Annotated in this window: 52 protein-coding genes (1 of these 52 running past the window's edge); 28 read left to right on the forward strand and 24 right to left on the reverse strand. The window is 69.3% G+C overall.

What is annotated here, in order from left to right:
* Positions 1-51: 51 nt before the first annotated feature.
* Together LGR69_RS00260 and LGR69_RS00265 are read right to left on the reverse strand one after the other, a co-directional pair.
* Positions 52-819, reverse strand: coding sequence for an SDR family oxidoreductase (locus LGR69_RS00260; protein ID WP_230364822.1), 768 nt, complete (start codon positions 817-819; stop codon positions 52-54).
* A 69-nt stretch (positions 820-888) separates the two neighbouring features.
* Positions 889-1,590, reverse strand: coding sequence for a GntR family transcriptional regulator (locus tag LGR69_RS00265; protein WP_230364823.1), 702 nt, complete (start codon positions 1,588-1,590; stop codon positions 889-891).
* A gap of 119 nt (positions 1,591-1,709) precedes the next feature.
* Between LGR69_RS00265 and LGR69_RS00270 the strand changes: the two genes are divergently transcribed.
* From LGR69_RS00270 to LGR69_RS00290, 5 genes are read left to right on the forward strand one after another with little or no spacing between them, the layout of a single operon-like run.
* On the forward strand, positions 1,710-2,969 hold the full coding sequence (locus LGR69_RS00270) for an ABC transporter substrate-binding protein (protein WP_230364824.1): 1,260 nt from the start codon (positions 1,710-1,712) through the stop codon (positions 2,967-2,969).
* Between the two features lie 7 nt (positions 2,970-2,976).
* Positions 2,977-3,852 carry a branched-chain amino acid ABC transporter permease gene (locus tag LGR69_RS00275; RefSeq protein ID WP_091862001.1) on the forward strand — a complete coding sequence of 292 codons (876 nt, stop codon included), beginning with the start codon at positions 2,977-2,979 and terminating at the stop codon, positions 3,850-3,852.
* A 14-nt stretch (positions 3,853-3,866) separates the two neighbouring features.
* On the forward strand, positions 3,867-6,425 hold the full coding sequence (locus LGR69_RS00280; protein ID WP_230364825.1) for a branched-chain amino acid ABC transporter ATP-binding protein/permease: 2,559 nt from the start codon (positions 3,867-3,869) through the stop codon (positions 6,423-6,425).
* Complete coding sequence (locus LGR69_RS00285; protein ID WP_230364826.1) at positions 6,422-7,345, forward strand: 3-hydroxyacyl-CoA dehydrogenase; 924 nt, start codon at positions 6,422-6,424, stop codon at positions 7,343-7,345. Before LGR69_RS00280 ends, LGR69_RS00285 begins: the two co-directional genes overlap by 4 nt.
* 2 nt (positions 7,346-7,347) lie before the next feature.
* Positions 7,348-8,277, forward strand: a complete 930-nt coding sequence (locus LGR69_RS00290; RefSeq protein ID WP_230364827.1) for a beta-keto acid cleavage family enzyme — start codon at positions 7,348-7,350, stop codon at positions 8,275-8,277.
* A 38-nt stretch (positions 8,278-8,315) separates the two neighbouring features.
* Here the strand turns inward: LGR69_RS00290 and LGR69_RS00295 are convergent, their stop codons facing one another.
* From LGR69_RS00295 to LGR69_RS00305, 3 genes are read right to left on the reverse strand one after another with little or no spacing between them, the layout of a single operon-like run.
* Positions 8,316-8,603 (reverse strand): DUF167 family protein, encoded by a 288-nt coding sequence (locus LGR69_RS00295; RefSeq protein ID WP_007562094.1) that lies wholly within the window; start codon positions 8,601-8,603, stop codon positions 8,316-8,318.
* A gap of 11 nt (positions 8,604-8,614) precedes the next feature.
* Positions 8,615-9,985 (reverse strand): FAD-binding oxidoreductase, encoded by a 1,371-nt coding sequence (locus LGR69_RS00300; protein ID WP_230364828.1) that lies wholly within the window; start codon positions 9,983-9,985, stop codon positions 8,615-8,617.
* A 58-nt stretch (positions 9,986-10,043) separates the two neighbouring features.
* A complete protein-coding gene (locus LGR69_RS00305; protein ID WP_230364829.1) occupies positions 10,044-11,237 on the reverse strand; it encodes a fumarylacetoacetate hydrolase family protein in 1,194 nt (397 codons plus the stop codon).
* 307 nt (positions 11,238-11,544) lie between these two features.
* On the opposite strand from LGR69_RS00305, the gene LGR69_RS00310 reads away from it, so the two are divergent.
* The 6 genes from LGR69_RS00310 (at position 11,545) to LGR69_RS00335 (ending at position 18,783) form a co-directional block, all read left to right on the forward strand.
* Positions 11,545-12,606, forward strand: a complete 1,062-nt coding sequence (locus tag LGR69_RS00310) for an ABC transporter ATP-binding protein (RefSeq protein ID WP_230364830.1) — start codon at positions 11,545-11,547, stop codon at positions 12,604-12,606.
* Between the two features lie 76 nt (positions 12,607-12,682).
* On the forward strand, positions 12,683-13,993 hold the full coding sequence (locus tag LGR69_RS00315; protein ID WP_007562102.1) for an ABC transporter substrate-binding protein: 1,311 nt from the start codon (positions 12,683-12,685) through the stop codon (positions 13,991-13,993).
* A 50-nt stretch (positions 13,994-14,043) separates the two neighbouring features.
* The gene (locus LGR69_RS00320) at positions 14,044-15,000 is read left to right on the forward strand and encodes a carbohydrate ABC transporter permease (protein ID WP_050734498.1); all 957 of its coding nucleotides are present in this window, start codon (positions 14,044-14,046) and stop codon (positions 14,998-15,000) included.
* A complete protein-coding gene (locus tag LGR69_RS00325) occupies positions 14,997-15,935 on the forward strand; it encodes a carbohydrate ABC transporter permease (protein ID WP_370881344.1) in 939 nt (312 codons plus the stop codon). The genes LGR69_RS00320 and LGR69_RS00325 overlap by 4 nt, the downstream gene beginning before the upstream one ends.
* Before the next feature lie 126 nt (positions 15,936-16,061).
* Positions 16,062-17,681: a dihydroxyacetone kinase subunit DhaK gene (locus LGR69_RS00330; protein WP_230364831.1), complete on the forward strand. Its 1,620-nt coding sequence runs from the start codon at positions 16,062-16,064 to the stop codon at positions 17,679-17,681.
* 145 nt (positions 17,682-17,826) lie between these two features.
* Complete coding sequence (locus tag LGR69_RS00335; protein ID WP_230364832.1) at positions 17,827-18,783, forward strand: D-2-hydroxyacid dehydrogenase family protein; 957 nt, start codon at positions 17,827-17,829, stop codon at positions 18,781-18,783.
* Positions 18,784-18,785: 2 nt separating this feature from the next.
* Here the strand turns inward: LGR69_RS00335 and LGR69_RS00340 are convergent, their stop codons facing one another.
* Genes LGR69_RS00340 through LGR69_RS00355 form a run of 4 tightly spaced genes read right to left on the reverse strand, consistent with a single transcriptional unit; the run spans position 18,786 to position 22,835 of the window.
* A complete protein-coding gene (locus LGR69_RS00340; RefSeq protein ID WP_230364833.1) occupies positions 18,786-19,889 on the reverse strand; it encodes an ABC transporter permease in 1,104 nt (367 codons plus the stop codon).
* Complete coding sequence (locus tag LGR69_RS00345; RefSeq protein WP_230364834.1) at positions 19,886-20,809, reverse strand: ABC transporter permease; 924 nt, start codon at positions 20,807-20,809, stop codon at positions 19,886-19,888. Before LGR69_RS00345 ends, LGR69_RS00340 begins: the two co-directional genes overlap by 4 nt.
* Entirely contained in the window at positions 20,806-22,395 is a 1,590-nt protein-coding gene (locus LGR69_RS00350) for a peptide ABC transporter substrate-binding protein (RefSeq protein ID WP_230364835.1), read from the reverse strand. Before LGR69_RS00350 ends, LGR69_RS00345 begins: the two co-directional genes overlap by 4 nt.
* Positions 22,396-22,397: 2 nt before the next feature.
* Complete coding sequence (locus LGR69_RS00355; RefSeq protein WP_007562119.1) at positions 22,398-22,835, reverse strand: GlcG/HbpS family heme-binding protein; 438 nt, start codon at positions 22,833-22,835, stop codon at positions 22,398-22,400.
* A 441-nt stretch (positions 22,836-23,276) separates the two neighbouring features.
* On the opposite strand from LGR69_RS00355, the gene LGR69_RS00360 reads away from it, so the two are divergent.
* The 3 genes from LGR69_RS00360 (at position 23,277) to LGR69_RS00370 (ending at position 26,093) form a co-directional block, all read left to right on the forward strand.
* Complete coding sequence (locus LGR69_RS00360; protein ID WP_230364836.1) at positions 23,277-24,176, forward strand: AEC family transporter; 900 nt, start codon at positions 23,277-23,279, stop codon at positions 24,174-24,176.
* 141 nt (positions 24,177-24,317) lie between these two features.
* Complete coding sequence (locus tag LGR69_RS00365; protein WP_230364837.1) at positions 24,318-25,286, forward strand: alginate O-acetyltransferase AlgX-related protein; 969 nt, start codon at positions 24,318-24,320, stop codon at positions 25,284-25,286.
* 81 nt (positions 25,287-25,367) lie between these two features.
* The gene (locus LGR69_RS00370) at positions 25,368-26,093 is read left to right on the forward strand and encodes a dihydrofolate reductase family protein (protein ID WP_230364838.1); all 726 of its coding nucleotides are present in this window, start codon (positions 25,368-25,370) and stop codon (positions 26,091-26,093) included.
* Here the strand turns inward: LGR69_RS00370 and LGR69_RS00375 are convergent.
* Entirely contained in the window at positions 26,071-27,105 is a 1,035-nt protein-coding gene (locus tag LGR69_RS00375; protein ID WP_230364839.1) for an alpha/beta fold hydrolase, read from the reverse strand. The two genes, LGR69_RS00370 and LGR69_RS00375, sit on opposite strands and share 23 nt — an antisense overlap.
* A 73-nt stretch (positions 27,106-27,178) precedes the next feature.
* Positions 27,179-28,243, reverse strand: a complete 1,065-nt coding sequence (locus tag LGR69_RS00380) for a WcbI family polysaccharide biosynthesis putative acetyltransferase (RefSeq protein WP_007562129.1) — start codon at positions 28,241-28,243, stop codon at positions 27,179-27,181.
* Between the two features lie 195 nt (positions 28,244-28,438).
* On the opposite strand from LGR69_RS00380, the gene LGR69_RS00385 reads away from it, so the two are divergent.
* Together LGR69_RS00385 and LGR69_RS00390 are read left to right on the forward strand one after the other, a co-directional pair.
* The gene (locus LGR69_RS00385) at positions 28,439-29,770 is read left to right on the forward strand and encodes an MFS transporter (protein ID WP_230364840.1); all 1,332 of its coding nucleotides are present in this window, start codon (positions 28,439-28,441) and stop codon (positions 29,768-29,770) included.
* 852 nt (positions 29,771-30,622) lie between these two features.
* Positions 30,623-31,171, forward strand: coding sequence for a hypothetical protein (locus LGR69_RS00390; protein WP_230364841.1), 549 nt, complete (start codon positions 30,623-30,625; stop codon positions 31,169-31,171).
* Between the two features lie 276 nt (positions 31,172-31,447).
* On the opposite strand, the gene LGR69_RS00395 is transcribed toward LGR69_RS00390, so the two are convergent.
* On the reverse strand, positions 31,448-33,313 hold the full coding sequence (locus LGR69_RS00395; protein ID WP_230364842.1) for an ABC-F family ATP-binding cassette domain-containing protein: 1,866 nt from the start codon (positions 33,311-33,313) through the stop codon (positions 31,448-31,450).
* 320 nt (positions 33,314-33,633) lie between these two features.
* Here LGR69_RS00395 and LGR69_RS00400 point away from each other — a divergent pair, with 320 nt between their 5' ends.
* Complete coding sequence (locus LGR69_RS00400; RefSeq protein WP_230364843.1) at positions 33,634-34,701, forward strand: HD-GYP domain-containing protein; 1,068 nt, start codon at positions 33,634-33,636, stop codon at positions 34,699-34,701.
* Between the two features lie 10 nt (positions 34,702-34,711).
* On the opposite strand, the gene LGR69_RS00405 is transcribed toward LGR69_RS00400, so the two are convergent.
* Positions 34,712-35,623: a UDP-3-O-acyl-N-acetylglucosamine deacetylase gene (locus tag LGR69_RS00405; RefSeq protein ID WP_230364844.1), complete on the reverse strand. Its 912-nt coding sequence runs from the start codon at positions 35,621-35,623 to the stop codon at positions 34,712-34,714.
* Between the two features lie 246 nt (positions 35,624-35,869).
* Between LGR69_RS00405 and LGR69_RS00410 the strand changes: the two genes are divergently transcribed.
* The 4 genes from LGR69_RS00410 to LGR69_RS00425 are packed head-to-tail and all read left to right on the forward strand — an operon-like array spanning position 35,870 to position 39,347.
* A complete protein-coding gene (locus LGR69_RS00410; RefSeq protein ID WP_007562140.1) occupies positions 35,870-36,556 on the forward strand; it encodes a Crp/Fnr family transcriptional regulator in 687 nt (228 codons plus the stop codon).
* Positions 36,557-36,560: 4 nt separating this feature from the next.
* Positions 36,561-37,610 carry an ABC transporter ATP-binding protein gene (locus LGR69_RS00415; protein ID WP_230364845.1) on the forward strand — a complete coding sequence of 350 codons (1,050 nt, stop codon included), beginning with the start codon at positions 36,561-36,563 and terminating at the stop codon, positions 37,608-37,610.
* A gap of 52 nt (positions 37,611-37,662) precedes the next feature.
* On the forward strand, positions 37,663-38,577 hold the full coding sequence (locus LGR69_RS00420; protein WP_230364846.1) for an ABC transporter permease: 915 nt from the start codon (positions 37,663-37,665) through the stop codon (positions 38,575-38,577).
* A 23-nt stretch (positions 38,578-38,600) separates the two neighbouring features.
* Positions 38,601-39,347 carry an ABC transporter permease gene (locus LGR69_RS00425; RefSeq protein ID WP_268868330.1) on the forward strand — a complete coding sequence of 249 codons (747 nt, stop codon included), beginning with the start codon at positions 38,601-38,603 and terminating at the stop codon, positions 39,345-39,347.
* Between the two features lie 390 nt (positions 39,348-39,737).
* On the opposite strand, the gene ureG is transcribed toward LGR69_RS00425, so the two are convergent.
* The 9 genes from ureG to LGR69_RS00470 all read right to left on the reverse strand — a co-directional run bounded on the left by ureG (position 39,738) and on the right by LGR69_RS00470 (position 46,296).
* Positions 39,738-40,355, reverse strand: coding sequence for an urease accessory protein UreG (ureG, locus tag LGR69_RS00430; protein WP_091861928.1), 618 nt, complete (start codon positions 40,353-40,355; stop codon positions 39,738-39,740).
* 9 nt (positions 40,356-40,364) lie between these two features.
* On the reverse strand, positions 40,365-41,075 hold the full coding sequence (locus tag LGR69_RS00435; protein ID WP_230364848.1) for an urease accessory protein UreF: 711 nt from the start codon (positions 41,073-41,075) through the stop codon (positions 40,365-40,367).
* The gene (locus tag LGR69_RS00440) at positions 41,041-41,529 is read right to left on the reverse strand and encodes an urease accessory protein UreE (RefSeq protein ID WP_230365202.1); all 489 of its coding nucleotides are present in this window, start codon (positions 41,527-41,529) and stop codon (positions 41,041-41,043) included. The genes LGR69_RS00435 and LGR69_RS00440 overlap by 35 nt, the downstream gene beginning before the upstream one ends.
* Before the next feature lie 4 nt (positions 41,530-41,533).
* The gene (locus LGR69_RS00445) at positions 41,534-42,019 is read right to left on the reverse strand and encodes a DUF29 domain-containing protein (protein WP_230364849.1); all 486 of its coding nucleotides are present in this window, start codon (positions 42,017-42,019) and stop codon (positions 41,534-41,536) included.
* A gap of 33 nt (positions 42,020-42,052) precedes the next feature.
* Positions 42,053-43,780: an urease subunit alpha gene (gene ureC / locus LGR69_RS00450; protein ID WP_230364850.1), complete on the reverse strand. Its 1,728-nt coding sequence runs from the start codon at positions 43,778-43,780 to the stop codon at positions 42,053-42,055.
* Between the two features lie 5 nt (positions 43,781-43,785).
* Positions 43,786-44,202, reverse strand: a complete 417-nt coding sequence (locus tag LGR69_RS00455) for a PIN domain-containing protein (RefSeq protein ID WP_230364851.1) — start codon at positions 44,200-44,202, stop codon at positions 43,786-43,788.
* On the reverse strand, positions 44,199-44,495 hold the full coding sequence (locus LGR69_RS00460; protein WP_230364852.1) for an AbrB/MazE/SpoVT family DNA-binding domain-containing protein: 297 nt from the start codon (positions 44,493-44,495) through the stop codon (positions 44,199-44,201). Before LGR69_RS00460 ends, LGR69_RS00455 begins: the two co-directional genes overlap by 4 nt.
* Before the next feature lie 91 nt (positions 44,496-44,586).
* Complete coding sequence (locus tag LGR69_RS00465) at positions 44,587-45,207, reverse strand: urease subunit gamma (protein ID WP_230364853.1); 621 nt, start codon at positions 45,205-45,207, stop codon at positions 44,587-44,589.
* Positions 45,208-45,282: 75 nt separating this feature from the next.
* A complete protein-coding gene (locus LGR69_RS00470) occupies positions 45,283-46,296 on the reverse strand; it encodes a LysR family transcriptional regulator (RefSeq protein WP_230364854.1) in 1,014 nt (337 codons plus the stop codon).
* 95 nt (positions 46,297-46,391) lie between these two features.
* Between LGR69_RS00470 and LGR69_RS31990 the strand changes: the two genes are divergently transcribed.
* Genes LGR69_RS31990 through LGR69_RS00485 form a run of 3 tightly spaced genes read left to right on the forward strand, consistent with a single transcriptional unit; the run spans position 46,392 to position 48,459 of the window.
* Positions 46,392-47,636: a GNAT family N-acetyltransferase gene (locus LGR69_RS31990; RefSeq protein WP_307354574.1), complete on the forward strand. Its 1,245-nt coding sequence runs from the start codon at positions 46,392-46,394 to the stop codon at positions 47,634-47,636.
* Positions 47,633-48,244, forward strand: a complete 612-nt coding sequence (locus LGR69_RS00480; RefSeq protein ID WP_007562167.1) for a cysteine hydrolase family protein — start codon at positions 47,633-47,635, stop codon at positions 48,242-48,244. The genes LGR69_RS31990 and LGR69_RS00480 overlap by 4 nt, the downstream gene beginning before the upstream one ends.
* Positions 48,241-48,459 (forward strand): hypothetical protein, encoded by a 219-nt coding sequence (locus LGR69_RS00485; RefSeq protein ID WP_230364855.1) that lies wholly within the window; start codon positions 48,241-48,243, stop codon positions 48,457-48,459. Before LGR69_RS00480 ends, LGR69_RS00485 begins: the two co-directional genes overlap by 4 nt.
* Positions 48,460-48,474: 15 nt before the next feature.
* On the opposite strand, the gene LGR69_RS00490 is transcribed toward LGR69_RS00485, so the two are convergent.
* Positions 48,475-48,648 carry a hypothetical protein gene (locus LGR69_RS00490; protein WP_230364856.1) on the reverse strand — a complete coding sequence of 58 codons (174 nt, stop codon included), beginning with the start codon at positions 48,646-48,648 and terminating at the stop codon, positions 48,475-48,477.
* Between the two features lie 645 nt (positions 48,649-49,293).
* Positions 49,294-49,515, reverse strand: a complete 222-nt coding sequence (locus tag LGR69_RS00495; RefSeq protein WP_007562173.1) for a hypothetical protein — start codon at positions 49,513-49,515, stop codon at positions 49,294-49,296.
* A 359-nt stretch (positions 49,516-49,874) separates the two neighbouring features.
* Here LGR69_RS00495 and LGR69_RS00500 point away from each other — a divergent pair, with 359 nt between their 5' ends.
* The 4 genes from LGR69_RS00500 to LGR69_RS00515 all read left to right on the forward strand — a co-directional run.
* Positions 49,875-51,074 (forward strand): efflux RND transporter periplasmic adaptor subunit, encoded by a 1,200-nt coding sequence (locus tag LGR69_RS00500; RefSeq protein WP_230364857.1) that lies wholly within the window; start codon positions 49,875-49,877, stop codon positions 51,072-51,074.
* Positions 51,075-51,123: 49 nt separating this feature from the next.
* The gene (locus LGR69_RS00505; protein WP_230364858.1) at positions 51,124-54,282 is read left to right on the forward strand and encodes an efflux RND transporter permease subunit; all 3,159 of its coding nucleotides are present in this window, start codon (positions 51,124-51,126) and stop codon (positions 54,280-54,282) included.
* Positions 54,283-54,394: 112 nt separating this feature from the next.
* The gene (locus LGR69_RS00510) at positions 54,395-55,540 is read left to right on the forward strand and encodes a CaiB/BaiF CoA transferase family protein (protein WP_230364859.1); all 1,146 of its coding nucleotides are present in this window, start codon (positions 54,395-54,397) and stop codon (positions 55,538-55,540) included.
* Between the two features lie 305 nt (positions 55,541-55,845).
* On the forward strand, positions 55,846-56,014 hold the beginning of the coding sequence (locus LGR69_RS00515) for a glucose 1-dehydrogenase (protein WP_230364860.1). The gene runs 581 nt beyond the window's last position; the window shows 169 of its 750 coding nt (coding positions 1-169); it begins with the start codon at positions 55,846-55,848; its stop codon lies beyond the right edge, outside the window.

Genomic DNA, 56,014 nt, shown 5'->3' on the forward strand with positions numbered 1-56,014 from the left:
GGTCTCAATCTGCCGCGATCCGCACCGCGGCGTCACGTGTCGCGCGGCCGATCAGGACAGCATCCGGGTATCGCCGTCGATGGAGATCGCCTGCCCCGAGATGGTCCGGCCCCGGGGCGAGCAGAGCAGCAGGATCTGGTCGGCCAGCTGGCGGGCGGTGACGTAATCCTTGACCGAGACGAACGAGAAGGCGCGGGCCTCCATCTCGGCAAAGCTCGTGCCCTGCTGCTGCGCCTTGGCCTCCAGGACCCGGCGCTGCCGGTCGCCGGCCACCAGGCCGGGCAGGATCGCGTTCACCCGGATGCCCGCCTCGCCGAGCTCGATCGCCAGGGACTTGGTGAAGCCGATCACCCCCCATTTCGCGGCCGCGTAGGGGCTGCGCAGGCCGAAGCCGAACTTGCCGGCCGCCGAGGACAGGTTGACGATCGAGCCGTTGCCGCTCGCGCGCAGATGCGGCACCGCGAGCCGGGCGCAGTTGAACTGGCTGGTGAGGCAGACCGTCAGGCAGCGGTCCCATTCCTCGGGGGCGATCTCCTCGACCCGCCCGGTCGGCCCGGCGATGCCGGCATTGTTGACGAGCACATCGAGGCCGCCGAGATGATCGACCGCCTGATCCATCATGGCGGCGACCTGCCCCCGGTCGGCGACATCGGTCCGGCTGCGGCCGACCTCGGCGGGCAGCGTCGCGAGCGCCGCCTCGTCGATGTCGCAGGCGAAGACCCGCGCGTCTTCCTCGAGAAACGCGTCGACGATGCCGCGACCGATGCCGGCCGCGCCCGCCGTCACGAGCACGCGCAGGCCGGCGATTCCCAGATCCATATCGTCCCTCCCATCTCGGCATCGTCCCGAACGGCGGTTGCCGGGTTTCGGGACGATGCGCACCCAAAGCTACGTGTCCCGCAGGCCGCCGCGGGACATGATGAATTCGGCCGCCTCGCGGATATCGGCCGCCAGCGCGGCGGCGGCGGCCGGCCCGTCGCCGGCTTCGATCGCCGCCAGCGCCTCGGCGTGCCGCCGCAGCGCGAAACCCTGGAGCAGCCGCTCCGGATGGGCGCGCAGGTCGAGGTTGATGACCGGACCCGCCTTCAGCCACAGCCGGGCGATGATCTCGTGCAGGGGCGCCAGCCCGCAGGCCGCGTAGATCGCGAAATGCAGGTCGCGGTTGAGCCGGACGGCCTGGGCGCTGTCGGGCCGCGCCGATTCGGCCTCGGCGCGAAACGCCGCCTCGGCCCGCCGGATCGCGGCGAGGTCCGCCTCGCTCCGGCGCTCGGCGGTGCGCGCGGCGGCCATGCCTTCGATCGCCATGCGGGTCTCGGCGAGCGCCCGGAAATCCTGCGCCGTCATGATCGGCACCCGGATCGCCCGGGTCGCCGCGACTTCGAGGACGCCGTCGGCCACGAGGCGACTCACCGCCTCGCGCACCGGCATCACGGAGACGCCGAGCGCCGCCGCGCTCTGGCGCAGGGACAGCCGGTCGCCGGGCGCTAGCCGCCCGGAGGCGAGCAGGTCGGCCAGGGCCTCGTAGGCAGTGTCGGCGAGGGTGCGCCGTTCGAGCTGGGGCAGTTCGGCCAGGGCCGACATGGAACTCATGTGCCGACACTAGACGAATCCGGCACTATCGCGCTAGTGATCTGTGATCACAGTTCGGGTGCGGGCCGCCAGAGCCCATCAAAAATGCCCGGCTGGAGGAAACGCACGGGAGCGGAACGATGACGGATCGGTTCGGGGATTCTCTCTCACGCCGCAGCCTTCTGCGGGCCGGCGGCGCGGCCCTCATCGCCCCGGCGCTCGGGAGCCCAGCCCTGTCCCAGGGACAGTCCGACGTGATCCGGATCGGCCACCTGACCCCGCGCACCGGGTTCCTCGGGCCGCTCGGCGAGTTTGCCGTGCAGGCCGCCCAACTCGCCGTGGAGGAGATCAACGCGAGCGGCGGCATTGCCGGCCGCAAGGTCGAGCTCCTGTCGGAGGACAGCGTCAATCCACAGACCGCTTCGGCGAAGGCCGAGCGCATGGTCCAGCGCGACCGCGTCGCCTGCCTGGTCGGCGAGATCAACTCGGCCTCGGCGCTCGCGATCAGCCAGGTGGCGCAGCGGGAGAAGGTGCTGTTCATCAACACCGGCGCGAACTCGGACGCGCTGCGCGGCGCGGATTGCAAGCGCTACCTGTTCCATGTCGAGGCGCAGAACACCATGATGGTCCGCGCGGCCGGCCGCGCGCTCGTCGAGAAGGGCCTGATCAAGGGCAAGAAGGTCTACGCGCTCACCGCCGATTACGCCTTCGGCCACGACCTGCTGAAGCAGGCCAAGAAGTTCTTCATCGCCAACGAGGCGACCATCGCGGGCGAGGACCTGATCCCCACCGAGCTGACCGACTTCTCGCCCTTCCTGCTCAAGCTGCGCCAGGGTCGGCCGGACCTGGTGATCTGCAACCTCGCGGGCGCCCAGATCACCAACTTCCTGAAGCAGTACAGCGAGTTCGGCCTGCCGTTCCCGGTCGCGGGCTTCGGGTTCGATACGGCGCTCGCCTGGGGCGCCGGACCCGGCAACTTCCTCGGCACCTGGCCGGTGATCTGGCATCACCGGATCGACTCGCCCTCGGCCCAGAAATTTGTGGCGGCGTTCCGGGCCAAGTACAAGAAGCCCCCGGAGAACCAGGGTTGGGGCGACTACACGGCGATGAAGATCGTCGCCCAGTCCATGAACGAGCTCAAATCGACCGATTCCACCAAGATCGTGGAGCATCTCGAGAAGGGCGCGACCTTCGACATCGCCAAGACCCGGGAGGGCTACTTCCGTCCCTGGGATCACGAGCTGATGCAGGAGATGTACGCGATCACCGCCCTGCCGGCGGATCAGGTAAAGAATCCCTACGACATCTTCACGGCAACCGGGCCGCTGCCCGGTGCCGGCGAGAACCTCGAGGTCCTCGCGACGACCCGCGACGAGAACGCCTGCACCTTCCCGGCGTGAGGCGGCCATGCAGCTCGTCTTCATCCTGGAGCAAGTGCTCAACGGCCTGCTGATCGGCGTCCAGTACCTGCTGATCGCGCTGGGCCTGTCGCTGATCTTCAGCCTCGGCGGGATCGTGAATCTCGCCCACGGCGCCTTCTACGCCATCGGCGCCTACCTGACGGTGATGCTGACGCCGACGATCGGCTTCGGCGGCGCGCTCGTCGCCTCGCCGCTGCTCGTCGCGGTGCTCGGCCTCGTGATCGAGCGGTTCCTGCTCCGGCGGTTCTATCGGGGCGATCCGACGCTGGGCCTGCTCCTGACCTTCGGCCTCGCCATGGTGGCCGAGCAGGCCCTGCGCATGGCCTTCGGGGCGGCGCCGCTGCCCTACGGGATCCCGAGCTGGCTGCGCGGCCAGGTGTTCATCGGCGACCTGATCTATTCGCGCTACCGGCTGTCCATCCTGGTGGTGGCATTGGCCTGCGTCGGCGGCCTGTGGCTGCTCCTGACCCGCACGAGCTTCGGGCGCGTGGTCCGGGCCGGCGTCCAGAACCCCGATATGGTCGCGGCGCTGGGCATCTCGCTGCGGCCCTACATGACCGCCGTCGTGACGATCGCCGTGGGTCTCGCCGCGCTCGCCGGCACCATGATGGCGCCGGTGACCGGCGTGCATCCCGCCATGGGCGCCGAGATCCTGACCTTCGCCTTCGTCGTCGTGGTGATCGGCGGGCTCGGCTCGTTCTGGGGCGTCGTCTTCGCGGCGCTGATCGTCGGCGTTGTCCGGGGGCTCACCGCCTACGCCTACCCGCCGGCCACGGAGGCCGCGGTCTACGGCCTCATGGTGCTCGTCCTGCTACTGCGTCCGCGCGGCCTGTTCGGCGAGCAGATCGCCCGATTCGAGTGAGCGGGAGCAGCTCCATGTCCGGAACCGCCGAACCGCTGCCGCTGGCCATGCCCCAGCGCGGCCTGATCCTGCGAGAGAGCCGCCAGCTCTGGGCCGCGCTCGCCGCCCTGATCGTCCTGCCCTTCGCGCTGGACGCGATCGGCCTGACGCTCATCACCGCCACCGACGTGGTGATCTTCGCGCTCGCCGTCCTCGGCCTCAACATCCTGGTCGGCTGGACCGGCCTCGTCTCCTTCGGCCACGGGGCGTGGTTCGGGATCGGCGCCTACGCGGTGGCGATCCTGCAGACCCGCCTGGCGCCCGGGGACATGGCCGTGCCGCTCGTCGGCGCGCTGGCGATCACCGGCCTCGCCGCCTTGGCCGGCGGCGCGCTGATCCTGCGGCGGCGGGGTGTCTACTTCTCGCTGCTGACCCTGGCGTTCACCGCGATGCTCTACGCCATCGCGTTCCGTTGGACCGACCTCACCGGCGGCGAGAACGGCATCGGCAATTCGCACCGCTGGGAGGCGCTGCAGCAGCCCGGCGCCTATTACGCGGCCGTCTCCGGCATCGCCTTCCTGGTCCTGGTCGGGCTCTGGCGGTTCCGGCGCTCGCCCATGGGGACCGTGCTCGTCGCGATCCGGGAGAACGAGCAGCGCGCCGGCTTCCTCGGCTACGCGACCAACCGCTACAAGCTCGCCGCCTTCGTGATCTCGGCCTCGATCACCGGGCTCGCCGGGGCGCTCTCCGCCTACAGCCACCGCTTCACCTCGGCCGACCCGATCTCCATCGCGTTCTCGGGCGAGTTGCTCGCCATGGTGGTGATCGGCGGGATGCGCTCGTTCCTCGGACCGGCGCTCGGCGCCCTGTTCTACATCCTGTTCCGGGAATTCCTGTCGATCTACACAGCCGACTGGCTGCTGTATTTCGGGCTGCTGTTCGTCGCCTTCATCGTGTTCTCGCCGGACGGGCTCGTCGGCATCGCCGCCCGGCTGATGCGGCCGTTCCGCCGCTTGCCGAGCGAGGGCGCCGCCATGTCCGCGCGCCGGGCCGGCGCCTCCGGCCGGGTGCCCCCGCGGTTTATCGCGGAGGGCCGCGCGGACGGGCCGGTCCTGGTCGCCGAGGACATCCGGAAGAGCTTCGGGCCGGTGGCGGCGGTGCGCGGCGTGTCCTTCGCGGTGGCCGACCGGACCCTGCACGCGCTGATCGGGCCGAACGGCGCCGGCAAGACCACGGCGTTCAACCTGCTCTCCGGCCTGTTCCGGCCGAATGCCGGCCGGATCCTCCTCGACGGGCGCGAGATCGCCGGGCTCGAGCCGCACGCGATCACCCGGGCCGGGCTCGGCCGCTCGTTCCAGATCACCAACCTGTTCCCGGGCCTGTCCGTCGAGGAGAATGTCCGGCTCGCGGTCCAGGCGCGCCATCCGGCCCATATGAGCCCCTGGCGCGACGCCCTCGGCGTCCGGGAGATCGCCGACGACACGGCCGAGCTGCTGCGCTGGACCGGCCTCGCCGGGATCGAGAAGGCGGAGGCGGGCAGCCTCTCCTACGGAGGGCAGCGCCTCCTCGATATGGGTTTGGCTTTGGCCACGCGGCCCCGGGTGCTGCTGCTCGACGAGCCGCTGGCCGGCCTCGCCGCCGCCGAGCGCGAGCGCGTCGGCGACCTGATCAAGGCGCTCTCGGCCGACATCCCGGTGCTGCTCGTGGAGCACGACATCGATCGGGTCTTCCGCCTCGCCGACCGGGTCACCGTCATGGCCGACGGGGCCGTGCTCGTCGATGGCTCCGTGGCCGATGCCCGGGACGACGAACGGGTCCAGGCGGTCTATCTCGGCTCGGGCACGGAGGCGATCGCCGCCAAGCCCCGGGCGAGCGCAGCGGCGCCCAAGACGCTGCTTTCCATGGCCGGCGTCGATACCTTCTACGGCAAGTCGCATATCCTCAACGGCGTCGACCTCACCGTGCACAAGGGTGAGGTCGTGGCCCTGCTCGGCCGCAACGGCGCCGGCAAGTCGACCCTGCTGAAGACGCTGATCGGCACCGCGCCCCCGGCCGCCGGCCGGATCGTGCTGGCCGGCCAGGACATCGCCGGGCTGACGCCCGATCGGATCGCCCGCCTCGGCATCGGCTACGTGCCGCAGGGCCGGGCGCTGTTTTCCGGGATGAGCGTCGCCGAGAATCTCGGACTCGGCCGGCTGCGGCGGCTCACCGGCGCCGGCATCCACTGGGACGAGGACAAGGTCCTGGAGTTCTTCCCGCGGCTCAAGCAGCGCTGGACCGTCGACGCCGCGCGCCTGTCGGGCGGCGAGCAGCAGATGGTGGCGGTGGCCCGGGCGCTGTCCGGCGACACCCGGCTCCTGCTGCTCGACGAGCCGTTCGAGGGCCTGTCGCCGGCGGTGACCGAGGAACTGTTCGAGGCGTTCGACCGTCTGCGCCGGGAGATCGCGATCATCCTGGTCGACCACCACCTCGACCTCGCGCTGGCGCTCTCGGACCGTACGGTCGCGCTGGAGCGCGGCAGCGTCCAATGGACCGGCGAATCGCGCCTTCTGCGCGACGATCAGGAACTGCGGCGGAAGGTTTTGTGGCTATGACCGACAGCGTCGCGATCATCGGCTCCGGCCTGATCGGCCGGGCCTGGGCGATGATCTTCGCCCGCGCCGGCTGGGACGTGCGCCTGTTCGATGCCGTGGACGGCGTCGCCCAGGCCGCGATCCCGCTCTGCGCCGAGGGCCTTCGGACTCTGGCCGAGCACGGGCTCTGCCCCGATCCGGAAGGGGCCGCGGGCCGCATCCGCGCACCGGAAGGCCTCGCCGCCTGCCTCGACGGTGTCGGCTTCGTTCAGGAGAACGGGCCGGAACGGCTCGACGTGAAGCAGGCTCTCTTCGCCGAGCTCGACGCGCTGGCGCCCCCCGACGCGATCATCGCCTCATCCTCCTCGGCGATCCGCTGCTCGCTGTTCACGGAAGGCCTGCCCGGCCGCGGGCGCTGCCTGATCGGGCATCCGGTGAACCCGCCGCACCTGATCCCGCTGGTGGAGATCTCCGGCGCACCCTGGACGGATACGGCAATCCTGGAGCGCGCCCGAGCGACCTACGAAGCCATCGGGCAGGTGCCAATCACGGTGCTGAAGGAGATCGAGGGCTTCATCCTCAACCGGCTCCAGGGCGCGCTGCTGGCGGAGGCCTTCCGTCTCGCCGCGGAGGGCTACGTGACGCCGCAGGATCTCGACAAGACCGTTGCGGAGGGGCTCGGCCTGCGCTGGAGCTTCATGGGGCCGTTCGAGACGATCGAGCTGAATGCCCCCGGCGGCATCGCCGATTACTGCGCGCGCTACACCGGCTTCTACAAGAGCCTCGCCGCCGATCCCGCCCCGCCCACGGTCTACGAGGCGCCGGCCACCGCGGCGATCCTGGCGCAGTGGCGGGCGCCCGCGGATCTGCCCGCCCGCATGCGCCGCCGGGACGACCGGCTCGCAGCCCTGCGGGCCCACAAGCGTTCACAGAAGGACTGAGCATGGCCCCCCAGCGGAAAGTCATCATCACCTGCGCCGTCACGGGCGCGATCCACACGCCCAGCATGTCGCCGCATCTGCCGGTGACGCCGGAGGAGATCGCCGACGCCGCGATCGGTGCCGCCGAGGCTGGGGCGGCGATCATCCATCTGCACGCCCGCGACCCCGAGACCGGGCAGCCCGACCAGTCGCCCGAGGCGTTCGCCAAGTTCCTGCCGGTGATCAAGCAGCGCTCGGGCTGCGTGGTGAACCTCACCACCGGCGGCGCGCCGACCATGTCGATCGAGGAGCGGGTGCGCCCCGCCGCGACCTTCCAGCCCGAGGTCGCCTCGCTCAATCTCGGCTCGATGAATTTCGGCCTGTTCGGCATGCTCGATCGCTTCAAGGACCTGAAGCACCAGTGGGAGCGGGACTATCTCGGCAACAAGGACATCATCTTCCGCAACTCGTTCGGCCAGATCGAGCACATCCTCACCACCTGCGCGCCGAACGGCACGAAGTTCGAGTTCGAGTGCTACGACACCGCCCACCTCTACAATCTCAAGTACTTCTTCGACCGCGGGCTGGTGAAGGCGCCCCTGTTCATCCAGACCGTATTCGGCCTGCAGGGCGGCATCGGCGCCCATCCGGACGACGTGATGCACATGAAGCGCACCGCCGACCGGCTGTTCGGCGATCAGTACCGCTGGTCGGTCCTGGGCGCCGGCCGCAACCAGATGAATATCGCCGCCATGGCGGCCGCGATGGGCAGCAACGTCCGCGTCGGCCTGGAGGACAGCCTGTGGGACGGCCCCGGCAAGCTCGCCGAGACCAACGCCGCGCAGGTCCGCCGCGTCCGCTCGATCATCGAGGGCCTCGGCCTCGCCATCGCGTCGCCCGACGAGGCGCGGGAGATGCTGGCGCTGAAGGGCGGGGACAAGGTCGGGTTCTGAGCGCGTTCGGGCCGAGAGGATCCATCTCGGCCCGTCGTTTAATCGGGTGAGCCGAATACACGGTCGAGATCGGCCTGGGTGATACCGTCGATCTCCAGAATCTTCAGCCGGCTTTGATCGCCGGCGGCGATTCGAACCGAGCTGCGGCCGATCTTGAGCGCTTTGGCGATCAACTTTTCCAGCGCCGCATTGGCGGCGCCATCGACCGGCGGCGCGGAAACCCGCGCCTTGAGGTAGGGCTGGCCTTTCTCGTCTCGCGCCCAGCCATCCGCCGCATCGCGTCCGCCGCGCGGCGTGAGGCGGACCGCCAGCCGAATCGCCGCCATCGAACTGGCTTTCAGAAAATCTTGCCCGGGTTCAGCCGGTTGTCCGGGTCGAGCGCGCGCTTGACCAGACGCATGGCGCCGATCTCCTCCGGGGAGCGCGACAGGGGCAGCTTACCGCGCTTCTCTAGGCCGATGCCGTGCTCGGCCGAGACCGAGCCGTTCAGCTCGGCGAGCGGCGCGTAGATCGCGGCGTCGATGGCGGCGTTGCCGGCGGCGTCGAGGCGGGTCGTGTTCCAGTGCAAATTGTTGTCGCCGATATGCCCGTAGACGACGGCCCGGCAGCCGGGGATCGCCGCGAGACCGTCCAGCGCCCCGCGAACGTAGCCATCCATCTTCGAGAGCGGCACGCTGACGTCGAAGGCGCGCTCGATCCCGTCAGCGTTCAGGTGCTCGACCCGGTCGCGGATGCGCCACATCCCCCGGCGCTGCTCCTCCGACGAGGCCACGGCCGCGTCGAGGATCGTGCCCTCGCCCATCAGGCCTTCGAGCAGGCCGAGGAACCGGTCGGATTCCTCGGGCACGCACTCGACCTCGATGATCGCGTAGAACGGGTAATCGTAGCCCAGCGGCGGCGTCGCCCGGCCGGGGGCGGTCATCAGCCGGTAGAAGTCCGGCCACAGGCCCTCGAAGGACGAGACCCGCCCCTGGAACGCGCTCTGGGCGGCGCGCAGGACCCGGGCGCCGTCATCGACCCCCGGGCAGGCGATCAGCGCGGTGGCGTAGCCGGCCGGCTCCGGGCGCAGGCGCAGGACCGCGCGGGTGACGATCCCGAGGGTCCCCTCGGTGCCGATGAAGATCTGCTTCAGGTCGAGCCCGGTGTTGTTCTTGATCAGCGGCCGCATGGACGAGACCACCGTGCCGTCGGCCAGCACCGCTTCCAGCCCCAGAACCATCTCGCGCATCATGCCGTAGCGCAGCACCCGCAGCCCGCCGGCATTGGTCGAGATCGCGCCGCCGATCGTGGCCGAGCCGCGGGCGCCAAGATCGAGGGGGAAGAACAGGCCGCGCTCCGTGGCGGCGTTCTGCACGCTCTCGATGGTGGCGCCGGTGCCGACCACCACGGTCATCCCCAGCGGATCGACCGGCTCGATCGCGGTCATCCGCTCGGTGGAGAGCGTGATCTCGTCCGGAGAGCACAGGGTCCCGTCGACAAGCCCGGTGGCGCCGCCGCGCGGGACGATGGCGACCCCCGCCGCGTGGCAGGCGGCCATCACGGCGCTGGTCTCCGCGGTATCGCGCGGCCGGACGAGGGCGCGTGCCGCGCAGGGCTCGGTCGGCCGGGTCCAGTTCGCGGACCGGCCGCGCAGCTCCTCGCCGGTGACCAGGCCGGACGGCCCGACGATGTCGGTGAGACGCGCGAGGAGGGAATCGGCGGCTGTCATCGGCTCGGTCTCTGCGGCGGGCGCCACGTCGGGCAGGCGGTTTTAACGCGAGCCTCTGTCACAAAAGCCCGCGGGCCGCGAGGTTGCGCATCAGCGCGCGGGCGCCGAACGTCCAGGGCTCGCAGGTGTCGCAGGGGCGCATCCGGTTGACCAGCCGGCCGAGCTCCGGGCTCGCCACGACGACGCGGTCGTTCTCGACATGGGTGAAGCCGAGCCCCGGCCCGTGCCGGTCCTGGATCGGCGCGAACATCGTGCCGAGCAGCAGGATCGCCCCGTCCGGGTAATCGTGCGTGCGCCCCATCAGGGCGCCGACCAGCTCCTCCGGGTCGCGGCTGATCTCGGCGAGCGGCGAGGTGCCCTCCATCCGGAACCCGTCGGTGCCGGTCACTTCGAGGGTCACGGTGGTGCGCCGGATATCGTCCAGGCTGAAGGTCTCGTCGAACAGGCGCAGGAACGGGCCCAGGGCGCAGGAGGCGTTGTTGTCCTTCGCTTTGCCGAGGAGCAGCGCCGACCGACCCTCGAAATCGCGCAGGTTCACGTCGTTGGCGAGCGTCGCCCCGACGATTCTTTGTTGGGACGAGACGGCCAGGGCAACTTCGGGCTCGGGGTTGTTCCAGTGCGAATCCGGATGAAGCCCGGCATCGGCGCCGCAACCCACCGCCGAGAGCGGCTGCGCCTTGGTGAAGATCTCGGCGTCCGGCCCGATCCCGACTTCGAGATACTGGCTCCAGGCGCCCTGGGCGACCAGCACGTCCTTCAGCGCCATCGCCTCGGCCGAGCCGGGTTTCAGCCGGCGCAGGTCGCGGCCGACCAGCCGTTCGACCTCTGCGCGGATCGCTGCGGCGGCCGCGAGATCGCCCCGGGCCCGCTCCTCGATGACGCGCTCCAGCATGGAAGTCGCGAAGGTGACGCCGGCGGCCTTCAGCGCCTGGAGATCCACCGGGGCGAGCAGCCAGGGCCGCCCGGGATCGCGGCCGTCCGGCGGGGTGTTGGCCACGATCGCGTCGAGGCTTCCGAGATCCGCGCCCTCGGCGGCCCGCAGCGCGGCGGCCGCGTCCGGTGTCTCGCACAGGTCGCTGACCGTCGCGAACCGGGCGGTGACGTCGATCGCCCGCAGATCGCCGTCCGAAGCCGCGCGGATCGCCACCACGCTCGGACCCCCGACATCCGGGCGCCACACCCGCCCGACCAGCGCCCCGCGACCGGCATCCTCGGGCAGGATCTCGCGGGCGGTCAGACCGGATAATGCCATGCTGTCCTCATGCGTCAGGGCCTATCGCTGCGCCACGTCCCGACCGGTCCCTGCCGGAAGGCCCGGCTCAGCGGGGCCGATACGGGCCCGCTTTAGCACCCGCTATCGATTCGGGTCCCGGCAGGATGTTTCATGCCGGCGGTGTCGTCACCCGTCGTCCCCGCCCTCCAGCTTCACACGGGAAAGCGGCTGACAGAAGCGCGATATGATTCAAAATTCAGGTTCTGCCGACTTGCTTTCCGGCATGGGCTCTATTGTACTGTTTGGACAGGAGTCGCCGTCAGAGCGTCCCTGATTGGGAGGAAGCATGGCCTCGGTGGGAATCCGCGAGGTCCGCAAGGCTTTCGGGTCGACGAACGTCCTGCACGGCGTGTCCGTGGACATCCGGGACGGGGAGTTCGTGATCCTGGTCGGGCCTTCGGGCTGCGGAAAATCGACCTTGCTCCGGATGATTGCCGGCTTGGAGAATATCTCCGGCGGCGAGATCCGTATCGGCGAGCGTGTCGTCAATGATGTCCCGCCCAAGGAGCGGGACATCGCCATGGTGTTCCAGAACTACGCCCTCTATCCGCACCTCACGGTGCGCGAGAACATGGCGTTCTCGATGCGGATCCGGAAGGCGCGGGCGGCCGAGATCGACGAGCGCGTCAGCAAGGCGGCGCAGATCCTCGGGCTGACCCATCTCCTGGACCGCTATCCGCGGCAGCTCTCCGGCGGGCAACGCCAGCGCGTGGCCATGGGCCGGGCGATCGTGCGCGACCCGCAGGTCTTCCTGTTCGACGAGCCGCTCTCGAATCTCGACGCGAAGCTGCGCGTGGCGATGCGCACCGAGATCAAGGAGCTGCACCAGCGCCTGAAGACCACGACCATCTACGTCACCCACGATCAGATCGAGGCCATGACCATGGCCGACCGGATCGTGGTGATGCATGACGGCGTGGTCGAGCAGATCGGCCCGCCGCTGGAACTCTACGACCGGCCCGACAACCTGTTCGTGGCCGGCTTCATCGGGTCCCCGGCGATGAATTTCGTGAGCGGGACGGTCCGGCGGAACGGCCACTTGGTCTTCGCCGCCGACACGGGGCTGATCATTCCCCTGATTCAAGCACCGGCGGGCGTCGCGGGCCGCAAGCTGGTCCTCGGGATGCGGCCGGAGCATTTCGACCTGGCACCCGATGGGATCGCCGCCGAGGTCGTGGTGGTCGAGCCGACGGGCTCCGAGACGATGCTGGCGGTGCGGGCCCAGGGCCAGGATTTCACCTGCGTGCTGCGCGAGCGCGTGAGCGAGGGGCCGGGCGAGACCGTCCACCTGCGGCCGAACCGCGTGCACTTCTTCGATGCCGAGACGGGCCGGCGCCTGCCGACCTGACCGCACCCGATCCCCGTCGCCGAGCCGGACCCGCTTCGTTCCCGGCGGGCCGATCCATCCAGGGAGTGACGCCACGATGCCCAAACTCGACCGCCGTTCCCTCCTGACGGGGGCCGCCGCGACCGGCCTCGCCGCCGGCGCCGACCTCCTCGGCTTCGCCCGGGCCTGGGCCCAGACCGCTGAGTGGAAGCCGGAGCCCGGCGCCAGCCTGTCGATCCTGCGCTGGAAGCGCTTCATCCCCAGCGAGGACGAGGCGTTCCTGCGGATGGTGGACGCCTTCACCAAGGCGACGGGCGTCAAGGTGTCGGTGACCAACGAATCCTTCGACGACATCCAGCCCAAGGCCTCCGTCGCCGCCAATACCGGGCAGGGGCCCGACATGGTCTGGGGCCTGTTCTCGTTCCCGGCTCTCTTCCCCGACAAGTGCCTGCCGCTGGAGGATGTCGCGGAGTCGCTGGCCAAGAAATACGGCCCCTGGTTCCCGTCGGCGGAGGCCTACGGCAAGGTGAAGGGCAAGTGGATCGCGATCCCGGTCGGCTTCAACGGCGGTTATCCGAACTACCGCATCTCGGCGATGCAGAAGGCCGGGTTCAGCAAGTTCCCCGAGGATACCGCCGGCTTCCTCGAACTGTGCCGGGCGCTCAAGAAGAACAACACGCCGGCGGGCTTCGCCCTCGGGCACGCCACCGGCGACGCCAACACCTGGTGCCATTGGGCGCTCTGGTCCCACGGCGCCAACCTGGTCGACGCCAACGAGAAGATCGTCATCAACTCGCCGGAAACCGCCAAGGCGCTGGAATACGTCAAGGCGATGTACGAGACCTTCGTGCCGGGGACCGTGTCCTGGAACGATTCCTCCAACAACAAGGCGTTCCTGGCGGGCGACCTGTACCTGACGCATAACGGCATCTCGATCTACGCCGCCGCCAAGAAGGACAATCCGAAGCTCGCCGAGGATATGGACCACGCGGTCTGGCCGATCGGCCCCGCCGGCAAGCCCACCGAGTTCCAGCTCGCATTCCCGATCCTGGCGTTCAAATACTCGAAGGCGCCCAATGCCTGTAAGGCCTTCATCAGTTTCATGATGGAGGCGTCGAACTACAATCCCTGGCTGGAAGCCGCGCAGGGCTACCTGTGCGAGCCGCTGTCGAACTACCCGAAGAACCCGATCTGGACGAGCGATCCGAAGAACGCGGTCTTCGCGGAAGCCGGACGGCGTTCCCGGGCGGCCGGCGGCCTGGCGCCCGTCAGCGAGCGCGTCGCCGCGGTCCTGGCCGACTTCGTGGTGGTCGACATGTTCGCCAGCCACTGTACCGGCCGCGAGGACGTGAAGACCGCGATCCGCAACGCCGAGCGCGCCGCCCAGCGCATCTTCCGCAACACCTGAACGCGGTGGGCCGCGGGGCTTGCCCGCGGCCACGACCCCGAGGCGAATCCATGGCGCATACGGCCCTGACACAGCCCGCTCCGCTGGCGATGCCGACCCGCTCGGCCTGGCAGCGCCTGCGCGCGAGCCGCGGCTGGGCGGGCTTCTGGTTCATGCTGCCGACCGCGCTGATCCTCGGCCTGTTCCTCGCCTATCCGCTGCTGAAGGGCATCTGGCTGTCCTTCACCAACACCCGGATCGGTCGCGAGGGCGTCTTCATCGGTCTGGAGAACTACACCTGGCTCTGGGACGACGACGTCTTCTGGCTCTCGGTGTTCAACACCTGCCTGTACACGGTGGTGGCCTCGGTGGTGAAGTTCGGCGTCGGCCTCTACCTGGCGCTGCTGCTGAACAAGAACATGCCGTTCAAGTCGATCATCCGGTCGATCGTGCTGATCCCGTTCGTCGTGCCCACCGTCCTGTCGGCGATCGCGTTCTGGTGGATCTTCGACAGCCAGTTCTCGATCATCTCGTGGTCGCTGCGCCATCTCGGCATCATCGACGGCAACATCGACTTCCTCGGCGAGCCCAGCATGGCGCGGGCCTGCGTGATCTTCGCCAATATCTGGCGCGGCGTGCCGTTCATCGCGATCACGCTGCTGGCCGGTCTGCAGACGGTCTCGCCCTCGCTCTACGAGGCCGCGACGCTGGACGGCGCCTCGAACTGGCAGATCTTCTCGCGCATCACCCTGCCGCTGCTGACGCCGATCATCGCCGTGGTGATGACCTTCTCGGTGCTGTTCACCTTCACCGACTTCCAGCTGATCTGGGCGATGACCCGGGGCGGCCCGGTCAACGCCACGCACCTGATGGCGACCCTGTCGTATCAGCGCGGCATCCTCTCCGGGACGCTGGGCGAGGGCGCCGCGATCGCCACCGCGATGGTGCCGTTCCTGCTCGCCGCAATCGGCATCTCGTGGTTCGGCCTGCAGCGCCGGGCCTGGCAATCCGGGGGAACCGACCGATGAGCGCGCCCGCTCCGCCCGCCCATGCCGACCCGCGCCTCGCGCCCGTCATCGCCGCGCGCCCGGCCGGGCTCACCGACGACAGCGAGGGGATGGCCTATCTCGAGCGCCTGCCCCGGCGGCTCGTGACCACCTACCTGCCGCTCGTGATCATCCTCGTGGTGCTGCTGTTCCCGTTCTACTGGATGGCGCTGACGGCGATCAAACCGGACGAGCAGCTGATCGACATGGAGCGGTTCAACCCCTTCTGGGTGGTCGAGCCGACGTTCAAGCACATCAACAAGCTGCTGTTCGAGACGCAGTATCCGCGTTGGCTCTGGAACACGATGTACGTGTCCGTGGCCGCCACCGTGCTCTCGCTGTTTGCCAGCGTTCTGGCCGCCTATGCCTGCGTGCGGATCCGCTTCAACGGTGCGGGCTGGGTCGGCGCCGCGATCTTCCTGGCCTACCTCGTGCCGCCCTCGATCCTGTTCATCCCGCTTGCCACGATCGTCCAGGCCTACGGCCTGTTCGACTCGCCGATCGCCCTGATCCTGGCCTATCCGACGATCCTGATCCCGTTCTCGACCTGGCTCCTGATGGGCTACTTCAAGACGATTCCCTACGAGCTGGAGGAATGCGCGCTGATGGACGGCGCGAGCCGGTGGCAGATCCTGACCAAGATTATCCTGCCGCTCGCCTTCCCGGGCCTGATCTCAGCCGGGATCTTCTCGCTGACGCTGTGCTGGAACGAGTTCATCTACGCGCTGACCTTCCTGTCCTCGACCCAGAACAAGACCGTGCCGATCGCGGTGGTCAGCGAGTTCGTGGACGGCGACGTCTACAAGTGGGGCTCGCTGATGGCCGGCGCCCTGCTCGGCTCCTTGCCGCTGGTGATCCTCTACTCGTTCTTCGTCGAGTATTACGTCTCCGCGCTCACCGGCGCCGTGAAGGAATAGCCCGCGCGGCTTCGGGGCGTGGGAAACCCGGCGGCGGCCGTTGCGCCGCCGGCCACGATTGCACAGACAATCCGCTGTGAAACCGCGCGGCGAAAGCTGCGGACGGAGATCGCAGAAGGTCAAGCCATGGCCCATTTCATCGAGACCCGCGCCAGCCTGGTCACCGGCGCCATCGCGGGGCTTCTGGCCGCCGGCGGCGGTCGCCTCGCGCGGCTCGACGGCGATCCGGGAATCCGCGTCGTGCTGCGGTCCGAGCTGGATCCCGGCAAGGTCGCGGTGATCTCAGGCGGCGGCTCTGGCCACGAGCCGGCCCATGCCGGCTTCGTCGGGCCGGGCATGCTGAGCGCGGCGGTTTGCGGCGATGTCTTCGCCTCGCCCAGCGTCGATGCGGTGCTGGCCGGCATCCTGGCGGTGACCGGGCCGGCCGGGTGCCTGCTGATCATCAAGAACTATGCGGGCGATCGGCTGAATTTCGGCCTCGCCGCCGAGCGCGCCCGGGCGCTCGGCAAGAAGGTCGAGACCGTGATCGTGGCCGACGACATCGCCCTGCCGGAGGCCAAGCAGCCCCGGGGCGTGGCCGGCACCCTGTTCGTCCACAAGATCGCGGGCCATGCCGCGGAAGCGGGCGCGCCGCTGGAGACGGTGGCGGCCCTGGCCCGGCGGGTCGCGGCCTCGGCCCAGTCGCTCGGCATCGCAGTCTCGACCGCCACGATCCCGGGCTCGCCGCGCAGCGAGCGCCTTGCCGAGGGTCAGGCCGAGCTCGGCCTCGGCATCCATGGCGAACCGGGGGTCGAGCGGATCGCGCTGCCCAAGGCGGGCGATCTGGCACGGCTGATGACCGAGCGCTTTTCGGGCGCCGGGCCGCTGGCCTTGCTGGTCAACAATCTCGGCTCGGCCACGGCCCTGGAGATGCAGGTCCTGACCCAGGCTGTCCTGGCCACGGAGCTCGGACGCCGCGTGCGCCTCCTCTTCGGCCCGGCGCCGCTGATGACCGCCCTCGACATGCACGGCGCGTCGCTGTCGATCCTGCCGCTGGACGACGCGCTCGAACCGGCGTTGCTTGCCCCGGTACCCATGCCGGCCTGGCCCGGCGCAACGCGCATCGCGCCGCCGGTCCTGCGCCCGCTTCCCGAAGGGCTGGCTGGCGAGACCTTCGCGCCGTCGCACGATGCCGTGGCGGGCGCCCGGATCGCCGCCGTGGCGCGGGCTCTCATCGCCGCCGAGGGCGCGCTCAACGCCCTCGACGCGAAGGTCGGCGACGGCGACACCGGCACGACCTTCGCGGGCGCGGCCCGGGCGGTCGAGGCGGATCTCGATCGGCTGCCGCAGGCCGATCCGCCTGCCCTGTGCCGCGCGCTCGCCGAACGGATCGGCCGCGCGGTCGGCGGTTCGAGCGGCGTGCTCGCCTCGATCTTCTTCGCTGCCACCGCTGCATCGCTCTCGGACGGGGCGGCCTGGCCCGATGCCCTGGCCCAGGGTGTGGCCCGGGTGCGGGATTACGGCGGCGCCGGCCCCGGCGACCGCACGATGCTCGACGCTCTGATCCCCGCGCTCGACGCCTTTAAATCCGGCGGGCTCGACGCCGCCGCCGCAGCGGCCCGCGCGGGTGCCGCCGCCACGGCCCGGATGGACCGGGCCGCGACCGGCCGTTCCAGCTACCTCGCGGCTGCGGATCTCGCCGGTGTGGAGGATCCGGGCGCGGCCGGCGTCGCGGCGGCGTTCGAGGCGCTGGCGGCGGCCGGGTGAGGATTCACCACACGCACGCAGCGTCGTCCGTGCCGGGTGGCAACCGACCCAGCGCGTTTCGTGCTTCCCGGATCTACGGCCGAGCCTCAACGAACACGGCGCTCGTCAGGAGCGTTGCGAGCCGTAGGCCTCAAGCGAGACCATCGTGCAAACCTGCCTGATCCTCGACGATTACCAGGACGCCGCGCTCGGCCTCGCCGATTGGGCGCGCCTGTCCGACCGTGTCGCGGTCTCGTCCATCACCGATCACGTCGCCGATCAGGACGCTCTCGTCGCCCGGATCAATCAGGCCGAGATCCTGGTGATCATGCGCGAGCGCACGCCCTTCCCAGAGGCTCTGCTGAAGCGGCTGCCGCGCCTGAAGCTGCTGGTCACCAGCGGCATGCGCAACCTCGCGATCGACGTGGCGGCGGCGCGGGCGCGCGGCGTCACGGTCTGCGGCACGGAATCGAGCCCGACCCCGCCGACCGAGCTGACCTGGGCGTTGATCCTCGGCCTCGCCCGCCATCTGCCGCTCGAGACCAGGAACCTGCGGGACGGAGGACCGTGGCAGAGCACGGTGGGGACCGATCTCGCCGGGGCGACGCTCGGCCTCCTCGGGTTGGGCAAGATCGGCACGCGGGTCGCCGGGATCGGCCGGGCTTTCGGCATGCGGGTGATCGCCTGGAGCCCGAATCTGGACGACGCCCGGGCCGCCGCCGCCGGGGTCGAACGTGCCGAAACCAAGGAGGACCTGCTGGAAGCCAGCGATGTCGTCTCCATCCATCTGGTGCTCGGCGACCGGACGCGCGGGCTTCTCGGGGACGCGGAGCTGCGCCGGATGCGGTCGAGCGCCATCCTGGTGAACACGTCACGGGCGCCGATCGTCGATCAGGCCGCCCTGGTCCGGGCCCTGGAGGAGGGCCGGATCGCGGGGGCTGGGCTCGACGTGTTCGAGACCGAGCCGCTGCCGGCGGACAGCCCGTTCCGGCGCCTGCCGAACGCCCTGGCGCTGCCGCATGTCGGCTACGTCACACGCAACAATTACCGCACGTTCTTCACCCAGGCCGTGGAGGATATCGAGGCGTATCTCGCCGGTTCCCCGATCAGGGTGCTGGGCTGATTCTAGTCGGACCGCGGGTCGAGGGCATCGGCGAGGCCGTCGCCGAGCAGCGTCAGCGCGACCAGGGTGGCGATCAGGAAGGCGGCCGGGCCGGCCAGCATATGCGGGGCCGACTCGATCGATCGGGCGCCCTCGGCGATGAGGACGCCCCAGCTCGTCTGCGGCTCCTGAACGCCGAGCCCGAGGAAGGAGAGAAAGCTCTCCAGCAGGATCACCTGCGGCACCAGCAGGGTGGCGGCCACCGCCACCGGCCCGAACGTGTTCGGCACGATATGGCGCAGGATGATGCGGGGCGTGCCGAGCCCGAGGGCGCGGGCGGCGCGCACGAAGTCGCGCTCGCGCAGGGACAGGGTCTGCGCCCGGACGATGCGGGCCATATCGAGCCATTCGACGGCGCCGATCACCACCAGCATCAGCGTCAGGCTCGCCCGGAAGAATACCAGCAGCAGGATGACGAAGAACACGAAGGGCAGGGCGTAGAGCACGTCGACCAGCCGCATCATCACGGCGTCCACGGCGCCGCCGATGAAGCCGGCGGTGGCGCCGTAGCCGACGCCGATGAGCAGCGCGACAAGCGTGGCGGTGAGCCCGATCAGCAGCGAGACCCGTCCGGCCACGAGGCAGCGGGTGAGCAGGTCGCGGCCATGCACGTCGGTGCCAAGCGGGAAATACAGGTGCCGCACCGGCACCGCCACGACGAGACGGTGGCCGCCCTCCGGGTCGGCGATCACCCGCGGCTCCCCGAACAGGTCGGAGCGCGGCAGGTAGACGAGGCTGCGCCGGTCCACCCCCGCCTCGGCGCTCAGCGTGAGCCGCAGCGCGTCGCCATCGCGGGCTACGTCGTCGAGGCGGGCGCGCATCCGGAAGGCGAGGCGTTCGAGGGCGGGGCGCAGACGGTCCGGATCGGGCTGCGCCGCCAGGCCGGCCGGGAGCTGGCGCAGATCCGGATAGGCGCGCGTCGGATCGTGTCCGGTCAGCGCCGGACCGAACAGGCAGGCCAGGGCAATCAGGATCAGCACGGCCAGGGAGGCCACCGCGACGCGCTGGCGGGCAAGGCGCGACAGAGTCCGGGCAGCCGGCCCGGCCAAGAGACGGCCAGCCCTCATGCGGCACGCCGCAGGCGCGGATCGAGCCAGGCGCAGGCGAGGTCGGCGATCAGGTTGAGGGCGATCACCAGCGCCGCCACCAGCAGGACGGTGCCCATCACCAGCGTGTAGTCGCGGTTGAGCGCGCCCTCGACGAAGTAGCGCCCGATCCCGGGCAGGCCGAAGATCGTCTCGACCACCACGGATCCGGTGAGCAGCGCCGCCGCCAGGGGCGCCAGGTAGGCAACCACCGGCAGGAGCGCGCCGCGCAGGGCGTGCCGGGTGATGCGCGCCGGCGGCAGGCCGAGGCTGCGCATGGTCCGCACCGGCTGGGTGCGCAGGACCTCCCCGAGGGAGGCCCGCGTCAGCCGGGCCAACGCGCCGACCTGCGGCAGCGCCAGGGTCACCACCGGCAGGACCAGGTGGCTCGGCGCACCGCCCTCCCAGCCGCTGAGCGGCAACCAGCGCAGGGTCAGCCCGAACACGATTTGCAGGAGCGGCGCCACGACGAAGCTCGGCAGCGACAGGGTCAGCGCCGCCCCGAGGCCGAGCAGCCGGTCGAGGGCACCGCCCCGCCGGAGCGCCGCCACGGTCCCGAGCCCGACACCTAGACAGGCGGCCAACGCCAGGGCCAGCGCCCCCAGCGTCGCCGAAACCGGCAGGCCCCGGGCGATCAGGTGGAGGACGCTCATGTCGCGGAACGAGAAGGACGGTCCGAGATCGCCCCGCGCCAGGGCCGCGAGATAGCGGCCGAACTGCGCGAGCAGCGGCTGGTCCAGGCCGTAGACCCGGCGCAGGTTCTCCATGGCGGCCGGCGCCAGGGGACGTTCCAGATCGAACGGGCCGCCGGGCGCGAGCCGCATCAGGAAGAAGCTGACGGCCACGACCGCGAACAGCGTCGGTACCGATTGCGCGAGCCGCCGCAGGATGAAGCGGATCACGCGTCGAGCCTCAGGAAGCGGGTCGGCGCGGCGTTGCGGACGTTCGGTGTGTAGCCGTGCAGCCGCGGCGCGATCAGCGCCTTCGACCGGTAATGCATCAGCGGGATCCAGGGGAGTTCGCGCAGCGCGATCGTCTCGGCTTCGTACATCAGGTCGGCGCGGCGCCCGAGATCGCGTTCCGACCCGGCCCTGGCCAGCAGCGCGTCATAGGCCGTGTTCGACCAGCGGCCGGCATTCAGCCCGTCATTGCCCGTCTGGAGTAGGAACAGGAAATTCTGCGGGTCCGAATAGTCGGCGATCCAGGCGTAGCGGGCGACATCGAAGGCGCCGCCGTCGCGCAGATACGCGAAATGGGTCTTGGCATCGGTGTAGACGAACCGGGTCTCGATCCCGAGGTCGCGCCACATCTCGGCGATTGCCACCGCGGTGTTGCGGTTGTTGTCGCTGACGTTGAACCGGTACTCCACACGCAGCGGCCGTCCCGGGCCGAAGCCCGCCTCCGCCAGCAGGCGGCGCGCCTCGGCCTCGTGCTCGATCGGCAGGCCCTGCCGACCCTCCGTTTCGGGGGGCGTGCGGTAATTGTCGATGTCCGGCGGGCAGATGGAGTAGGCCGGGCTCATGGTGCCGCCGTAGAGCCCGTCGGCCAGGTATTCGCGGTCAATGAGCAACGACAGGGCCCGGCGGACCCTCCGGTCCGAGAAGGGGGCCTTGTGGGTGTTGACGACCAGGACTTCGAGGCCGAGCGACGGGCCGAGAACGACCTGGGTCCCGAAGCGGCGGCGCAGGTCGGCGATCTGGTCGACCGGCAGATCGGACAGCGAGTCGAGTTCCCCCGCGGCGAAGCGCCGGACGGCGCTCGCCATGTCCGACATGGGCAGGAAGGCGACGCGCCGGATTGCGATCGCGCCCGCCTCGGGATGGTGCGGATTGACCTCCAGGGTGATGCCGCCGCCCGGCACCCGGTCGACCAGCCGATAGGGGCCGTTGGTCACGAAGTTGTCCGGCCGGGTGAAGGAGTCGCCGTAGCGCTCGACCGAGGCCCGGTGCACCGGCACGGCGGTCTGGTGGGTCAGAAGCTCGAGGAAGTAGGGCGTCGGCTGCTCGAGGGTGATCGTGAGCCGGAGCGGCCCCTCCGCGATGGCCCCGAGAGCGTCGTCTCCGGTCTGCCCGCGATTGACCCCCGCCGCCCCGCGGATCGGGAACAGGATCTCGGCGTATTTCGCCCCCGTGGCCGGGGCGAGGATGCGGCGGAACGCGTAGACGAAATCGTCGGCGGTCACCGGTTCGCCGGTCGACCAGCGCCCGTCGGGGCGCAGGTCGAACCGGAAGGTCAGGCCGTCCTCGGAGACGGTCCAGGATCGCGCGGCGCCCGGGATGATCGTCCCGTGATTGTCGTACGTGACCAGGCCGTCGAACAAGTCCCGGAGGATATGCGCCTCCGCCACCGTGGACGAGCGGTGCGGGTCGAGGGTCTCGGGATCGGCGTCGTTGCCGCGCCGGTAGAGCCCGGATTCGCCGGCATGAGTGGGCCGCACGGCCGCGAGGGCGGCGGCGCCGGCCAGCCACGCGCGCCGGCGGATCGCCATCCTCAGGCGCCGGTCTCGGGCACCAGGCCGGCCGCCTCGATCCCCGCCACCGCGCAGATCTCGTCGTTGTCGGAGGTGTCGCCGGAAATCCCGACTGCGCCGAGCAGCCGACCTTCGCGGGAGCGGATCAGCACGCCGCCCGGGACCGGCACGAGCGCGGCCGGGCCGGCGACGTGGCTCACCGCGGCGACGAAATAGGGCTGCGCCTCGGCCCGGGCATGGATCGCCCGGGAGCCGAGGCCTAAAGCCAGGGCGCCGTTGGCCTTCCCGCAGGCGATCTCGGCCCGGCGCAGCGACGTGCCGTCCTCGACCGAAACGGATTTGAGCGCACCGCGGGCGTCGTACACGACCACCGCCATCGGCTTCAATCCGCGGGTCCGGGCTTCACGCAGGGCGGTGTCCACGATGCTGCGGGCGGCCTCGAGCGTCAGGTCGATCATCGGATTCCACGGGCTGTCGCCGCTCCGGGCGGCACGCTCACGTTTAGAGGATCGGGATGGGGCCGGTCCACCATGCGGGCGGCACCCGGCTTCGAGCGGACCGCCGTCGCGGACCTCCGGCCGTCGCATGAAACGGCCCGGTCCAGGCGGTGATCGCCGATCTTCGGGCTGAGAGCCGACGGCAGGCCGCGAGCCTGCGGGGGCGCAAAGTCGTGACACGGCGTGTCACGCGGTCAGGCCTCGACGTGATGCATAGGTCTCTGATCTTGTTGCAGGCGATTCGCGTTGAACGACGATGTCGAACTGCGCGCATCAATTTGAATAGCCAATTAATACCGATAATATTCAGTCTTACCCATCAAAAATAAAGCAAACCGCAATAAATTAGAGCGATAAAAAATGTACGCAGCTGCACATTTGGCCGGTGATCTTATCTCGCGAATGCTCCCGGCCTACGGGGCCATCGCCGCCGGGTTCTGTGTCGGCCGCCTGTCGGGTCGTGACTGGATCCGGCATCTCTCCAGCCTGCTGATGTACGTCCTGATCCCGCTGGTCGTGTTCAAGAACGCCCTGGCGCTGAACGTCGGCGCGGCGATCGGCAACGTCGCCCTGTCGATGGCCTTCAGCACGGTCATGGTGCTATGCGCCGCGCTGATCGTGCCGCGCTGCAAGACCGACGTTCCCCGCCGCCTGGCGTTCTGCGCCTTCAGCTACACCAATATCGGCTGGTTCGGGATCCCGACCGGGCTGGCCCTGTTCGGCCCCGACAGCCTGCCGATCCTGGTGATGGCCTATGTCGGCGGGCTGATCTTCGGCAACACGGTGGGCTTCTACTTCGTGGCGCGCGACCGGTTCTCGGTCCCGACGAGCCTCTGGAAGGTCGCGACGACTCCGGCCCTGTATGCGTTCGGTGCCGGGCTTGCCGGTCAGGCGCTCGGATTGCGCGACCTGCTGCCGCCGGGCGCCGATGCACCGTTCCGTGTGGTGACCCTGCTGATGTCGGGTTGCGGCATGATGGTGGTCGGGCTGGGGGCCAGTCAGGTCCGCTTCACCGCCGCCGCGATCCGCGGAACGCTGCAGCTGGTGATCTGGCGCCACATCGCATCGGTCTTCGCGATCATCGCCGTCATCGGCCTATTCGCCGCTCTGGGGGCCCCCATCGCGCCGGACAACCTCAACACCGTGCGCCTCCTCGGCCTCCTGCCGGTCGCGGGCAATGTTGTGGTCTTCGCGGCCCAATTGCGCAGCGACGTGGCGGCGGCATCCCTGATCGTCGCGCTCTCGACGGCGATCTCGACGATCACCGTCTTGTGCTGGGGCATCCTTCTCCACCTCGTGTAGGGAATCTCGGGTCCCGGTCCCGCCCGCGTCCCCGATGAGACCGCCAAGCCGCCGCAGCGCCGTGTTTCCCGCTTGTCTCCGGCCCCGGCGGGCGGCATGTCTCGACGCCGCCGCAAGGCGTTCACGGGAGATGGCGGACCTTTGTCGGAGACAGGCGCGCGCGGTATCGCGGTCGGGCGGGACGGATGGCTCTTCTGGGTCGGCCGGACCAACGAGCTGGTCGATCTGTATGCGGATTCCCCGGCCTCTCGCCGCCTGCTGCGCCGCTGGGTAAGGCTCGTCGAAACCCGCGTCCGGCGGACGCGCGCGCTCGGCGCGACCTACGTCCACGCCATCGTGCCGGAGAAGATCGCGATCCATGCGGACACGCTGGACCGGCCGTTCCCGAACCTGGCCGACCCGCCCGGCCTGCGGCTCGGCCGGCTCCTATCATCCGGAACGGAAGCCCGGCTGGTCGATCTCTACGAGCCCCTGCAGGCGGCACGCGCCGAGGGGCCGGTCTACCTGCAGACCGACACGCACTGGAACCATCGGGGCTACATCGCCGCCTATCAAGCGCTCTGTGCCGCGCTCGGCGTCACCCCGGCCGGGCATGTTCTCGAGGCGACCGGCGAGACCGCGCGCTTCGTGTTCGACCTCGGCGGCAAGCTCAAGCCGCCGGTGGACGAAGCCTATTTCGCCCACGCCTTTCAACGCCGCGCGCAGCGCAGCGAGGCCAACGCGCTGGTCCAGCTGCGCGAGACCGGCCGCGTCGCCGGCCGAGGCGGCTTCTTCGTCGGGTCGCGCGCCGTGATGCGCAACCCCGAGGCTGCGGATCCAAGGCGCGTGGTCCTGTTCGGCGATTCCTACGTGTTCGACCAGGGGCCGCGCCTCACCGCGATGCTGGCCGAGAGTTTCCGGGAGGTGCACGCGATCTGGTCCGCGGAGATCGACTGGGCCTACGTCGCCACCGTGAAGCCCGACCTCGTCGTCTACGAGATCGCCGAGCGTTTCCTCCGGCGCGTGCCGACCGACCGGTTCTCCGTCGACGCCTTCGCCGAGCGTCGGGTGCGGCGGGAACTGAACCCCACCCTCATCGACCGGCTGCGCGCCCGCCTGCGGCTGCGCTGACATTCCGGATCCACGCTCGCGCGTTGCCGGACGGCGTCTCGCGCCTATCGTTTCGGCCGGACCCACCATCCGGAACGCATCATGGCCGACGCACAGCGCCCCTACGTCATCTGCCACATGACCACCTCGGTGGACGGCCGGATCAAGGTCCGCCGCTGGAAGACCCTCGACGCCGACAGCCACTACGAACGCGTCCACGGCGAACTGAACGGCGACGCCTGGATGTGCGGACGGGTCACCATGCAGGGCTATGCCGACAGCGCCGCTCCGCTGCCGGAGCCGGTTCGCGACGACGCGAGCCCGGTTCCGCGGAATGACCACGTCGCGAAGAGCGATGCGTCAGGCTATGCCGTGGCCCTCGACGCGCAGGGGCGCCTGGATTGGGGCGCGCGAAACGACATCGAGGGCGATCACGTCGTGGTCGTGCTCACGGAATCGGTGCCGGACGCGCATCTGCGGGCGCTCCGAGCCGGCGGCCAATCGTACCTGTTCGCGGGCGAGAAGACGGTCGATTTCGCGCTGGCGCTGGCCAAGCTGCGCGCGCTGTTCGGGATCGAGCGGCTTCTGGTCGAGGGCGGCGGCCGCATCAACGGCTCGATGCTGAGGGCCGGCGTCATCGACGAACTGAGCCTGCTGCTCGCGCCTGCCGTCGACGGCGTCTCCGGCACGCCGGCCCTGTTCGACTTCCCCGGGGAGGAGGCCGATTCCATGGGTGGCCGGTGCAAGCTCGCTCTGACATCCTGCGAGCCCTTGCTGGGGGGCGTCGTGTGGCTACGCTACCGGATCACGCCTGTGGCCGATGCGTGACCGGGCTCAAGCTCTCCAGGAACGCGTCGTAATCCGCGGTGACGTCGTCCAGCCGCTCGAAATGCGGAAACGCGCCCGTCGGCAGGCTGAAGACGCGCCAGTTCGGCCGGCCGGCGACCCGGGGCGCCAACCGGTAATCGACGAAGTCGCCGCGGCGTCCGTGCACCATCCAGACCGGCAGGCGCAGCTCTTCGTAGAGCCGCGTCGAATCCGTCGGAAACAGGTGGCCGGCGATGAAGCAATAGGGGGCATGCTCGGCGCCGGGCTGGTGCGCCGAGGCATGGTCGTAGGCGAACAGGCCTTCGTCGATGTCCTTCGAGCCGAACGTCTTCTGCAGGAAGAAGCGCATGCTGGGCCGCGAGGCCAGGGCGTCGAACAGGGGCCGGCCGAAGGGCGGCCGGTCGAGCAGATTGCGGAGGGCGTCGCGGCCGCGGTGACCGTCCGGCGGCCCCTCGCCGGACAGCCGCGCGTCGAAACCCGTCGGGCTGATCAGGCCGAGGCTGCGGTAATCGTCCGGCCGCTCCACGGCGGCACGAGCCAGGTAGGAGCACGACAGCGACAGCGCCATGGCGTCGATCGCGCCGCCCCGATGCCGGCCGCGGATCTCGGCGACAGCCGCATGGATCGCCTCGACCATCAGGCGCGGCGTGTAGCGCCGGCGCGAGCGTTCGGAGAAGCCGAAGCCCGGCAGGTCCAGGGCATAGGCCGGACGCGAGTCGCGGTAATGCTTGTAGAGCGGGCGGACCTCATAGGCGTTCGCAGCCGCGTTGATCGAGTGGATCAGGAGCAGCGGCACGCCCTCCTGCTCGCGCGAACCGTAGAGCGCGATTGCGCCGGCACGCTCGGTCGCGAGCGTCTCGAGCCGGCCGGGCAGGGCGGGGGGCAGGTCCATGCGGCGGTTCATGGCGAACCGGCTCCACCCGACCAGGCCGGCGGCCGAGCCGAGGAAGGTCAGGAAAGCCGCGATCCCGTAGGAACCGGCGCGACCCTTCTCGCGGGGTTGACGGCTCATCGGGCTCCAAACCTCGGTAGATCCCGGCCCGGACAGCGCGAGGCGCCCGAGGAGGGGAGAATGTGCCGTCGTATCAGGATGTATGGCCGGCCAGGCTGCCCGAAGCCAGGGCGGGTACCCGTTCGGCCGGGCGGATCGGGCTAATCTCTCGACCCGCCGCCTCGCGGAAGAACTCCACCGTGGCCGGATCGTTGCGCCAGCCCTGGACCCGCTGCGAAACCAGGGCCTCGCGCGGGCGCCGGTCGTAATTCGCATAGGCCGCGGCCACGAATTCCGCCCGGGTCATGGTGCGTGCGGGGCCCGAGCGGCGCGTCTCGGCCTTGAAGAACAGGGCGCTTCCGGGAACGCCGTAATGCGCGGCGATCTCGGGATAGACCGGCCAGCTGCCCTGGCCGCCGAGATCGTCCGGCACGAACGCGTCGAGGTCGCATTCGGGATAGGGCACGCCGGACTTCGTCAGGAGCCCGCGGGCGAGATCGGCCACCACATACAGCTTCGTGTGGTTGATCGAGTGCATGAAGCAGCCCCGCCGCGCCCAGCGCGTCAGGTGCGTGTCGAGATCGTACTGCGCCTGGGCGCCGAGCCCGCGCAGGTAGGACACCGACTCGTTCCAGAGGTCGAAATAGCCCAGGCGCTCGAAGACCGGCTCCGCGAACAGCCGCAGAGCCTGCGCCTGCGAGAAGCCCGCCAGATAGGCGTAGAGCGTGATCGCCGAGTGGGAATGCCCCATCGGCCCCGAGATGAGGCCGTTGAGCGAGACGGCATCCTGCACGCCGACATGGATCAGGTCGGGATGGTAGGCGCCGAACACGATGGTCGGGATCAGCCGGACCTTCGGGTGGGTCCGGAACCGGTCGATCGTGCCGCCGTCCTTGAACCGCGGCAGGTAGATGCTGGAATAGACGTGATCGTAGCCGTCGGCATGCGCCATCAGGTCGACGAGCTTCGGGAAGCGGCGGTTCGCCGTGAAGGCCGAGACGAAATCCACCTGCGCGTCCGGCAGAAGGTATCGCAGCACCTTCGCCATGGAGCCCGCCTGACAGACTCCGACCACCAGGATGCGGGGCGAGCCCGTCCGCTTCTTCCCGATCTGCGCGAGCCGGTGCCGCACGCGCCAAAGGCTATCGACCGTCAACATGCGGCTTCTCTCGCATGTCCGCGGTCCGCGGGCAAACCGCACCGGCAGCGATCAGGCCGCTATTGGCGCGTATCGCCCGCCGCCAACCCAGTGCGATGACCGACTATGACAGTCGAGCGAAGTTGTCGTGTTCCGGGACTGGTGGCTGGGCCGCCGCTCCTCCATGCCGGAATCGATCGAGCCCGGAGGATTACGATGGCCCCCACGAACGTGCCGGATGCGGTGCCGGAGATCGAACGGGCGACGTTGCGCAGGGTCACCTGGCGGATCCTGCCGTTCCTGATGCTCGCTTACTTCATCGCGTTCGTGGACCGAGTGAATGCCGGCTTCGCCGCGTTGCAGATGAACCACGATATCGGCCTGTCGGCAGCGCAGTTCGGGCTGGGCGGCGGCCTGTTCTACGTGTCCTACGTGCTGTGCGAGGTGCCCAGCAACCTCGCCATGGAGCGGTTCGGCGCCCGGATCTGGATCGCCCGGATCATGATCACCTGGGGCCTCGTCTCGGCCGCCATGGCCTTCGTGGTCGGGCCCGTCTCGTTCTACGCGGTGCGCCTGCTGCTCGGCGCCGCCGAGGCGGGCTTCTTTCCCGGCGTGATCCTCTATCTGACCTACTGGTTCCCCCGCGCCTATCGGGGGCGGATCGTGGCCGTGTTCATGGTGGCGATCCCGATCTCGAGCTTCCTCGGCTCGCCGATCTCGGCCGCGATCCTCAACACCGACGGGATGCTCGGCTTCCGCGGCTGGCAGTGGCTGTTCATCCTCGAAGCGCTCCCGGCCGTGCTGCTCGGTGTCATCGCGTTCGCGATCCTGCCCGACGGGCCTGCTCAGGCGCGCTGGCTTGCTCCGCAGCAGCGCGCCTGGCTTCAGGATCGGCTGTCCGCCGAGCGCGCCTCGGTGGTCGACAGCCAGGCGGCGCCGGCCCGGCACCTCTCGGTCTGGCAGGTGATGCGCAACCGCTACGTGCTGGCCGCCTCACTCATCTATGCGGGCGCCTCGGGCGCCAGCCAGTGCCTGTCGCTCTGGCAGCCGCAGATCATCAAATCCTTCGGGCTGACGAACCTGGAGACCGGGTTGCTGAACTCGGTCCCGTTCGGGATCGCCTCGGTGCTGATGATCCTCTGGGGGCGCTCCTCGGACCGGAAGCGCGAGCGGGTCTGGCACACGGCGCTGCCCCTCGGCCTGCTGGCGCTGAGCCTTGCGGCCTCGATCGCCACCGCGCATCTGCTGCCGACGATCCTGATCCTGTGCCTCGCCGTCACCGCGACCTACACCGTGAAGGGCCCGTTCTGGGCGCTCTCGACCGAATGGCTCTCGGCCGGCGCGGCGGCCGCCGGGATCGCGCAGATCAACGCCATCGGCAACATCGGCGGATTCGTCGGCACCTACCTGCTCGGTGTCATCAAGGACGCGACCGGTAGCTACCCGCTGGGCCTGCTGCCGCTCGTGATCCTCTCGGGGTTGGGCTGCCTTCTGGTTATCGGCCTCGGACGGGGCCGCGCCCAGGCCGCAGCGCCGGCGCGCGCGTGAGGCCGTCGGCGATTCGCTTGCGGACCCGACGCTGTGTCGGCGTCAACCCCCGAAAAAGCTCCCTCCGACCGCGATTCGCCGCTCCCGCGGGGCCGGCGACCCGCCGCAGTGTGAAATTCTTGTGGCATCGCGGCAGTTTACGACACAGTGGAGATGCCGCGCCAATTGCCCGATGTGATCAATATCGTCCGATCTGCCCAATGATGAAGCGCCGTCAGTGCTCCTTCGAACCAACGGGCAGAATATCGGCGTCGCATGTCAGTAAGTTTTCGTGTCAGTTGCTTGGCCGGCAAGCGTGTTGACAGATCAAGGCCATAATGGGTTTATTCCGAAGCCCGGAGTATGACACGCCGGGTCAAGCTCTTCCCGGCCATGATAGCCTTCGGAAGAGACCGCTCACGTTGCGTGGGCGCTAAATTTTCAAAACTGATAAAATCGGCTTTGTAAGTCTGCTGCATTGCAAATACCGATGCATGTTCGCCGCTTTGGCTCCATGTGTTTACGTGTGCGCAGTATTTCGGATGTCGAACTGGAGCGCTGCCAGCCGATGTGGCTGGCAGCGTGGCAAGCCTATCCAAAGCTCTGAATGAGTCGTGCTCGAAGTCCGGGAGGAAGATAACGCCACGCCGTCAGTCTGTGGATTCGGACTTTCGTAGCGATGATTGCCGGAAGCGGCATCGGACGAAGACCAGATGGACGGGTGGAATTCGTCGAGGTTCGAACTGATGTGGAATGGCGTGGAGCCAATCGAGCGGAGTGCGTAAGATGTTCGCTGTGAGTCCTGTAGCGCCGTCCCCTGTGGCTGTAGTTACGGCGCAACAGGTTGATACGCCGGAGCGGGTCGCTGCGGTAATGGCCAGTGCGCTCCCCGCGCCCGCTGCGCTGGATCCCCGGTCGACCCACGCCCTCTCGACGCAGACGGCGGATGCCGTCCTGTCCCTCATCCAGACGAGTGCGCCCGCCCCGGAGATGATGGCGCCGTTCCCGCGCTGGGGGGAGCCCACGCAGGTCGGGAGCGGCCCAGCTCCCCTGCCGCCCGCGCTCGCCGGCAATTCAGGCGCGGTTGTCAGTGCGGACGAGGCGGTCGCTGCGAGTTCGCAGGGGCAGGGCGGTGGGGCGAATGCTGCGGGTCCGTCGGACCCGAACGCCGCAGCTCTCGAGACCAAGGCGATCCGCCGCGTCGAAGAGGCGGCGAAGTGGGATGCGTATCTCTACAGCATCGCCCATGCCGACAGCAGCCTGATGAGCGCGATCAGCTTCTATCTGATGTGCAACAACACGCATTATCAGGACTTCAAGTCCGCGCATCCGAGTGTGGACATTCACTGGATCAACGTCGACAACAAGAAGATCGTTTCGGTTTGGCCCAAGATAACGGATCAGTGGTTCGCGCCGCGGTAAGACCCGCTGTCGGCGCGGGTCGGGCCTGTCGCGAGCGGCGTCGGCGGATTGAGGCGATGGCTTTCGGAGCTTGATCCGTGAGCGTTGGCCGGCCGGGTTGCCCGGCGCCAACCGCTATGGGCGCCCGCGGCCCGCTTCGCCGCGGTTGAGATTGCGGATCTTTGCCATGCGCGCGGGCGCCTGTTCCCGCCTGCATGGCGCGGCCTTGGCCCTGACCGTTTGAGATCAGTGCGGGAGCGGACGTGCCGGCGCGCGCCCGCGAAGCGCGCCTCCAGGTTAAGCCGCCTCGATCTCGGCGCTCACATTCAGCCATTCCTCCTCGGCGGCGGCCAGCGCGCTGGCGGCGTCCGCACGCATCTTGGCGATCTCGCCGGCCTTGGCGGCGTTCTCCCGGAAGGCCGTGCCGTCCTCCAGCGCCGCGTCGATCTTCTGGATCGCCGCGGTGAGCTTGGCCATCCGCGCCTCGATCGCCTCCAGGCGCTTGCGCAGCGGTGCGAGGGCCGCCCGGCGCTCGACCCCGGCGCGGCGCGCCTCGGCCTTCTGGCCGCCCGCGGGTTCGGCGTCCCGCTCGTCCTCGCGGTCGGGGCCGGACAGGACGAATCGGCGATAATCGTCCATGTCGCCGTCGAAGGTCTTCACGGTGCCGTCGGCCACCAGCCAGAGCCGGTCCGCGCAGGCCTCGACCAAGAAGCGGTCGTGGCTCACCAGGATGACGGCGCCCTCGTAATCGTTGATCGCCTCCACCAGAGCCTGGCGGCTCTCGATGTCGAGATGGTTGGTCGGCTCGTCGAGAATCAGCAGGTGCGGGCCGTGGAAGGCCGCAAGACCCATGAGCAGCCGCGCCTTCTCACCGCCCGAGAGCTTCTCCACCGGCGTGTCGGCCTTGTTGGCGCCGAACCCGAGCCGGGCGGTGGCGGAGCGCACCTTCGCCTCCGGCACGTCCGGCATCAGGGTGCGGACATGCGCGTAGGCGCTCTCGGCGGGCCGCAATTCGTCGAGCTGGTGCTGGGCGAAATACGCCACCTCCATCTTGGAGGACCGCCGGACCTCGCCGGCGATCGGGCCGAGGCGGCCGCCGATCAGCTTGCAGAAGGTCGACTTGCCGTTGCCGTTGGCGCCGAGCAGCGCCACCCGGTCGTCGGGCGCCAAGCTGAGGTCGAGACCGGTCAGCACGATCCGGTCGCCGTAGCCGGCCTTGACCCGCTCCATCGAGACGATCGGCGGCGACAGCGGCTTTTCCGGGCTCGGCAGGTGGATCACCGGCACGTCGTCCTCGATCAGCGCCGTGATCGGCTCCATCTTGGCCAACCGCTTCACGCGCGACTGGGCCTGACGGGCCTTGGTCGCCTTCGCCTTGAACCGGTCGATGAAGCTCTGGAGATGCGCCCGCTCGGCATCCTGCTTCACCTTGGCCTTGGCGAGCAGCATGCGCTTCTCGGAGAGCTGCTTGGCGAAGCTGGTATAGCCGCCGCGGTAGATCGTGAGCTTGCCGCGGTCGAGATGCAGGATGTGGTCGACGCTGGTGTCGAGCAGGTCGCGGTCGTGGCTGATGATGATCGCGGTGCGCGGGTAGCGCTCGAGATAGTCGTAGAGCCAGAGCGTCCCCTCGATGTCGAGGTAGTTGGTCGGCTCGTCGAGGAGCAGCAGGTCGGGCTCGGAGAACAGCACGGCGGCGAGCGCCACGCGCATCCGCCAGCCGCCGGAGAAGTCCGAGCAGGGCCGAGCCTGCGCGGCCGCGTCGAAGCCCAGACCGTGCAGGATCGCGGCGGCGCGCGCCGGCGCCGAATGCGCGCCGATATCGACGAGCCGGGTCTCGATTTCGGCGCGCCGCAGGCCGTCGGCATGCTCGGCCTCGGCCATCAACAGGGACCGCTCGGTATCGGCCGCGAGGACCACGGCGTGCAGGGTTTCCGGGCCGGCCGGCGCTTCCTGGGCGACCGCGCCGATCCGCATGCCCTTGGGCAGGGAAACGGATTTCGCGTCGACCGGCAGGTCGCCGAGGATCGCCTTGAACAGCGTGGTCTTGCCGGCCCCGTTGCGCCCGACGAGGCCCACCCGCGCGCCCTCGGGAATCGAGAAATTCGCGGAATCGAGGATCAGGCGATCGCCGATGCGGTAGGTGAGGTCATTGACGCGCAGCATGGCGGCGTTCTGGCGGTCCAGGCGCGGGGAGGCAAGCGCCGTGTCGGGCCCGTCATCCCGGCACCCGTTCGGCAATCGGCCCAGGGCCGGTATCTTTATTACCGCGCTAAAATGCCGATGCGCCGACAGTCGCTTTAACGGAATCGCATCACTCCGGGTCGATTGTTCGGCTTGTCTCTGACGCCTGTGCGGCGGACACTGGTCGTGCCGCGCGATGACGGGCTCCGGAAAATTCGACGTTCGCAGGTGCCGGGCATCGCAGCCAAGGCTGGTTCGCCGGTTGGTACGCCCCACGGAGGACGTGTGATGGGAGAGGCGTTTTGGGTCGGACCGTGATCCTGACCGACGATCTGGGCCGCGGCGAGCGCCTGATGCGCAATCTCGGGGGCGGTCCGAGCCTCGTCCTCCACGATCTCTACGGCGATGCCGAGCCGCCTGGGGACGTCGAACTGGTGATCAGCGACGTCGGCGCGCTGACCTCCGACGCCATGCTCCGTCTGCGCCGGACCCTGGCCGTCACGCGCAAGAGCGCGACGCCGTTCCTCGCGCTGATCCACGGCAATCTGGGCCGCGGCGAGATCCAGGCGACCGCCCTCGGGGCCACGCGCGTGATGCCGGCGGCGACGGCGACCGCGATGCTCGCCAAGGCGATCGCCGCGTTGAGCACGCCCCTCCGCGAACCCGACGAATCCGTCGACCTGCGGCGCTGCGCCGACGAGGCCCGGTCCGCCTTCGCGGCGATCTTTCGTGCCGACGCGGCGCCCCCGCCCGAGATCGTCGATGCCGGCACCACCATCGTCAACCGGGCGATCCGCGAATCGAAGGTCCGCGACTGGCTGAACGTCGTTGCGGGCTTCGACGACGTGACCCATCGGCATTGTTTGGCGGTCGCCGGCTTGGCCGCGGCCTTCGCCCGGAGCCTCGGCCTCAACGACGCCGACGCCCATCATCTCACCAAGGGCGCGCTCCTGCACGACATCGGCAAGGCGCGGATCCCGCTCGCGATCCTGAACAAGCCGGCGCCGCTCACCCCCGCGGAGCGCGTGGAGATGGACCGACATCCGGCGATCGGCCACGCCATGCTGCTCGACGGCGGCTACGAGGCCGGAACCCTCGCGGTCGTGCGCTCGCACCACGAATATCTCGACGGGTCCGGCTATCCGGACGGGCTGCGGGGCGCCGAGATCCCGGACCTCGTCCGGCTGATAACGATCTGCGATATCTTCGCGGCGCTGATCGAGGCCCGCCCCTACAAGGCGCCGAAGCCGATCCGCGAGGCCTACGCGATCCTCGAGAAGATGGGCCCCAAGCTCGATGCCGATCTCGTCCGCGCGTTCCGGCAGGTCGCCGTCGCGTGCGAGCAGCCGAACCTTCGCGTCCCGGTCTGAACCGGCGCCGTCAGACCAGCTCCCAGGCGCTGCGCTCGCGCATCAGCGCCCCGACCAGCGCGTGATTCAGCTCGTGCCCGGTGTGGAAGGCGGACACGCGGCCCTCGACCGGATACCCCGCCAGCAGCAGGTCGCCGATCAGGTCGAGGATCCGGTGACGGACCGGCTCTTCCGGAACGCGCATCCCGCCGAGCACGCGCCCGCGCCAGAGGAGCGCCGCCGAGCGCGGCGAGACCCCCTGCAGGAAGTCGCGTCCCGTGGCGCAGCCGTAGGCGCGACCGGCCATGGCCCGGACATACCGGCCGAAGCTGCGCGAGGGCGCGATCTCCCGCGCGAAGCTCTCGGGCGTGATCGCGCCGGACCAGTCGAGCGAGCCGAAATGGGCGAGCGAGACATGCCCGGTGACGTGCAGGCCCGTGCCCGGTTCGATCTGGAGCCGGCGTCGCCCGTCCTCGACCGCCACCATGCGGCGGATCCGCAGCACCCGACAGGGGGCAGGTTGCTCGACGCGGCCGACCCCTCGGATCGCGTCGCACCAGGGGATCGCGCTGCCGTCGAAGATCGGCAGCTCGTCGGCGTCGATCTCGGCCAGCACGTTGTCGACCTTCAGCGCGTGCAGGGACGCCATTAGGTGCTCGATCGTGCGGACCAGCGCCCCCTCGCGCTGGATCGCGGCGGAGAGCGGCTGCGAGACCCGATAGGGCCAGAGGGCCGGCACGTCGATCGTTTGCCCAGTCTTCAGGCGACGGCGGAAGACGATACCGTGGCCGGCCGGCGCCGGGCAGACCCGAACGGTGGCATAGCGGCCCGAGTGCAGGCTGTGGCCCGAGCGCTCGAACGCATCGGCCAATGTCGCCTGGCACCGGCCGATCGGCGTGACCGTGCCGAAGTTCAAACCTGCGATGGTGAAATCTTGGTGCATCGGGAATCGTCGGGCGCCGCAGCGCGGGAAATTATCCCTCTTCACCGATCCACGCTAATAAACTCCTGTTCAGCCAAGCGCGGCTTGACCGGCCCGCGCGTGACCGTCACGATCAAATCCGCCTCATCGATCGAGCGCGGCCGGATCGGTGCGCTGCTCCGAGATGCGGGTGACTCCCGTCCCCAGAGTTGCTGGTCGGCCCCCGTCAGGGCAGGGACGGAGGCCGGGGCCGAAGGGACAGGATCGATGGCGCGGTTGGGGACGATACCCTTCTTCAAGGATCCGGGCATTGAGCTCGGTCCGTTCGAGACCCGCTGCCATTGGCGCCGCTTCGACGAGAACGAGGTGCTGGTCGACTTCGACGACATCTCCACGGACGTCTACTTCATCGCGTCGGGCGAAGTGCGCATCCTCAACCGGACCCAGTCCGGCAAGGAGGTGATCCTCGGCGAGATGCGCGGCGGGGCCTTCTTCGGCGAGCTCGCCGCCATCGACGGGATCGGCCGTTCTGCCAACGTCACGGCCCTGACCCGCGGCGAGGTCTGCGTCGTCCCGGCCGCGGTGTTCCGGCAGATGGTGTTCGCCTCCGAGGCGATCGCCGACCGGCTGTTCCGGCTGCTCGCCAAGCGCGTGCGCGAACTCAACACCCGGCTCATGGAGCACGCGCTCCTCGACCTGAAGCACCGGCTCTATGCCGAATTGCTGCGCCTCTCGGTGCCGCGGTCGGGCACGTCCGGCGAGCGGGTCGTGTCGCCGCCGCCCTATCACCACGTCCTGGCCGCCCGGATCGGCTGCCGCCGCGAGCAGGTCACCCGCGAATTCACCGCCATGGCGGCCGAGGGGCTGGTCGACCGCACCCGCGGGGCCCTGGTTCTGCGCCGGCCCGACCTGCTCGAGGCCCGCGTGGCCGAGGCGCTGCGCGAGGATTCCTGACGTCTTGCCGGACGCACCCGCGCTGCGCCTGGACAACCTCACCAAACGCTTCGGCACCCATGTCGCCGTCGATGCGGTGACGCTCGCGCTGAAGCCCGGGGAGTTCTTCTGCCTGCTCGGGCCGTCCGGCTGCGGGAAGAGCACGCTGCTGCGCATGATCGCCGGCTTCGAGGCGCCGAGCTCGGGCCATGTCCGCCTCGGTGAGCAGGACCTCACCGCCCTGCCGCCCCATCGGCGGCCGGTGAACATGATGTTCCAGTCCTACGCCCTGTTCCCGCATATGAGCGTGGCCGGGAATGTCGGCTACGGCCTGAAGGGTCTGGGCCGGGCCGCCGCATCCGCCCGGGTGACCGATCTTCTGCGCCTCGTCCAGCTCGAGGGCTTCGGGGATCGTCGGCCCGACACGCTTTCCGGCGGGCAGCGCCAGCGGGTAGCGCTCGCCCGGGCGCTCGCCCGCGAGCCGAAGCTGCTCCTGCTGGACGAGCCCCTCGGCGCCCTCGATCGCGGCCTGCGCGAGGAGACCCAGGCCGAGTTGCGCGCCGTCCAGCGCCGCCTCGGTACCGCCTTCGTGGTCGTGACCCACGACCCCGAGGAGGCGATGATGCTGGCCGACCGCATCGGCGTCATGCAGGGCGGCCGCCTCGCGCAGGTCGGGACGCCCGCCGACCTGTACCGCCGCCCGGCCAGCCGGTTCGTGGCGGGCCTCCTCGGCGACGTGAACCTCATTGCCGGCCGCCTCGGTTCGGCCGAGGCCGGCGACACCCGCGCGGTGCAGACCGCGCACGGGATCGTCCGCGGTTCCGCGACGGGGCTGCCGGAGGGCACCGCGGTCGTCGTCGCGGTGCGCCCGGACGACATCGTCCTCGGCACCGAAGGCCTTCCGGTCACGATCGCCGATACCGTGTTCCTCGGGGACCGTTTGCGTCGGACCCTGCGCCTGCCCGACGGCACCGTGCTGCGGTCGAGCGGACGACCGGGTGACGCGCAGGATCCCGTGGGCTCGGACATCCGCCTCGGCTTCGCCCCAGCCGACGCCGTGATCCTGCCGGCATGACGCGGCCGGCACCCACGGATCGCGTCATGGCCGGCTCCGATGGGCGGCGGCCATGAGGGCAGGGGCGCCGGGGCGCCTGTTCGACCGGCTCGTGCGCCTGCCGCCGCTGCTCTGGCTGGCGGCCTTCTTCCTGCTGCCCTTCGCGATCACCCTGAAGATCAGCCTGTCGGAGCCGGCGACCGCAATCCCGCCCTACCTGCCGGTGCTCGATTGGCAGGGCGGCCTCGAGGGCTGGTCGGCCTTTCTCGAGGCGCTGAACTTCGACAACTACGCGACGCTGGCCTCCGACGCGCTCTACTGCGACGCGGCTCTCGGCTCGCTCGCCTACGCAGCGGCCGCCAGCCTGATCCTGGTGGCCCTCGGTACGCCACTGGCCTACGCGCTGGCCCGGGCTCCGGCCCGCTGGCAGCCGCTCCTCGTCGCCCTCGTGGTCGTCCCGTTCTGGACGAGCTTCCTGATCCGGGTCTACGCCTGGATCGCGATCCTCAAGCCGGAAGGCCTGCTGAACCTCGTCCTGCTCCGGTCGGGCGTGATCGCGAAGCCGCTGATCCTCCTGAACACCGACGCGGCGGTGATCGTCGGGCTGGTCTACGCCTACCTGCCCTTCATGGTCCTGCCGCTCTACGCGGTGATGAACCGCCTAGACCCGGCGCTGCGCGAGGCTGCGGCGGATCTCGGCGCCTCGCCGACCCGGGTTTTCTGGACCGTGACCCTGCCGCTCAGCCTGCCCGGGATCGCGGCCGGCGCCGGCCTCTGCTTCATCCCCATGGTCGGCGAGTTCGTGATCCCGGATCTGCTCGGCGGCTCAGAGACCCTGATGCTCGGCCGCGTGCTGTGGAGCGAGTTCTTCTCGAACCGCGACTGGCCGCTCGCTTCCGCGGTGGCGGTGCTGATCCTCGCCCTCATCATCGGCCCGGTGGTGCTGTTCCGCGACAGCCTACGTGCCGGCGAGGAGGGCCGCCCGTGACCTGGGTGACCCGTGCCGCCCTGATGCTCGGGCTCGGCTTCCTCTACGCGCCGATCCTGGTGCTGATCGCCTACTCGTTCAACGCCTCGGCACTCGTCACCGTCTGGGGCGGCTTCTCCACCAGATGGTACGGCGCGCTCCTCGCCGACGCGCCGTTGATGGCGGCGGCCTGGGTCTCCCTGCAGGTGGCGCTGCTCGCGAGCACGATCGCCACGATCCTCGGCACGCTCGCGGCGCTCGCCCTGGAGCGCCACGGCCGTTTCCGCGGACGATCACTGTTCACCGGTCTGATCTTCGGGCCGATGGTGATGCCCGAGGTGATGATCGGCCTGTCACTCCTGCTGATGTTCATCGGCATCGGCGTCGACCGGGGCATCGTCACCCTCGTGATCGCGCACGCGACCTTCTGCACCGGCTTCGTCGCCGTGGTCGTGGCGGCGCGTTTGCGCGGGCTCGACCGCGGCCTGGAAGAGGCGGCCGCCGATCTCGGCGCGGGGCCGATGCGGGTCTTCCTGACCATCACGCTGCCGCTGCTGGCGCCCGCCGTGCTGGCCGGGGCGCTCCTGGCCTTCACCCTGTCGCTGGACGACCTCGTCATCGCGAGCTTCGTCTCGGGGCCGGGCTCGACCACCCTGCCGATGCGGCTCTACGGCCAGGTTCGGCTCGGGGTGAATCCGGAGATCAATGCCGCCTCGACGCTGCTCGTGGTTCTGGTCAGCGTCTTCGTGCTGCTGGCCTCGTGGCTCACGGCTCGGCGTTCCCGGGTCTGAGCGCCGTTCATCCGGCCGGCGCCGTGATCCTGCACACGCGACGTGCGCTCGCGCACGCAGTCACGCTTCGGGTGATCATACCCTCGTGACGAACCCGCTGCCCAGCGCAGCGACGTCGTGAGGGAGTCTCGTCATGATTCGTGCTCTGACATTGCTATCCCTGGCCGCTCTCCTCAGCACATCTGCGGCGGAGGCCCGCTCGGCCCGAATCCACGCCAAACCGCAACCCAATCCCGCCATCAAGGCACGCGAATCGGTGCTGAGAGATTTCGACGCCCGGATGAGCCGCCTCGATGCGCTGATGGGCCTATCGCCGAAAGCGTCCCCGCGGTCGCGCTCGGCCGAAGCCGGGCGCTGAGGCCGTTCTGATCGAGGAGCGGACGGTGGGAGTCAGCGGCCGAGGCCCCCGGCTTCCTCGATGAAGCGAGCGACGGCATCGGCGCCGTCGCCGCCCCGGAGGGACGCGAACACGTAGGGCCGTGTGCCGCGCATCCGCTGCGTATCGGCCTCCATGACCGAGAGGTCGGCGCCGACCAAGGGTGCCAGATCGGTCTTGTTGACGATCAGCAGGTCCGACCGCGTGATGCCGGGGCCGCCCTTGCGGGGGATCTTCTCGCCGCCGGCCACGTCGATGACGTAGAGCGTGATATCGGCGAGTTCCGGCGAGAAGGTCGCCGCGAGATTGTCCCCGCCGGATTCGATCAGCACGAGGTCGAGCTTCGGGAAGCGCCGGCTCATCTCGGCCACCGCGGCGAGGTTGATCGAGGCATCCTCGCGGATCGCCGTGTGCGGGCAGCCGCCGGTCTCGACGCCGAGGATGCGCTCCTCCGGCAGGGCACCGGCCACCGTCAGGATCCGGGCGTCCTCCTTCGTGTAGATGTCGTTGGTGATCGCGCAGATCTCGTAGCGGTCACGGAAGCGCTTGCAGAGCTGCTCCATGAGCGCCGTCTTGCCGGAGCCCACGGGGCCGCCGATGCCGACGCGGAGCGGGCCGTTCGAGGAGGTCATGCTTCAGCCTCAGGATCGGAAAATGCGGGAATATTGCGTCTCGTGCCGGAAGGAGCCGAGATCGAGGCGGAAGGTGGCCGACCCGATCGCGTCGAGATCGGCCGCGCCGGCCGCCTCGGCCAGCCGCGTGAGCCGGGGTATCAGGGCGGCGATCACCCGTGTGCCGGCGGCCTGTCCCACGGGCGCCGCCCGCAACGCCGCCGAGACGAGGTTCTGGACGAAGGCGAGGCCGTAGGCGGCGAGCAGGGGCTGCAATGCCATCCCGTGCGCGCCCGCGGCCGCGCCGACCGCCACGGGATATGCGACCGGTCCTGACAGCTGCGCGGCCAAAGCCGTCAGGGCGTCGCAGGGCCAGGCGCCGAGCGTCGCGTCGAGGAAGCTGCGCCCCTGCTGGCTGGTCTCGAGATGCAGTTCGCGCGACGGCGCCAGGGCCAGGGCGAGGTCGTTGATCGCGATGATCCGCGCCGGTTCGGCGGACGACACCGCTCGCTGCGCGTGGGCGGCCAGGATCAGGTCGTTGCGCAGGGCGCCATGCGCGCAGACATCGGCGAGCCAGGCGGCGAGGCTCGCCTCGTCGCGAACGTCCCCGGTTTCGGCCGCCCATTCCAGCCCGTGCGAATAGGCATAGGCGCCCACCGGGTAGCCCGGCGACAGCCATGCCATTAGCCGCAACGCCTCAAGGCTCTCACCCATCGGCGTGGTGGTGATGATGCCCGCCATGCGGGTGATCATGACCGTGACCGCCGGAATAGGCCCCGCCCTCCGGCCGGAACGGGCGCTCCACCGGCTCCGCGGTGCCGCCCAACCCCCGGACCATGTCGGCGAGCACATGGTCGTCGGCGATCCAGACCGCCTCCGCGCCGATCTCGGCCGGGATGTGCCGGTTGCCGATATGCCAGATCAGCCGCTTGAGGGCGTGGTCGCTCGCGGCGCGAATCTCCAGCAGCCGCTCGGGCGCGGCCTCGACCCAGATCAGCCGGCCATCCTCCAGCACCAGGGCGTCGCCGTCGTCCAGCACGGCCGCCTCCGGCAGATCCAGGAGGAAGCCCAAGCCCCCGGCGCCGCGCAGGGCGATGCGGCGGCGATGGCGCTCGCCGGACTCCAGAACGACCCGGTCGACGATCTCGCCGCCGGACAGGTGCTCGCGGCGCAGGATGCGGGTGGCGCGGATCATGACGTCAGGATTGGTCAATGAGATCGGGCTCCTTCGGCAGGAAGCCATCGGACAGCGCGTTTTCCAGTGTGAACGGAGGGTGTTCGGGGAAGAGGGTGAAATCGATCCCCGTCTGCTCCGAGGCTTTGCGGCGGCCGGGCAGGTAACACATTGCGAAGACGTCGCTGGGATAGCGGCGCAGGCTCGGGCTGGCGTCCAGAAGCTCTGCGAGGCCGGCGCGCTGCTCGGCGATCGTTCCTTTCCAGCTGCTGAATCGGAACCCGGGCTGATACTTCCACTTGAGCAGGTGGGTGATCAGAACGGTCAGGCGGTTGCGGATCTCGCGCTTGTCGCTGGCGCCCACGCTCGCCACCTCGTCGATCAGATGGTCCAGGTCGAGCTCGTCGAAACGGCGGGCGCGCAGCAGAGCGGCCTGAGCCTGGGTCCAGAGGAAGAAATCGGTCTCGTAGAGATCGTCCTTCGGGGGTGGTTTCAACGCGGCCTTCGCCATGCCCGGCCTCCTGTCCGTCCGCGCCAGGATAGCTCAGAACAGGAAATAGCGCTGCGCCATCGGCAGCACCTCGGCGGGTTCGCAGACCAGGAGTTCGCCGTCGGCCCGGACGTCGTAGGTCTCGGGATCGACCTCGATCACGGGCGTGGCGTCGTTCAGCACCATGTCCTTCTTCGAGATGCCGCCGCGGACATTCTCCACCGCCACCAGCTGCTTCTGCACCCTGAGCCGCTCCCGCAACCCGTCTTCCACCGCCGCCCGGGACACGAAGGTCAGGGCCGTGGCGTAGGGGACGCGCCCGTAGGCGCCGAACATCGGGCGGTAATGGACCGGCTGCGGCGTCGGGATCGAGGCGTTGGGGTCGCCCATCGGGGCGGCCGCGATGCTGCCGCCCTTCAGCACGAGATCGGGCTTTACCCCGAAGAAGGCCGGCGTCCAGAGCACGAGGTCGGCCAGCTTGCCGGGCTCCACCGAGCCGATATGCTTCGACACGCCGTGCGCGATGGCCGGGTTGATCGTGTACTTGGCGACGTAGCGCCGGGCGCGCAGGTTGTCGGTGCCGGAGGTGTCGCCCGCCAGCGCACCGCGCTGGCGCTTCATCTTGTCGGCGGTCTGCCAGGTGCGGATCACGACCTCGCCGACCCGGCCCATGGCCTGGCTGTCCGACGACATCATCGAGAGCGCGCCGATATCGTGGAGGATGTCCTCGGCCGCGATGGTCTCGCGCCGGATCCGGCTCTCCGCGAAGGCGAGATCCTCGGGGATCGACGGGTCGAGGTGATGGCAGACCATGAGCATGTCGAGATGCTCGTCGATCGTGTTCTTCGTGTAGGGCCGCGTCGGGTTCGTGGAGGACGGGAGGACGTTGGGCAGCCCGGCGACCTTGATGATGTCCGGCGCGTGGCCGCCGCCGGCCCCCTCGGTGTGGAAGGCGTGGATCGTTCGGCCCTTGAAGGCCGCGATCGTGTCCTCGACGAAGCCCGACTCGTTGAGCGTGTCGGTGTGGATCATGACTTGGATGTCGTGGGCATCTGCCACCGACAGGCAGGTGTCGATCGCCGCCGGCGTCGTGCCCCAATCCTCGTGAAGCTTGAGCGCGCAGGCTCCGGCCCGGACCATCTCGATGAGGCTCTCCGGCCGCGAGGCGTTGCCCTTGCCGGCGAATGCCAGGTTCATCGGGAAGCTGTCGGCCGCCTCGATCATCCGGGCGATGTGCCAGGGGCCGGGCGTGCAGGTGGTGGCGAAGGTGCCGTGCGCCGGCCCGGTGCCGCCGCCCAGCATCGTGGTGACGCCCGAGCACAGGGCCTCCTCGATCTGCTGCGGGCAGATGAAGTGGATGTGGCTGTCGAACCCGCCGGCCGTGAGGATCTTGCCCTCGCCGGCGATCACCTCGGTGCCGGGGCCGACCACGATGTCGACACCGGGCTGCACGTCGGGATTGCCGGCCTTGCCGAGCCTGAAGATCCGCCCGCGCACGATGCCGACATCGCATTTCACGATGCCCCAATGGTCGAGCACCACCGCGTTGGTGATCACCGTGTCGACGGCGCCGGCCGCGTTGGTGACCTGGCTCTGGCCCATCCCGTCGCGGATGACCTTGCCGCCGCCGAACTTCACCTCCTCGCCATAGGTGGTGAAGTCGCGCTCGACCGTGATCTCGAGGCACGTATCCGCGAGGCGGATCCGGTCGCCGGTGGTCGGGCCGAACATGTCGGCATAGGCGGCGCGAGGAAGGGCGGCGGGCTTGGGCAAGTTGGCCATGACGGTCAGGGCTCCCGGCGCAATTGGGTAAAAGCGTCCGCGGGTTCGGCTCTCCGGTCGAAGGTCAGCGTGGTCTTGCAGCCGGCCGAACGGTTGATGGCGCGAATCAAGTGATCGGCGAAGTCACCGCGGCCGCCGGCCCAGGCCGACAAGGCTACCTCGGCCGCTTCGCGATGATCGACAAAGACATTCGATGCGTTGAGCAAGCGACGGATCACCGAGACAAGGGCGGGCTTCTTCTGGCGCAAGGGCCGCGCCAGAATCCAGACGGTTTCCGCGAGCACCACCGCGTTGACGAAGAATTGGGCGTCGCGCCGGCTCAGGGCCTCCGTGGCGAGCACAGTCTGCTCCGGCGTGTCGTCCGGCCAAACCGTTTCATCCACGAGCCAGCGCAGCAGGACGTTCGTGTCCAGCCCGATCACGCCTCGTCATCCTCGGGCGCGTCGTCCGTGCGATTCCAGCGGGCACTGCGGCTTGTTGCGATCCAATTCGGAATGCGCGCCCTGTCGACCGGTTCGATCGGATCGCAATCCTGACGGCCGACGATGCCGCGCAATGCGGCCAGCGCGTCGGTCCGCGCCTCGACGAGAAAGCGCCCCTGCGCATCCTGCGTGAAGACCAGCTTGTCGCCTGTCTTCACGCCGAGGGCTTTGCGAAGCGCGGCCGGCACCGTCACCTGACCCTTCGACGTGATCTTGGCTTCCGCCGCTTTCATGTCCGCCTCCTTACTACATCGCTCATGAGTAAGGAGGTGTCCGAAGCGTCCGCAAGCCTGAACCAACGGGGCGCGTCGCTGCGAAACGGGGTCAAAGCTTGCCCATCACGTCACCCCGGAACCCGTACACGGTGCGTCCGCCCGAGAGCGGCACGAGCACGACCTCCCGGGTCGAGCCCGGCTCGAACCGCACCGCCGTGCCGGGCGCGATGTCGAGGCGCCGGCCGCGCGCCTTCTCGCGCTCGAAGACGAGACCCGGATTCACCTCGAAGAAGTGGTAATGAGAGCCGACCTGGATCGGCCGATCGCCCGTATTGGCGACCTCGATCATCGTCCGGTCCGCACCGGCATTGAACACGATCTCGCCGAGAACCGTGGTGACGGTGCCGGGCACGTCCGCGGACGCCGCTCCCCGGATCGGGTGATGCACGGTCACGAGCTTGGTCCCGTCCGGGAACGTCGCCTCCACCTGGATGTCGGGGATCATCTCGGCGATGCCGGGCATCACCTGGTCGGCCGTGAGCACGTTGGCCCCCGCCTGCATCAGCTCGGCGACGCTGCGCCCGTCGCGGGCTCCCTCGACCACGAAATCGGTGATCAGCGCGATCGCCTCGGGATGGTTGAGCTTGACCCCGCGCGCCAGCCGGTTGCGCGCCACCTGCGCCGCCATGGCAATCAGCAGCTTGTCCTTCTCGCGGGGCGTCAGCAGCACGGGATACCTCGTCGTCGCGGCGACGGGAGCAAGGATCATGCTCGGCGTGGGGTCAAGACGGATCCGTGGTGCCCTCTACCGTTCCATCCCGGCGAACCCCGCGAACATCTCCGGCACCGTCGAGCCCTTCAGCTTGGCTGGAAGGTCGCGGGGATGGATGAAGTCGTCCCGGAACCAGGGATATCGTCCGGGATCGAAGCTGGCGCGGATCCAGTCGATCGACCGCCGGACTCGCTCGATCCGCTCAGCATCGGGGTGATAGGTCAGCCAGATGTCGAGCCCGACCTGGACGAGGCCGTCGATTGGGACGACGCGGGCGCCGATCGCGCTCGCGTAGGTCGGGAGCCAGCCGATACCGGCGCCGTTGGCCACCGCCCAGTAATGGGCGCTGCTGACGTTGGTCTTGAGCGTCACATAGCCGGATTGCGGGAGCCCGGGCGTGTGGCGGGCATATTCGGCCATGCTGACCGTCTGACTGGAGACTTGGAGGACCAGCCGATGACGGATCGCGTCTTCGACGCCGCCAGGCATCCCGTAGATGTCGAGATAGCTGCGTGCTGCGAAGGCCATCACATGCAGCCGCCCGAGCTTCACCAGTTTGAGATCCGGATTGACCGGCCGCACGAGCTGGACCGCCACATCGGCTTCCAGGCGGGCGACATCCGCCGGGTCCATGGTGCAGCGTAAGTCCACGACGAGGCGCGGATTCGAGCGTTGGAACTCGACGAGCCGCGGGGCCAGCCAGAACGTCCCGAGACCTTCGGTGACCGCGATGCGCACCTCGCCGTCCGGTGTCGCCGAAGCCGCGTCCCGCGCGCGCAGGACCGAGTAGGCCGCACTCTCCATCGTTCGTGTCGCCGACAGGATCTTCTCGCCTTCCGCAGTCAGGCGGATTCCGTCGGTGTGGCGGGTCAGCAGCGTCACGCCGAGTTGAGCCTCGAGGTCCTCGATGCGGCGACGAAGCGTGTTGATCGACAGGCCGACCGCGGCGGCGGCGGCGCGAAAGCTGCCCCGCCGCTCGAGCTCCAGGAACAGCCGCAGATCCTGCCAATCGGGCATGCCGGCAGCGACAACGGAGTCGTGTTCCATCTGTGGACCTCCCATACTTCAATTTTTGCACAGACGCGGGAAGTTCACCATGCGAAGCCGGTGCTCGTTACCAATCACCCGCGAAAGCTGACGCGATGACCGTCCACGTTTCGCCGCCCGATTACGCGCGGCATCCTCATGCGGCCGCATCAGAGGCACGCCACGACATCATCGATTTGAGGGCTGCCCGCCTCGCCCGCCATCTCGTGCTGTTTACCCCGACGCCGGCCGACCTCGAACGTCTGTTGGAGGAGACACGGAGCGTTCTGCCCGGTCTGGCCGACCTCGCCGTGGTGCGTCGGGTGATGACCATCAATCCCGATACTGTCTTCGCGATTGCCAAACGCGGGGATTACGACGCGCAATCCCCGCGCGGCGAGGGCCTTACGGCAGTCCTACCTTTGAACGACGCCGGGATGACGGCCCTCCTTTCGGGCGAGTTCGACCCGACGAATCCGGCGTCCCATTTCATCGCCCGGCAGCATGAGCGCCCGGCCGGAATCTATCTGTGGGTGATCCACGCCCGTCGCCGGCTCGCAGCCGCCGTCGCCCTGATGTTGCAGCGGATCTCGACGCCGCTGTGCCGCGACGTCGACCTTTATGCGCGCGCGGCGACGCCGGAGGGGGCCGATTATCTGGAAGGGATCGGCTTCACCAAAGGTGCCGCGTGGCGGGGGCTGCGCGCGCCGAGCCTGCATATGTTCGTCCGGTCCGAGGCGGCTGAACGCCTGCCCCCCTACGACAGCCATCGCCCCGGGCTCACCGGCGTCAGCGTCGCCGTGGCGCGCAGCTTCGAGGATCTCTCCCGCGTCATCGCCTTGCGGGCCGCGGTGTACATGGCCGAGCAGGCCTGCCCGTACGAAGAGGAGTTCGACGGCAACGATCTCTCGGCCACCCACCTGATCGGCTATGTCGGCGACGAGCCGGCGGGGTGCCTGCGGATCCGCTTCTTCGCCGATTTCGCCAAGATCGAGCGGCTGGCGGTGCGGGCCGAGTACCGCAACACCCGCTTGGCCTTCGCGCTGGTCCGGGCCGGGATCGAGCTGGCCCGGGTCAAGGGCTATCGCCGCCTCTACGGGCACGCGCAGAAGCGCCTCGTCGGGTTCTGGAGCCGGTTCGGGTTCCGGGTGTTCGAGGGTGCGCAGGAACTCGTGTTCTCGGATTTCGACTATGTCGAGATGCTGATGGAGGCGGAGCCGCATCCGGAGGCGATCGGCATCGGCGTCGACCCCTACGTGATCATCCGACCCGAGGGCCGATGGCACAAGGCCGGCGCCCTGGACCGGTCGCGCGGTCGCGCCGTCACCCGGCCCTCCGTCGATCAGCAGGCGGCGCGATGACCCGGCACGTGAACCCGGCGCTCTACCGCCGGCCGAGCAGCGTCCCGGTTCTGGTGCTGGTCGACATGCAGCAGGAATACGAGATCGTCGGACGGCCTCTGGCCCTCGCGGGCATTGCGCCCGCCCTCGCCAAGTGCCGGCTCGCCCTGGATCACGCCCGGGAGAGCGGCATTCCGGTGGCCTATGTGCGCTGGATCGGGGCGCCGCTGTTCCAGCCCGGAACGCGCTTCGCGCGCTGGATCGAGGGATTCGAGCCACATGGCTGCGACATGATCTTCGATCGGGACCGGCCGTCCTGCTACGCCAGCCCCGCCTTCGCGGACGCAATGGAGCGCGGCGGCGCGCAATTGGTCATCGCGGGCTTTGCCGGCGAGGCCGCCTGCCTCGCCACCGCAATCGACGGCTTCCACCGGGGGCAGGAGGTGACGTTCCTGTCCGACGCCTCCGCCAGCCACGATCTCGAAGGCATCGCGGCCGACGACATCCATCGCTCGGTGAGCGCGGTCATGCGCGTCTTCGCGGATGTCATGGACACGCAATCCTGGATCACGGCGTCCGCGCCGTTCAAGCCCATGCCCGTTCCGTCGAGACCCGCGGCACGCCAATGACCAATCCCGGCCCGCACGAACGTCAGACGCACCGGAGCACCCGCGTCGATGACACGATCGACCGCAGGCTCGGCCAGCACGCCGTCGGGTTGCTTCAGGCGGCCCGGGATAGCGGCGATCCGAACCTGATCGCCCAGGCCGAGGCCATGGCGATGGCGGTCGGATTTGCACTGGCGTCCCGTCTCCCGGCCTTCGACCTGACCGGGAAGCCCTGAACCCGTCGCGGGCTGTCAGGCCGTCTCGTCGTCCCCGGCGATGAGGCGCATGGCCCGCAGGCGGGCCGTGCGCTCGTCACGCGCCCGGAGATCGGCCTGGATGGCGGCCCAGAGCGTTGCCGCCTCCGTGCTGTCCGGAAACGCGGCCGCTGTGTCGGTTTCGGTATGGGTCTGATCGAAGGCGTCCATGTCGTGCCGTCCCGCGCCTTGAGCTGCGGTCCGGTATCAGCACATCCGTTCGGCAGTCCAGCCTCAAATACAGGCATGTCCTGTACAACCGGCCGGCTTCGTCACGCCGGATCAGATCTTCGCTGCGTGATGCGGCCGACCGATGCTTGTGCCCGAGCCGTACGATGCGCTGACCGCGAGCCGAAGTCTGATCACCGTGGCGATTGCAGAAGGCAATGCGGTGCACAGAGGCCGTCTCTCGAAGCGTCGGACTGGAGCGCGGCAGAATACCTATGGCCGTGCTTGCCGCCGCCCCCGGCTTTGGCCGCACAGTTCCGGGTGGGGTGGTCCGATGCCGGGATGACATTGCCAGGGGCGGATCGCAGTGCGTTCAACCGGCAAAAGCCGGTCTGAAAGATAATACGCAGTCATATCGACTCACATTCCCAGATGATCGAGTGTCGCGCGAGCCTATTTATGTCGCCGACATTGGAATATTCCCGGTTGGGCAAGGCGCTTGTCCAGCGTTGCCAGCGGATCGTTTGCCCTTAAGCGGTCACCGCTCTCAACGGCCATGTCACGAACTGCAGAAACATAGCGGACACGGAGACGTGGCACCTGTCCGAACGGCTCGGCGGCGCATTCGCGCGGGGGGCCGGGCCGCCCTCAAACCTTCGTCAGCGTGGCGATGATGGATTCGACGACGTCGATCTGGTGTTGCACCGCGACCAGCCGCGGTCCCGCGGCGGCGCCATCGCCGAGCACGAAGGTGCCCTTCTGCCGGCGCGTGTCGCGCAGCTTCCGCACCGACGCCACGATCGTCTGCCGCTCTTCGAGAAGGGCCGCTCGCAGCTCGTTTAAGCCGTCCAGTTCCACAGTCTCGGCCATGCGGGGTCCCGGTGTTCTGGTTTCGCCTCGCCGCGCTTCGCCACGCGCCGTCACACCGGCTTGTGGCCCATGTGCGAAGCCTTTGCCACGGGCACGATCGGCAGCCGGCGGGACCGTTTGCCGAGCGCTAGCGGCGTTCACCGGAGGCGCTGCCTTGATGTTGCCGCGTCGATTGTATGCTAGGGAATGCAATATCCGTCGACGGGGCTCCGCGATGCGCCCGGGTGGAAGCGCGCGGAGCGCTTCGCGCCCTGATGGCGCAAGGGCCAGTTAGGCATGCCGGGCGAGGATGACAGCCAGCGCGACGCGGCTCGATCGGACGAGACGGGCGCGTTCCACGGCGGAGGGGGCCGCGGTCGATGAAGGGTGAGCAGAAGCCGCGGCGGTCCCGCGGGTTGGTGACGACGATCGTGGTCCTCGCCCTGCTGGGCGGCGGCGCCTACGGTTACGTGCGCACGACCCAGCGGCCGGCGGCCAAGGCGAAGGTGGCCACGGCGGCGCCCGTGCCGGTGACCCTCGGGACCGTCGATCAGGGCCCGTTCGCCTTGCTGCTGAACGGGCTCGGCACGGTCCAGGCCTACAACACGGTCCAGGTGCGGACCCGCGTCGACGGCGAGATCCAGCAGGTCGCGTTCCGCGAGGGGCAGAACGTCCGCAAGGGCGACGTCCTGGTCCAGATCGATCCGCGCCCCTACCAGGCGACCCTGGACCAGGCGAAGGCCAAGAAGGACCAGGACACCGCCAACCTCAACAACGCCAAGGCGGATCTGGTGCGCTACACCGGTCTCGGCGCCTACGCGTCCCGCCAGCAGACCGAGACGCAGACGGCGCTGGTCGCCCAGCTGACCGCGCAGGTCGCCTCCGACCAAGCCTCCATCGACAACGCCACGACCCAGCTCGGCTACGCCACCGTCCGGGCGCCGATCGACGGCGTCACCGGCTTCCGGCAGGTCGATATCGGCAACATCGTCACCGCGGCCGGCCAGTCGCCGATCGTGACCATCACGCAGGTGGAGCCGATCTTCGTGGTGTTCACCGCGCCGGAGGACCAGCTGCCCGCGATCGGCGGGGCCCTGCGGACCGGCGACGTGCCGGTCTCGGCCTGGACCACGGACGGGCTGACCAAGCTGGCCGACGGCAAGCTCGCCCTGTTCAACAACCAGGTCGATACCGCCACCGGCACGATCCGCCTGAAGGCGGTGTTCCAGAACCAGAACCACGCCTTGTGGCCCGGCCTGTCGGTCTCGACCAAGATGCGGGTCGGCACGGTCGCGGCGGCCACGACGGTGCCGGACGACGCCGTCCAGCACGGTCCGGACGGCTTGTTCGCCTTCGTGATCGACGAGTCCGGCCACGCGCATCAGCGGGCCCTGAAGGCCGGGCGCTCCGATTCCGGGCGGACGCAGGTGCTCGCGGGCGATCTCAAGCCGGGCGATCGGGTGATCACCGCCGGGCAGTACAAGGTCCAGGACGGCAGCCTCGTGGCCGACCCGCACGCCGCCCATACGGCGCAGGCCGAGACGGCGGCCCCGGGCCGGTCGGCCAGGGCCGAGCCGTGATGGACATGCGCGTCGCCGGAGCGGCCGCGATGCCGTGTGAGGGGCTGCAATGAAGGCTGGCATCTCGGCGCCCTTCATCCGTTTCCCGGTGGCGACCACGCTGATCATGGTCGGCATCCTGTTCCTCGGGATGGTGGCCTATCCGCTGCTCGGCGTCGCGCCGCTGCCGCAGGTGGATTTCCCGACGATCCAGGTCACCGCGCAATTGCCCGGCGCCAGCCCGGAGACCATGGCCTCCTCCGTGGCCCAACCCCTGGAGCGGCAATTCTCACAGATCCCGGGCGTCGCCCAGATGACCTCGACCAGCTCGCTGGGGATCTCGACGGTCACGGTCCAGTTCGACCTCAACCGCAACATCGACGGCGCGGCCAGCGACATCCAGGCGGCGATCAATGCCGCGAGCGGCCAGCTGCCGAAGAACCTGCCGAGCCCGCCGACCTACCGCAAGGTGAACCCAGCCGATTCGCCGATCCTCCTGCTCTCGGCCACCTCCGACAGCATGCCGCTGATCGAGGTCGACGACGCGGTGGACGTGCAGCTCGCCCAGCGCATCAGCCAGATCTCGGGCGTCGCGCAGGTGTTCATCGGCGGCCAGCAGAAGCCCGCGGTGCGGATCCAGGTCGACCCGGCCAAGCTGGTGGCCAAGGGCCTGTCGCTCGAGGATATCCGCGCGCCGCTGTCGCTCACCACGGTGAACAACCCGAAGGGCAGCATCGACGGGACGAGCCACAGCTACACGATCTACGCCAACGACCAGCTCACCACGGCGCAGAACTGGAACGACGTGATCGTCGCCTATCGCGACGGCGCCCCCTTGCGGGTGCGCGACATCGGCACCGCAATCGCCGGCCCGGAGGACACCAAGCAGGCGGGCTGGACCAACGGCCAGCGCGGCGTGTTCCTGGTGATCTTCAAGCAGCCCGGCGCCAACGTCATCGACACGGTGGACAGCATCAAGGCGCAGCTGCCGCGCCTGACCGCGACCCTGCCGGCCGGCATCAAGATCGGCATCCTCAGCGACCGCACCCAGACGATCCGCGCCTCCGTGGAGGACGTGCAGTTCACCCTGCTGATCACCATCGTCCTGGTGGTCGCGGTGATCTTCGTCTTCCTGCGGAGCTTCTGGGCGACCGTGATCCCGAGCGTGACCGTGCCGCTCGCTTTGCTCGGCGCCTGCGCGCTGATGTGGCTCGCCGGCTATACCCTCGACAACCTGTCCCTGATGGCGCTGACCATCTCGGTGGGCTTCGTGGTCGACGACGCCATCGTCGTGCTGGAGAATATCAGCCGCTACGTCGAGGAGGGGATGCGGCCCATGGAGGCCGCGTTCAAGGGCGCGGGCGAGATCGGCTTCACCATCGTGTCGATCTCGGTGTCGCTGATCGCCGTGCTGATCCCGCTGCTGCTGATGGGCGGCATCATCGGCCGCCTGTTCCGGGAATTCGCCGTCGTCCTGTCGATGACCATCGCGGTCTCGGCCTTCGTGGCGCTGACGCTCACGCCGATGATGGCGGCGCGCCTGCTCAAGCCCCACGGCACCGGCCATCACGGCCGCCTGTACCGGGCGAGCGAGGCGGTGTTCGACGGGCTGCTGTCCTCCTACGCCAAGGGCCTCGACCTCGCCCTGCGCTTCCGCTTCATCACGCTGCTGACCTTCTTCGCGACGCTCGCGCTGACGATCCACCTGTTCATCGTCATCCCGAAGGGCTTCTTCCCGCAGCAGGACACCGGCTTCATGATCGGCGTCACCGAGGCGGGGCAGGACATCTCGTTCTCGGCGATGAAGACCCTTCAGGAGAAGGTCGGTGCCATCGTCCAGGCCGATCCGGACGTGGCCACGGTGGGCATGTCGCTCGGCGGCAACGGCCAGGCGCTGAATTCCGGGCGCATGTACATCACCCTCAAGCCCCGCGAGGAGCGCGAGGCCGACGCATTCCAGATCATCGGCCGCCTGCGCCCGAAGCTGGAGCGGGTCGAGGGGATCCGCACCTACATCCAGGCGACGCAGGATGTGCGCACCGGTGGCCGGACGTCCCGGACGCAGTTCGAATACACCCTGCAGGATCCGGATCTCGCCGAGCTGAACGCTTGGGCGCCGCGCATCCTCGACACAATGAAGACCCTGCCGGAGCTGCGCGACGTCGCCACCGACCAGCAGAACCGCGGCACCACCTTGACGCTCGCGATCGACCGCGACGCCGCCTCCCGCTACGGCATCACGCCCCAGCTCATCGACGACACGCTGTATGACGCCTTCGGCCAGCGGCAGATCGCCCAGTACTTCACGCAGCTCAACAGCTACCACGTGATCCTCGAGGTGCTCCCGGCCCTGCAGGGTTCTGTCGAGAGCCTGGACAAGATCTACATCAAGGCCCCGATCGGCGGCGGGCAGGTGCCGCTCGCGGCCTTCGCGCGCTGGACCACCGACCCGGTGGCGGCGCTGGCGGTCAACCACCAGGGCCAGTTCCCGGCGGTGACGATCAGCTTCAACCTCGGCCCCAACGTCGCGCTGGGCCAGGCCACCGAGGCGATCGGCCGGGCGATGAAGGAGCTCGCGGTGCCGCCCACGGTGGTCACCGGCTTCCAGGGCACCGCGCAGGCGTTCCAGCAATCGCTCTCGACCGTGCCGCTGCTGATCCTGGCCGCGCTGTTCGTGGTCTACCTGATCCTCGGCATCCTCTACGAGAGCTTCATCCACCCGATCACGATCCTCTCGACCCTGCCCTCGGCCGGCGTCGGCGCCCTGGCGGTGCTGATGTGGGCGGGGTTCGATTTCAGCCTGATCGCGCTGATCGGCATCATCCTGCTGATCGGCATCGTGAAGAAGAACGGCATCATGCTGATCGACTTCGCCATCGTGGCCGAGCGTGAGGAGGGGCTCGACCCGGAGGCGGCGATCCGCAAGGCGGCCCTGCTCCGGTTCCGCCCGATCCTGATGACCACCATGGCGGCTCTGCTCGGCGGCATCCCGCTGATGCTCGCCACCGGCACCGGCTCCGAGATCCGCCAGCCGCTGGGCTACGCCATGGTCGGCGGGCTGGCGGTGAGCCAGATGCTGACCCTGTTCACGACGCCGGTGATCTACGTCTACCTCGACCGGCTGGCGCACCGCTTCTCCTTCCGGGACAAGCCGGAGGCGGTGGACGCGCTGCTGGCCGAGCCGGATCCGGAAGCCCACGGACAGCAGACCTTGCGGGCCGCCGAGTAGGGGCTGTTCGACGCCGGATGTCAGCCGTACCCGCTTGGCGCGGCGCCCGGCCGACCCAGTTTCCCCGCTCCGGTCCCGCCCAGCGGGGCGTTCGGGATGCTGAGGAACCGGGATGCGCGTGAACCGGCCGTTGCAGGGGCTGACCGTTCTCGCCCTGGAGCAGGCGGTCGCCGCGCCCTACTGCACCTCGCGGCTGGCCGATGCCGGCGCCCGGGTGATCAAGATCGAGCGGCCGGAGGGGGACTTCGCCCGCGGCTACGATTCCGCCGTCAACGGGCTGGCGAGCTACTTCGTCTGGCTGAACCGCGGCAAGGAGAGCCTGGTCGCCGACATCAAGGACCCGGACGATGCCCGCCTGCTGCACGCCATCCTCGAAGAGGCCGACGTGTTCGTGCAGAACCTCGCCCCGGGCGCGGCCGCCCGCGCCGGCTTCGGCTCGGCGGAGCTGCGGGCGCGCCACCCGCGCCTGATCACGGTCGATATCTCGGGCTACGGCGCAGGCAACGCCTACAGCGACATGAAGGCCTACGATCTGCTGGTGCAGGCCGAGAGCGGCATGGCCGGCATCACCGGACACCCGGCCGGCCCGGGCCGCGTCGGCGTCTCGGTCTGCGACATCGCCTGCGGGATGAACGCCCATGCGGCTGTGCTGGAGGCGCTGATCGCCCGCTCCATCTCCGGCGAAGGCTGCGCCCTGGAGGTCAGCCTGTTCAGCGGCGCGGCTGACTGGATGAACGTGCCGCTGCTCTACTTCGAGGGGACCGGCCGGGAGCCGAAGCGGGTTGGCCTGGCCCATCCGTCGATCTCGCCCTACGGCGCCTATCCGACGGCCGACGGCAGCCTCGTGCTGATCTCGATCCAGAACGAGCGCGAATGGGCGCGCTTCTGCGATTCGGTCCTGGGCGAGCCGGATCTCGCCCGGGCGGATAATTTCGCGTCGAACAACGATCGGGTGGCCAACCGCGCCGCCGTGGATTTGCGGGTCGGCGCCGCCCTGGTGCGGCTGAGCCGCGACGAGGCCGCCACCCGCCTCAAGGCCGCCGGCACCGCCTACGGCTTCGTCAATACGCTCGCCGACCTCGCCACCCATCCGGCCCTGGTCCGCGCCGAGGTCGAGACCTCGGCGGGGACCGCCCACATCGTCGCGCCGCCGGTCCTGATCGACGGCGAGGTTCGCGCGCTCGGCCGGGTGCCGGATATCGGCGAGCACAGCGCTCGGGTCCGCCGGGAGTTCGGGGCTCGGGAGTGGGGGCAATAGCGTCCCGAAGATGTTTCCCCGTCTCAGCTTCGGCGTTCTGCCGCCGTCCAAACACCCGCCTTGTCATCACGGGGCCGCGCAGCGGACCCCGGGATCGATAAAAACCGACAGCTTATGGTTCTGCACAGGCGGCGGCTCTGGATTCCGGGTTCGCCGGGGCCGCCCCGAAATGACACCGTGCCTTATAGGCCTGACGTTGCGATGCCGACTGATCGATCTATCTGTCGTGGATGGTCTTACCGATCATATCGACTGATCTTGTCTGGCGTTGTTCATCAATTGAAACAAAAATTCGGGAGGAAGCCATGAGACTCGACGGAAAGATCGCGCTCGTGACAGGCGCCGGGAGCGGGTTCGGCGCGGGTATCGCCGAGCGGTTCGCCGCCGAGGGGGCGCGGGTCGCCTGCGTGGATATCGACCGGGCGGCGGCCGAGCGGGTTGCTGCGGGCATCGGCGCGAACGCCATCGCGATCG

This window comes from Methylobacterium brachiatum (assembly GCF_020523825.1).
GTDB lineage: Bacteria > Pseudomonadota > Alphaproteobacteria > Rhizobiales > Beijerinckiaceae > Methylobacterium > Methylobacterium brachiatum.

Bases quoted from the DNA above. Each gene is read 5' to 3' on its own strand.
- LGR69_RS00495 (WP_007562173.1), bottom strand. From the start codon at position 49,515: ATGGCCGAGACTGTGGAACTGGACGGCTTAAACGAGCTGCGAGCGGCC.
- LGR69_RS00490 (WP_230364856.1), bottom strand. From the start codon at position 48,648: ATGGACGCCTTCGATCAGACCCATACCGAAACCGACACAGCGGCCGCG.
- LGR69_RS00290 (WP_230364827.1), top strand. From the start codon at position 7,348: ATGGCCCCCCAGCGGAAAGTCATCATCACCTGCGCCGTCACGGGCGCG.
- LGR69_RS00500 (WP_230364857.1), top strand. From the start codon at position 49,875: ATGAAGGGTGAGCAGAAGCCGCGGCGGTCCCGCGGGTTGGTGACGACG.
- LGR69_RS00285 (WP_230364826.1), top strand. From the start codon at position 6,422: ATGACCGACAGCGTCGCGATCATCGGCTCCGGCCTGATCGGCCGGGCC.
- LGR69_RS00385 (WP_230364840.1), top strand. From the start codon at position 28,439: ATGGCCCCCACGAACGTGCCGGATGCGGTGCCGGAGATCGAACGGGCG.
- LGR69_RS00410 (WP_007562140.1), top strand. From the start codon at position 35,870: ATGGCGCGGTTGGGGACGATACCCTTCTTCAAGGATCCGGGCATTGAG.
- ureC (WP_230364850.1), bottom strand. From the start codon at position 43,780: ATGGCCAACTTGCCCAAGCCCGCCGCCCTTCCTCGCGCCGCCTATGCC.
- LGR69_RS00355 (WP_007562119.1), bottom strand. From the start codon at position 22,835: ATGATCGACCTGACGCTCGAGGCCGCCCGCAGCATCGTGGACACCGCC.
- LGR69_RS00310 (WP_230364830.1), top strand. From the start codon at position 11,545: ATGGCCTCGGTGGGAATCCGCGAGGTCCGCAAGGCTTTCGGGTCGACG.
- LGR69_RS00510 (WP_230364859.1), top strand. From the start codon at position 54,395: ATGCGCGTGAACCGGCCGTTGCAGGGGCTGACCGTTCTCGCCCTGGAG.
- LGR69_RS00485 (WP_230364855.1), top strand. From the start codon at position 48,241: ATGACCAATCCCGGCCCGCACGAACGTCAGACGCACCGGAGCACCCGC.
- LGR69_RS00370 (WP_230364838.1), top strand. From the start codon at position 25,368: ATGGCCGACGCACAGCGCCCCTACGTCATCTGCCACATGACCACCTCG.
- LGR69_RS00420 (WP_230364846.1), top strand. From the start codon at position 37,663: ATGAGGGCAGGGGCGCCGGGGCGCCTGTTCGACCGGCTCGTGCGCCTG.
- LGR69_RS00505 (WP_230364858.1), top strand. From the start codon at position 51,124: ATGAAGGCTGGCATCTCGGCGCCCTTCATCCGTTTCCCGGTGGCGACC.
- LGR69_RS00435 (WP_230364848.1), bottom strand. From the start codon at position 41,075: ATGGCGGGCATCATCACCACCACGCCGATGGGTGAGAGCCTTGAGGCG.
- LGR69_RS31990 (WP_307354574.1), top strand. From the start codon at position 46,392: ATGACCGTCCACGTTTCGCCGCCCGATTACGCGCGGCATCCTCATGCG.
- LGR69_RS00375 (WP_230364839.1), bottom strand. From the start codon at position 27,105: ATGAGCCGTCAACCCCGCGAGAAGGGTCGCGCCGGTTCCTACGGGATC.
- LGR69_RS00390 (WP_230364841.1), top strand. From the start codon at position 30,623: ATGGCCAGTGCGCTCCCCGCGCCCGCTGCGCTGGATCCCCGGTCGACC.
- LGR69_RS00445 (WP_230364849.1), bottom strand. From the start codon at position 42,019: ATGGCGAAGGCCGCGTTGAAACCACCCCCGAAGGACGATCTCTACGAG.
- LGR69_RS00260 (WP_230364822.1), bottom strand. From the start codon at position 819: ATGGATCTGGGAATCGCCGGCCTGCGCGTGCTCGTGACGGCGGGCGCG.
- LGR69_RS00295 (WP_007562094.1), bottom strand. From the start codon at position 8,603: ATGGCGGCGATTCGGCTGGCGGTCCGCCTCACGCCGCGCGGCGGACGC.
- LGR69_RS00275 (WP_091862001.1), top strand. From the start codon at position 2,977: ATGCAGCTCGTCTTCATCCTGGAGCAAGTGCTCAACGGCCTGCTGATC.
- LGR69_RS00270 (WP_230364824.1), top strand. From the start codon at position 1,710: ATGACGGATCGGTTCGGGGATTCTCTCTCACGCCGCAGCCTTCTGCGG.
- LGR69_RS00360 (WP_230364836.1), top strand. From the start codon at position 23,277: ATGCTCCCGGCCTACGGGGCCATCGCCGCCGGGTTCTGTGTCGGCCGC.
- LGR69_RS00440 (WP_230365202.1), bottom strand. From the start codon at position 41,529: ATGATCCGCGCCACCCGCATCCTGCGCCGCGAGCACCTGTCCGGCGGC.
- LGR69_RS00460 (WP_230364852.1), bottom strand. From the start codon at position 44,495: ATGAAAGCGGCGGAAGCCAAGATCACGTCGAAGGGTCAGGTGACGGTG.
- LGR69_RS00425 (WP_268868330.1), top strand. From the start codon at position 38,601: ATGCTCGGGCTCGGCTTCCTCTACGCGCCGATCCTGGTGCTGATCGCC.
- LGR69_RS00380 (WP_007562129.1), bottom strand. From the start codon at position 28,243: ATGTTGACGGTCGATAGCCTTTGGCGCGTGCGGCACCGGCTCGCGCAG.
- LGR69_RS00470 (WP_230364854.1), bottom strand. From the start codon at position 46,296: ATGGAACACGACTCCGTTGTCGCTGCCGGCATGCCCGATTGGCAGGAT.
- LGR69_RS00325 (WP_370881344.1), top strand. From the start codon at position 14,997: ATGAGCGCGCCCGCTCCGCCCGCCCATGCCGACCCGCGCCTCGCGCCC.
- LGR69_RS00340 (WP_230364833.1), bottom strand. From the start codon at position 19,889: ATGAGGGCTGGCCGTCTCTTGGCCGGGCCGGCTGCCCGGACTCTGTCG.
- LGR69_RS00305 (WP_230364829.1), bottom strand. From the start codon at position 11,237: ATGGCATTATCCGGTCTGACCGCCCGCGAGATCCTGCCCGAGGATGCC.
- LGR69_RS00265 (WP_230364823.1), bottom strand. From the start codon at position 1,590: ATGAGTTCCATGTCGGCCCTGGCCGAACTGCCCCAGCTCGAACGGCGC.
- LGR69_RS00395 (WP_230364842.1), bottom strand. From the start codon at position 33,313: ATGCTGCGCGTCAATGACCTCACCTACCGCATCGGCGATCGCCTGATC.
- LGR69_RS00315 (WP_007562102.1), top strand. From the start codon at position 12,683: ATGCCCAAACTCGACCGCCGTTCCCTCCTGACGGGGGCCGCCGCGACC.
- LGR69_RS00330 (WP_230364831.1), top strand. From the start codon at position 16,062: ATGGCCCATTTCATCGAGACCCGCGCCAGCCTGGTCACCGGCGCCATC.
- LGR69_RS00405 (WP_230364844.1), bottom strand. From the start codon at position 35,623: ATGCACCAAGATTTCACCATCGCAGGTTTGAACTTCGGCACGGTCACG.
- LGR69_RS00320 (WP_050734498.1), top strand. From the start codon at position 14,044: ATGGCGCATACGGCCCTGACACAGCCCGCTCCGCTGGCGATGCCGACC.
- LGR69_RS00480 (WP_007562167.1), top strand. From the start codon at position 47,633: ATGACCCGGCACGTGAACCCGGCGCTCTACCGCCGGCCGAGCAGCGTC.
- LGR69_RS00350 (WP_230364835.1), bottom strand. From the start codon at position 22,395: ATGGCGATCCGCCGGCGCGCGTGGCTGGCCGGCGCCGCCGCCCTCGCG.
- LGR69_RS00280 (WP_230364825.1), top strand. From the start codon at position 3,867: ATGTCCGGAACCGCCGAACCGCTGCCGCTGGCCATGCCCCAGCGCGGC.
- LGR69_RS00300 (WP_230364828.1), bottom strand. From the start codon at position 9,985: ATGACAGCCGCCGATTCCCTCCTCGCGCGTCTCACCGACATCGTCGGG.
- ureG (WP_091861928.1), bottom strand. From the start codon at position 40,355: ATGACCTCCTCGAACGGCCCGCTCCGCGTCGGCATCGGCGGCCCCGTG.